Raw genomic sequence first — 55,104 nt, 5'->3', positions numbered from 1 at the left:
GAAGCTCTGCAGCAGCCAGAAGGTGTTCGAGGTGACGTGGATGCAGAACAGCGCGCCGGAGCCCGCAGCGAGTGCGATCAGCAGCGGGTCGAGGCCGAGTGTCGCGGCGACCGGCGCGACGACTCCGGCCGCCGTGATCGCCGAGAGGGTGACCGAGCCGACCGCGATGTGCAGCACGGCCGCCATCACCCAGACGAGCAGCAGCGGCGCGGTCGCCGAGGTCGAGAAGTAGCCCTTCAGGATCTCGCCGAGGTCGCCCTGCGCGATCACCGCGGCGAGCGCCCCGCCGACGCCGGTGAGCAGGAAGATCTGCCCGCCGTCCTGGAAGCCCTTGGCGACCGCCTTCTCCATCCGCGCGGTTCCCACGGTGGACCGGCCGACCACTCCGGTGCCGATCACGGCGAGGAGGAGCGCGATGACGGGGTTCCCGAGGAACTGCAGCACCGGCAGCTCGATCCCGGAGACGGTGAGCACCGCCTGCGCGGCGATGAGCAGGAGGGCGAGGAGCATGGGCGCGAAGAGGAGCAGGAGCGGGCGCTCGCGGGCGGGGTGGGCGTCCTGCGCCTCGGCGGGACCCGCCGCGTCCTCGACGGACAAGCCGGACGAGCCGCCCGATGCCGCTCCGGCTCCGCTCGAGGACGCCCCGCCGCTCCCCCGCGCTCCGAACGACGGCAGCCGTCCGCCGTCCGCGGCGGGCGACGCCCCCACCGTCGCGAGCCCGGTCGTGTCGTCGCGCACGACCAGCTGCTCGTCGCGCGCCGGGTCCCAGAAGCCGAGGCGGAACGCGAGCGACATCAGCAGGATCGTGACCACGACCGTCGGCGCCACCACCGCGAATCCGCCGAGCATCATCACGCCCAGCGGCACTCCGAGCAGCCCCGCGAGCGCGACCGCGGCGAAGCCGGGCACCATCATCACGATGCCCGTCTCGAGCCCGACGGCGAAGGTCACGGCGACGATGCCGGTGCCGGCGCGCCCCAGCCGCGGCGCGATCCGGCGCGCGAGCGGGGCCGCGATCACGATCAGCGCGTCGACGAAGATCGTCTGCAGGTAAGTGGCGAAGGAGAGGCCCAGCGCGTAGGGGATCCCGCGGCGGCCGAAGACGCGCAGCAGGCCCTCGACGAGCCGGACGACGGCGCCCATCTCGTTGAGCATCGCGCCGATGAGCACGCCCCAGCCGATCAGGAGGCCCGCCTCCATCATCACCTCGCCGAAGCCGGTGGTCATCGTGGAGACGGTGTCGACGGGGCCGAGCCCGGTGAGCAGGCCGATCGCGGCGGCTCCGACGGCCAGCGCCAGCACCGGGTTGAACCGGAAGCGCACGATCGCGACGACCACCACGACGATCACGAGGGCGACGACGCCCAGGGTGTACCACTCGGGCATGACGTCCTCCTCCGCCCGCGACTGCGCGTGCCGTCACACCCTAGGGGACCGCCGCGCACCCCCTCGCCCCCGCCGGGCACGGGGCCCTAGCGTGGACGCATGGCACTGACGCTCCCCGAGCCCCGACTCCCCTCCCTCCTCGACTCCCCCGTCCTGCGCTGGGGGGTGATCGCGCCCGGCTCGATCGCCGGCTCGTTCGTCGAGGCGCTGCAGAAGCACACCCGGCAGCGCGTGGTCTCGGTGGGCTCCCGCTCGCTGGAGCGCGCGGAGCGGTTCGCGAGCCGGTTCGGGATCGAGCGGGCCTCGGCCGGCTACGAGGCCGTGGTCGAGGATCCTGAGGTCGACGTGGTCTACATCGCGTCGCCGCACTCGGAGCACGCCCGCCAGGCGCTGCTCGCCATCGCCGCGGGCAAGCACATCCTGGTCGAGAAGCCGTTCGCGCCGACCCCGGGCGAGGCCGAGATGATGGTGCACGCCGCGCGCGACGCCGGAGTCTTCGCGATGGAGGCGATGTGGATGCGCTACCTGCCGCACATGGACGTCGTGCGGCAGCTGCTCGCCGACGGGGCGGTCGGCGCGCCCGCCGTCGTCTCGGCCGACTTCGGCGCCGCCTTCGACTTCGACCCCTCCAGCCGGATCTTCGACCCGGCGCTCGCGGGCGGCGGCCTGCTGGACGTCGGCGTCTACGCCTCCTCCTTCGTCTCGATGGTGGCGGGCACCCCGCAGAGCACCGTCGTCGCCGGCAGCATGACCTCGACCGGCGTCGACGCAACCGCGACGATCGTCGGCAGCCACGCGCACGGGGTGCAGTCGGTGGCCACCTCGACCGTGCTGGCCGACACCCGCCACGCGGCGAGCGTCGCGGGGCGGGCGGGGCGGATCGACGTGCACCCGTCGTTCTGGACGCCGGGCGGCGTGACGCTCACCCGCGGCTCCGAGAGCGGGTCGTGGATCGACGAGACGCCGCTCCAGGGCGGCGAGGGCCTCGCCTGGGAGGCGCTGCACGTCGCGCAGTACGTGACGGAGGGGCGCACCGAGTCGCCGCTGCACCCGCTCGACGAGGTGGTCGCCGTGGTGCGGACCCTCGACGACGCGCGCCGCCGGCTGGGCGTCTCGGTGTAGGGCGGGCGGCGGGAGACCGCCGCCCCTGCCCTCAGCCCGCCGGCAGCTCGACGCGGAAGCTCGTGCGCCCCGGCTCGGACGCGACGAGGACGCGCCCGCCGTGGGCGTCGACGACCGCCGCCACGATCGCCAGGCCCAGCCCCGTCGATCCGGTCGTGCGCGCTCGGGAGGAGTCGCCGCGGGCGAAGCGCTCGAACAGCACCGGCACCAGCTCCGGCGCGATGCCCGGGCCGGAATCGGTGACCGTGACGACCGCGATCGGCCGCCCCTCCGACACCTCCTCGGCGAGGGCCGCCACGACCCGGGTGCCGGGGGGCGTGTGCACGGTCGCGTTCCGCAGCAGATTGGCGACCACCTGGTGCAGCCGGAAGCCGTCGCCGCGGATCTCGATCGGCTCCTCGGGGAGCTCGAGGTCCCACTCGTGGTCGGGGCCCGCGGCGTGCGCGTCCGAGAGCGCCTCGATCACGAGCAGCGTCAGGTCGACGGGCTCCTTCTCGAGGTCGCGGCCCTCGTCGAGGCGGGCGAGCAGGAGGAGGTCCTCGACCAGCGAGGTCATCCGGGTGGCGGCGGACTCGATCCGGTCGAGGGAGTAGGCGGCCGACTCCGGCAGCTCGGTCCCGCCGCGCCGGGGCAGCTCCGCGTAGCCGCGGATCGCCGCGAGGGGGGTCCGCAGCTCGTGCGAGGCGTCGGCGACGAACTGCCGCACCTTGTCCTCGCTCGCCTGCCGCGACTCCAGCGCACCGGTGACGTGGTCGAGCATGCGGTTGAAGGCGGCGCCGACGCGGCCGACCTCGGTGCGGGTGTCGGCGTCCTCCTCCGGGACCCGCTCGACCAGCTCGACGGCGCCGCGGTCCAGCGGCAGCTCGGCCACGCGGGTCGCCGTCGCCTCCACCCGCTCCAGGGGCCGCAGGGCCACGCGGATGATCGCGGTGGCGACGAGGGCGACCAGCAGCATCGCCAGCAGCACCACCACGACGACCACCCAGGTGAGGGAGGCGAGCGTCTCGGCGACCTCGCCCAGGGGGACGCCGACGACGACGACGGAGCCCTCGACCGCCGCCGCGCGCACGCGGTAGGTCCCGAGACTCCCGGGCAGCTCGATGGTCGCCTCCTCGCCCCCTGCGGCGACGGCCGCCGCGAGCACCGAGTCGGCCGGGTCCGAGAACTGCCGGCAGACCCCGTCGGCGTCGACGTAGGCGCCGATGAAGGAGCCGTCCGAGCCCTGGACGGCGGTGATGGTGCTGAGGTTCTGGCTCGGGCCGCCGCCGAAGGATCCGCTGGGGCAGGTCGTGGCCTGCTCGATCGCGCTCGACCCGCCGAAGCGGCTCGGCCCGTCGAAGTCCTGGAGGCGCGTGACCGACTGGCTGAGCGACGCGTCCGTGCTGCCGTAGAGGATCGAGCGGGCGGAGAGCACGCTGACCGCTCCCACGACGCCCGCCGTCACCGCGACGAGCGCGACCACGGCGACGACCATCCGCCGCCGCAGAGTCCACGGCGCGCGCCGGCCGCGGCGGGAGCTGCGGAGGGCGGAGCGGGTCGCGAAGTCGCCGAGCGACGGGCGGCCGGTGCGGCTCACTGGTCGGCGGGCTTCAGGAGGTAGCCGGCGCCGCGCACGGTGTGGATCATCGGCGAGCGGCCGGCGTCGATCTTCTTGCGCAGGTACGAGATGTAGATCTCGACCACGCTCGACTTGCCGCCGAAGTCGTACGACCAGACCCGGTCGAGGATCTGGGCCTTGCTGAGCACGCGGCGCGGATTGCGCATCAGGAAGCGCAGCAGCTCGAACTCGGTGGCGGTCAGCTCGATCTCGTCGCCGCCCCGGCGGACCTCGTGGCTGTCCTCGTTCAGCACCAGGTCACCCACGACGACCTCGGGGTCGTCCGCGTCGTTGGCGAGCAGGGTGCTGCGGCGGATGAGGCCGCGCATCCGGGCGACCAGCTCCTCGAGGGAGAAGGGCTTGGTGACGTAGTCGTCGCCGCCGGCGGTGAGCCCGGCGATCCGGTCGTCGAGCGCGTCCTTCGCGGTGAGGAAGAGGACCGGGGTCTCGCTGCCGTCCGCGCGGACCCGCTGCAGGACCTGGAGGCCGTCGATGTCGGGGAGCATCACGTCGAGCACGATCACGTCGGGCCGGAACTCGCGGGTGATCGTGATCGCGGCGCGGCCCTCGGCGGCGGTGCGCACCTCCCAGCCCTCGTAGCGCAGAGCCATCTGGAGCAGGTCGGTGAGGGTGCTCTCGTCGTCGACGACGAGGACGCGGATCGGCGTCCCGTCGGCCCGCTTCAGGCGGGTGCGCTGCGCGGGGGCGAGGTGCTTCGAGGGGGCCGGGGTGCTCATGACTCCAGTATCGGGAGTTCCCTATGGATCGGCTATGACCGGCCGATGCCGTCGCTGTGCGCTCCCGATGCGTCCTCCGCGGGATCGGCGTCGAGCTCCTCCGGAGCGATCGCCGCGGTGCGCGCGTAGCCGCGGACCCGCCGGTCGATGAAGGTCGCCGCCCAGAGCAGGACGCCGATCACGAGCAGCACCCCCGCGATGCCGTACTGGGCGGTGTCGCGTCCCGAGGTGATCGGCAGCACCAGGTAGACGCAGGCGATCGTGCCCAGCACCGGCAGCACGGTGGGGGTCCGGAAGTGACGGTGCTCGACCGGCTGCCGCCGCAGCACCAGCACGGAGACGTTGACGACGGCGAAGACCGCCAGCAGGAGGAGGGACGTGGTCCCGCCCAGCAGCACCGCGATGGGGTCGGAGGGGTCGCGAGACACGTAGGCGGTGAGGAGCAGGGCGATCACCGTCGTGAAGAGGATCGCCGCCCACGGCGTGCGCCGTCCGCGCAGCACGTTCTGCAGGAACGGCGGCAGCACGCCCTGTCGGCTCATCCCGTAGAGCAGGCGGCTGGCCATCATCATGTTGATCAGCGCGCTGTTGGCCACGGCGAAGAGCGAGATGAAGGGCAGGAGCGTCGAGATCGGGAAGTCGGGCGCCGCGGCCTCGACGACCGTGACGAGCGGAGTGTCGTTGCCGGCCAGCTCCCCCACGGGGACGATCGCGACGGCGAGCGTGGACACGAGCACGTAGACCACGGCGGTGATGCCGAGACCCGTGAGCATCACGCGCGGGAAGATGCGGCTGGGCTCCTTCGTCTCCTCCGCCATGTTCACGGAGTCCTCGAAGCCGACCATCGCGAAGAACGCCAGCGAGGTCGCGGTGCTCACCGCGAGCAGCAGCGACTTGTCCTCCGGCGCCTCGAACGCGACCACCCGCGAGAAGTCGGCCTGCCCGCCGAACACCGCGAAGAAGCACACGAAGATCACCAGCAGCAGGCCCGAGAGCTCGATCAGGGTGAGCACCACGTTCAGCCCGACGCTCTCGGCGACACCGCGCAGGTTCACCAGGGCGATGCAGACCATGAACACCAGCGCGATGCTCAGCCGCGTCCCCGCGCCGTCCCCGAGCCCGAAGCCGATCGCGAAGTTGCTCGCGAAGGCGCCCGAGGCGGCGGAGGCCGAGGTGATCCCGCTCGCCATCACGGTGAAGCAGACGAGGAACGTGACGAAGTGGATCCCGAACGCCTTGTGCGCGTAGAGCGCGGCGCCCGCCGCCTGCGGGTACTTCGTCACCAGCTCCAGGTAGGAGCAGGCGGTGAGCGTGGCGACGACGAACGCGATCACGAAGGGGAGCCACGCGGCCCCGCCCACCTCGGCCGCGACCTGCCCGGTGAGGGCGTAGATCCCGGTCCCGAGGATGTCGCCGACCACGAACAGCAGCAGCAGCTTGGGGCCGAGCACCCGCTTGAGCTCGGGCGGGGCGGACGTCTCTCTCGTGGCGGTCATCGTCGGCCCCTCCCGTTGCGGATGAGCGCGAGCCTACGACCGCGGGCACCGCCCCGGGAAGAGCGGGCGCCCGGGGAGCAGGAGCCGACGACACCCACCACTCCGCCGTCGCGCCGTGCGCAGCGCAGCCTCCACCTCGCCGGCGGGAGGCTGCGCGAGGCCGGCTGACCGGATGCTGCCACGGCCGGAGCCTGTCCGGACGTCCCGTGGGCGCCCGACCCTCCGCCCCGCGCGGAGCCGGGGGTCCGCCGCATGTCCGGATGCTGCCGTGCCCGGATGCTGATCTGGTGCCGCCGACGGGCCTCCGCGAGGCTCTGAGGACCACGACGAGAGGACGCACCATGACCGCCACTGCACCCGCCGCCACCCCGCACCTCGGCCCCGTCGCCGCCGGAGGCGCCCTCGCCTGGGCCGCGCTGGCCGCGCTGCTCCTGCTCGGGGAGCCGCACCCCGCGGCTGTCCTCGTGCTCGTGCTCGCGGCCGCCGCCGCGACCTCGCTGAGCGTCGTCGCCGTCGCCCGCCGGCAGCCCCCCGCCCGCCGCACCGGCGTCGTGATCGGTCTCCTCGCCCCCCTCCTCGCGAACGCCGGTCTCACTCCGCTCGCCGCGCTGGTCGGCCCGGCCGTGTTCGGAGCGGTGGCGCTGGTCCTCGCCGGTGAGCTCGCCGTCGTCGCGGTTCTCGCGCGGCGGCGCTGAGTGCGCGCCTCCTACACTCGGGAGGGTCGGGAGAACGGGGGGCCGCCGGTGCTGAGCGAGAACGCGATCGCGCTGTACCTGCACGCGTCCGTGCGCGGAGACTGGTCGCTCGAGAGCGCGTCGGACGAGCTCGGCGTCACCGTCGACGGCCTCCGCGAGGCGCGCGACGAGCTGATCGGGCTCCGGCTGCTCGCTCCGCTGCACGCGGGGGCGGAGTCGCTCGCCACGGCCGCGCCGGACATCGCCCTGGCCGAGCTGATCGCCGACGACGAGCGGCGCCTCCTCGAGCTGCAGACCGGGATCACCCGCCGCCGCAGCGAGCTGATGGCCCTCGTCCCCGCCTACCGGAGCGCCCGCAGCGCCCTCGCCGCCGCGGAGCAGGTGGAGGTGATCGAGGACCCGGCGACCGTCCTCCGGCTGCTCCTCGACCTGCAGCGCGGAGCCTCGGAGGAGGTGCTGATCGCCGCTCCCGGCACCAGCAGCGTGGAGCGGCACGAGGCGAGCGACGCCGTCGACCGCGAGCTGCTCGGGCGCGGCATCGCGAGGCGGACGCTGTACCACGACCGCCGCCGCGACAACGCGGCTCTCCGGCGCTCGGTCGCGGAGCTCGAGCCGCTGGGCGCGCGGTTCCGGACCCTCCCGACGCTGCCCTTCCGGCTGGTGGTCTTCGACCGCTCCCTCGCGATCGTCGCCCGCTCCCGCGACGAGGACGACCGCGCCGCCCTGGTCGTCCGCTCCCCCGAGCTCGCGGCGACCCTGGCGCGCGTGTTCGACGCGGCGTGGGAGTTCGCAGCGCCCCTGCACGCGGCAGGTGCCGAGGAGGAGCCCTCCCTCTCCGCGGTGCAGCGGTCGATCCTGCAGGGCCTCGCCGCCGGGCTCACCGACGAGGCGCTCGCGGCACGGCTGGACCTCAGCGTGCGCACCTGCCGTCGGCACATCGCCGGTCTCTTCGAGCTGCTCGGCGCCGAGAGCCGCTTCCAGGCGGGCGTGCTCGCGGCCCGGCGGGGCTGGCTGCCGGTCCGACCGCGCTGAAGCCGGCCGTCGGCGAGCTCAGCGCCGCGGAGCCGCAGTGTCGGAACGGGGTGTCCGCTAGCGGACACGTCCTCTTCCGGCTCTTGTCCCGGCACTCTCCCAGGTCGAACATGGGGACCGCCGCCGACATCCCCGATGACGGGCGGCCTCCGCACCGCGACCCCGTACCCGACGGGACCGCGGCCCCGACGCCCGCGCCGTACCCGACGGACCGCGGCGCATCAGCGACCTGAGCCGAACGCGCGCACAGGCGCTCCTCCGGCGCGCCGTCCGGCACCCCCGACCGACGACGCTCCGGGCCCCCGCTTCCACCTACCCGAAGAGCTCACCCGTGAACCCCAGCACCCCCGCCCGCCCTGGTCCTCCCGCTCCACCCGAGATCCGCCCGCTCCTGACGCGCCAGCAACGCGTCGCCAGCCCCCGTGCCGTCACCAGCCGCGCCAAGCAGCAGTCGCCCTCGCTCATCATGATCGTGCTCCTCTCCGGCGCCGGCGCTCTGCTCTACGGCGCCTTCCTGCTCAACCCGCGCAACATCGGCGACCCCCTCCCGTTCGCCATCGTCATCATCTGCGAGCTGTACCTGATCGGCCAGGCCGCGCTCACGATGTGGACCGCCCTGTCGAGCACCTACGACCCGCGCGACTCCGCCTTCCACTCCGCTCGAGCGACGCTCTACGGGAGCCCGGTCGACGGCATCCCGATCGGCGAGGACCTCTACCTCGGCCGCCGCCGCATCACCGTCGACGTCTTCATCACGACCTACAGGGAGGACCCCGCGATCATCGAGGAGACGGCCCGTGCGGCCCGCGACATGCGCGGCACCCACGTGACGTGGCTCCTCGACGACGGGGACGACCCGCAGGTCGCCGCGATCGCCGAGCGCCTGGGCGTCCGCTACGTGGTGCGCGAGGACCGCGCGGGTGCCAAGGCCGGCAACGTGAACCACGCGCTCCGTCTGACCGACTCGGACTTCGCCGTGATGATCGACGCCGACTTCGTGACCGTGCCGGAGTTCCTGGAGGAGACTCTCCCCTTCTTCGCCCACGACGACGTCGCCTTCGTGCAGGCCCCGCAGGTCTACGGGAACGCGCACAACTTCATCTCGCGCGGCTCCGCCTACATGCAGATCGTCTTCTACGCCCTCACCCAGCCGGGCAAGAACAAGTACAACTCCGCCTTCTGCGTGGGCACCAACGCCGTCTTCCGCCGCAAGGCCCTCGACGACATCGGCGGGATGTACGAGGGCTCGCAGTCCGAGGACATCTGGACGTCGATCTTCGTGCACGAGCGCGGCTGGCGCTCGATCTTCGTGCCGATGACCCTCGCGGTCGGGCGCACGCCCGAGACGATCGAGGCCTTCGTCCGCCAGCAGGTCCGCTGGGCCGTCGGCGGGTTCGAGATCCTGCTCAAGCACAACCCGTTCTCGCCGAAGCGCCGGCTCACGACCGACCAGCGCGTGCAGTACTTCATGACCGTCACGTTCTACTTCACCGGGATCGTGCCGCTGGGCCTGATCGTGCTGCCCCCGCTGCAGATCTACCTGAACATCACGCCGGTCAGCCTGGAGGTGCCGCTCGTCGAGTGGATCCTCTTCTACTGCGGGTTCTACGTGCTGCAGATCGGGCTCGCGCTGTTCATCATCGGCTCGTTCCGGTGGGAGACGCTGCTGCTGTCGACCGTCACCTTCCCGATGTACACGAAGGCGTTCTTCCTCGCTCTCGCGGGCCGGAAGCCGGCCTGGACCTCGACGGGCGCGACCGGGCAGGCCGCCTCGCCCTTCAACTTCATCAAGGTGCAGATGGTCTTCCTGGTGTTCCTGGCCGCGACCTCCGTCGTCGGCTTCCTCAAGGCGGAGTGGACCGCGGAGTACTCGGTGGCGCTCGCCTGGAACGTCCTGAACACCCTCACGCTCGGAGCGTTCGCGGTGATCGCGGCGCGCGAGCACGTCCTCCTGAAGCGCGCCGCCCGGGCCGAGGTGGTCGCTCCGAGCGGCCCCGCCGCTGCGGGACGCCACGGACTCGCCGTGGGTGCGGCATGACCGCGCTGCGCTGGCTCGGCTTCCTCGCCTCGTGCGCCCTCGCGCTCGGCGTCGCCGCCGCCGGCCTGGTCTACGCGAACAACTCCTCGCTCACCGTGCGGGCGGCGAGCGCTCAGCTCGTCACCGACGAGTACTCGCTGGGGACGCCCTACGCGGGCACGATCCAGGACCTCACGATCTCCCGCGGCGACGCGGTGGAGAAGGGCGACGTGCTCTTCAGCCTGCAGAGCACCGTCCTCGAGTCCGACATGCAGACGAAGACGTTCACCAGCGCCGATGTCGGCTACCGGATCGAGGAGGGCGGCCTGATGGTCTTCACGGCGGCGCTGGACGGCGTGGTCACATCGGTCGACGCCGAGATCGGCTCCTTCGTCGAGGAGGACCAGATGATCGCGGTCGTCGCGATCTCGGACTCGATCCACCTCGAGAGCGAGTTCGTGCTCGGCGCCCGGGACTACTCGCGGGTCCCTATCGGCGGCACCGTCGCCGTGGCGATGCCGGACGGGACGACCGTCGACGCCGAGATCTACGACGTCGAGGTGGAGCGGTTCCACGAGGGGCGGGCGACGACCGTCATCCGCGCGCGCACCGACGAGATCACGACGCAGGACTACACCGTGGTCGGAGCTCCCGTCGCGGCGGAGGTGCGGCTCCGCGACGACGGCGACGGCTTCGGCGGCTGGCTGGTCGCCCAGCTCGGCAGGCTCTTCACGCCGGGCGGATTCGCGCGGTGAGGCGCGGGGCGGGGGCGGCCCTCGCTCTCGCCCTCGCGATCGCAGGCCTCACCGGATGCACGTCCGACGGCTCCGCGTCCGACTGGGCCGTGGCAGCGTCCGTGCACGCGCGGGAGCTGCCGCAGGTCCCCGGCCCCTACGCGGGGACGGCGCGGCTTGCCGAAGGGGTGCGGCCGCCGACGAACTCGTGGGTGTCCGGACCGGTGTTCGGGGAGGATCTCCCGCTCTACTCAGGGATCCTCACCGTCACGCCGCGCGCCGACGGCTTCACCGTGGGCCTCCCGATCGTGGAGGCGGCTCCGCGGACCGTCTACGCCCTCGCCCGGGACGATCTCACCGTGACGGTCCCCTCGAGCGCGGTGGCGCTCTCCGCGTTCGACGACCTCGTCGCGCACTGGAGCCTCGCGGGTGCCGGTGAGCTCGTCGCAGCCGAGGGCTGGCCCTACGCCTCCTACCGGACCGAGAGCGCCCAGACTGTGCTGATCGGAGGCGCCACCGCTCCCGAGCGCGCGGCCGGCGGCCTGCTCCTGGTCACCGCGGGCGGACAGCGGTACGGGCTGGTGGCGCCCGCCGCCGCCCTCGATACGTTCCCCCGGATGACGCTGGACGGCACGCTGCTCCTCTTCGCGGTGCCTCCGGGAGCGAGCAGGGCGCGGATCGACGAGCTTCGGCGTCGTGCAGTGCCCCTCGAGGGCGCGAGCGTCTCCCACGACGTCACGGCGAGCACCACCACCACGACCTACGCGCTGCGGACCGAGGGCGGCGCCGAGACGTTCTTCGGCCTCGGGGCCGAGGGGGCGATCGGCTACGACACGCTCTACGGCCGGGTGGGGCTCCGTGCGGGAACGTCGTTCTCCCGCGCCGCCCCCACTATCGTCGAGTCGGGGGCGCTCGATCTCGGCTCCCTCACGGCCGAGGAGAAGACGACGCTCCGGACGCAGGTGCCACTCGACGCCGCGGCCACCCGCTTCGCCGCGCCCGACACCTACGGAGCCGGCAAGGAGCTCTACCGCGCCGCTGCTCTGCACCGTCTCGCCGTCGACCTCGGCCTGGAGGAGGTGGCGGCCGACCTGCACGACCGGATCGCCGCCGAGCTCGACCAGTGGCTCGACCCGCGCGGCTGCGCACCGGGTGCCGTGAAGTGCGTCGTCTACGACCCCGTGCTCGGAGGCGTCGTCGGCTCCGCGCCGTCGTTCGGGTCCGACGCGTTCAACGACCACCACTTCCACTACGGCTACCTGCTCTCCGCCGTCGGGATGCTGGCCGCCGAGGACCCGTCCCTCCTCGAGCGGTACCGGACCGTCGCGGACCTGCTCGCCCTGGATCTCGCCTCTCCCGTCGACACCGCCGAGTTCCCGCGGCTGCGCGTGTTCGACGTGTACCGCGGCCACTCCTGGGCCTCGGGGCTCGCGCCGGCCCGGGACGGCAACGACCAGGAGTCGGTGTCCGAGGCGGTCAACGCCTGGAACGGCCTCGCCCTCTGGGCCGCCGCCTCCGGGAACGCGCCGCTGCTCGAGGAGGCGCGCTGGCTGCTCTCCCTCGAGACGCAGGCGGCCGCAGACCTCTGGCTGAGCCCGGAGACGCCGGTCGGCTTCGAAGCGCCGTTCGTCGCGATCAACTGGGGCGGCAAGCGCGACTACGCCACCTTCTTCGACGCGACACCCTCGGCGCTGCTGGGGATCGAGCTGATCCCGATGCCGCCGTCGACCGCGTTCCTCCCCGACCCCTCGCGGGTCGACGAGCTCGTGGCCGGAGCCCCAGGCGCGCCGCTCGCCGACTACGTGCTGATGCTGCAGGCGACCAGCGACCCGGCCGCGGCTCTCGCGCGGGCGGAGCGCCTGCCGGACTCCTCGATCGACAGCGCCGACTCGCGCAGCTACCTGGTGGCGTGGATCCTCACCCGCTGATCCCGCACAGCCCGCTCAGCCCGCGTGCGCTCCGAGGAACGCGAGCGCCCGCGGCCAGGCGTCGGTCGCCGCCTCGGCCTGGTAGGTCTGCTCGTTCGCGTCGTTGAAGAAGGCGTGGCCCGCTCCCGGGTAGACGACGACCTCGACGTCCTTGCCCTCGGTCGCCTCGCGGATGCGCGGCACCTGCTCGACGAGGGGAGCGTCCTGATCGCCCAGGAACGCCAGCACCGGCACCTGCAGCGCGCCGAGCTCCTCGGCGGACGCGGTGACGTGCCCGTAGAACGGCACGGCCGCCGCCAGCCGCGGCTCGGCCAGCGCGAGCGCCCACGAGAAGGTGCCGCCGTAGCAGAACCCGGTGACGGAGACGCTGGTCGCGCCCTCCTGGCGCAGGAGCCGCTCGACGAGGGCGCGGAGGATCGCGACGGTGCGCGTCGCGTGCTCCGGAGTGAAGACGGGGGCGAAGAAGGTGCGCAGCTCGACCTGGCGCGGCAGGCGCCGCACCGGGTGGTCGTAGTCGGCGCGCTGCTCCTCGTCGAGCTGCTCGAGCAGGCCGCTGTCGGCCAGGAGCTCGGGGGCGACGACGCTGTAGCCCTCGGCCGCGTAGCGGTCGGCGACCGAGCGGATGTGCCCGTCGACCCCCCAGACCTCGTGGATCAGGATCAGCGCGCGGCCGCCCTCACCGCTGCGGTACACCGGTACGTCGTGCTCGGCCAGGGTCCAGGTCTCATCGCTCGTGGGCATGCTCGCACCCTAGCCCCGGACCCCGGGAGCACGCGTCGTCAGAAGTCGTACTCGCAGTTGCGGAGGTTCGCCACGTCCTCGGTGAGCGTCGGCTCCCCGCCGAGCAGGAACGCGTAGTTCTTCGAGTTGGAGGCCAGGAAGCGCAGCGTCGAGTCGTGCACGCAGTCGCGCTCGGTCAGCAGCACGGACGAGCCCAGGGCCGCCGCCGTCGTCGCTCCCGAGAGGGCGTCGGCGAAGGAGGACCCCGCGGCGAGGAAGACGCTGTCCTGCAGCAGCGACTGGGGGTAGGCGCTGTTCAGCTCGACGCTGGTCTCGTAGCGGTCGCGGCCGGCGATCCTCGAGACCGAGGGGGCGAGGCCGCGACGCGCGAAGTCCGCCACGTACGCGTCCCGGATCGAGGGGTCGCCGCCGAGGAACTCCACGTGCTCCGGCGCCAGGGCGCGCACCGCGGTCGCGGTCGCGGAGTCGGCGCCCGAGGTCGCACCGTCGACCAGCAGCACGGGCTGCGCACGCCAGCCGGCGATCGGCGCGGCCGACAGGGCGTCGGGGAAGTTCGTGCCGGTCGCGACGAACATGTTCGAGTAGGGGCCGGCGCCGAAGGCGTCCGCGACGATCCGGCGGGAGGTGTCGTAGCGGTCCGTCCCGCCGATCCGCTCGGTGCCGCCGACGATCGAGCGGATCGCGGAGAGGACCCCGGGGCTCACGCTCAGCTCGCTGCCGACGACCACGACCCGCTCCGGGCGGAGGCGGCGGATCTCGTCGGAGACGACCCGAGGCAGGCGGTCGGGATCGGTGAGCAGGAGCGCGCCTCCGAGGGCGGCGGCGGCCGGGCCGGCGCTCAGCGCATCCGGCCAGTTCGCCCCGCTGGCCACGTAGAGCACCGGGATGCCCGGGGAGAAGTAGCCCGTCGCCTCCACCGAGGTCGCGTAGCGGTCCGATCCGGCGAGGCGGCCGGTGTACTGCTGGTAGTCGCTGCTCAGCGAGAGGTCGATCCCGGCGGCCGATCCGCCCACCGGGACGCGCACGTCGCCCGCGTCGCCCGAGCGGAGGACGTGGTCCCAGTAGCTGTCGTCGATCACGTCGTCGCGGCTCGACGCCCGGACGAGGTAGTCGCCGGGGACGACCTGCTGGAACGAGTACGGGTTGTCGCCGCCCGTGATCAGGTCGAGCTCGCCGGTGCGGAAGTAGCCGTCGGTTCCCGGGTCGCGGTACCAGATGTCGACGCGCTGGTCGCCCGCGACGCCGCTCAGGCGTCCCTCGAGCGACCCCAGCCGTGCGGTGCGCAGCTGCACGCCGGCCGCCGGGGCCTGAAGCGGCTCGGCGCTGCGGGCGACGGCGCTGCCGCCGGACCAGAGGTCGGCGTACAGGTCGGCGTTGTCCTTGATCAGCAGGTAGTAGGTCTGCCCGGCGGTGAGCCCGTCGATGCTGAAGGTGAGGTCGCCGGCGACGGAGTGGTTCCCGAGGAGCCCCGCCTCGCTCGACCAGACCTCGACGTTCAGGAGGGCGCCGCGGGGAGTGGTGGTCGCGATCGAGCCGTCGGCCTCCTCGACCACGACACGGCCGCTGATCGACGCCGCAGCGCTCGCACGGGCGGCGCTCGGCGCCTCGTCCGGCACGGCGGGCAGGGGGGACTCGGCGCTGGGCTGCCAGAGAGGCTGCCCCTCGGGGAGCACGATCGAGCGGGGCGCGTCGGAGGCGGCGCCGAATGCGGCGACGGGGGCGGCCGACGGCGCGGCCGCCGATGCGGCGGAGGCGAGCGGGCTGGAGGTGATCGCCAGGGCGGCGACGAGGACCGCGGAGGCGGCGGACCTCAGAACGAGCGGGGACACGGCGGAGTGCCTGCTTCCAGGAGGAGGTCGCCCTGCGGCCGACCCGGCGGAGGGGATCGCGCTCATGCTAGCGGCGGCCCGCGCCCCGTCGTCCTCCCCGATCAGGGGTCAGGAGACAGGCGGCGCGACGAGGATGTCGTCCCACTCCAGAGCACGCTCGAACAGGAAGCCGTGCCGCTCGTAGAGGCGGCGGGCGTCGCTGCGCTTCAGCACGTCGAGCCGGAAGGGCAGACCCGGCCGCGCCTCCTCCGCCATCACCCGACGCAGGACGGCGCCGCCGACTCCGCGTCCCTGTGCGTGCGGCGCCAGGTAGAAGTGCTCGATCCAGACCGCGTCCGGCTCGACCCGCGCGGCGATGCTCCCGGCGAAGGCGCCGTCGAGCTCGATCACCCGGGTGAGCTCGGGCCGGTAGCCGTCGAGGAAGCGGTGCCGCACGCGGTGCTCGTCGTAGCGGTCGAGCGTCTCGAGCGACGGGCGCATGACGACCGCGCGCAGCTCGGCGATCGCTGCGGCGTCCTCCGCGGTGGCGGGGCGGAGCGACCAGCCGGCGTCGTCGGCCACGGTCAGCGGCCGCGGGGCTTGCGGGTGCGCCGCACCGCCGGCGCGGACGCCTTGGCGCGGGCCGGCTTCTTCTTGCCGCCGCCGGCCCTCTCCGCCTTCTCGCGCGCCTCCCGCGCCTTCGCCTTGGCGGCCTTCGCCCGCGACTCGACCTTCGGCGTCGCGGCGGTTCCGCGCGTGGTGTTCGCGCTGCGGCCGCGGACGACTCCGATGAAGTCCTCGACGTCGTCGCCCTTGTCGTCCGTCACCCAGGCGAGGCGGACGGAGGAGGGAGCGACGCCGGTCACCGGCACCGCGGTGACGTCCTTGCGGCTGTGCACGCGCGCCACCGACTGCGGCACGATCAGCACGCCCACTCCGGCCGCGACCTGCTCGACCGCGTCGTCGAGGCCGGCCATGCGCGGCAGCGGGCGCCGCGAGCCGTCCGCGAGCTCCTCGGCGACCGCGGCCCACTCCGGCACGTCCTCCGGATCCTGGAGGAGATGCTCGCCGGCGAGCTCGGCGACGTCGAGCTCCTCCGCGGCGGCCAGGACGTGCTCGCGGCCGACGACGGCGACGGGCTGCTCGTCGTAGAGGTGGATGGAGCTGAGGGCGGAGGAGGAGACGTCGCCGCGGACGAACGACAGCTGCGCGCGGCCGTCGAGCAGCGCCTGCTCCTGATCGCGCTCGGCGACGACGGTGATGCGCAGCGGGAGATCGGAGCGGCGCTGGCCCCAGACGCGGGTCCACTTGGTGGGGGTGACGCCGGGCACGAGGGCGACGGCGAGCACGGGGCCGTCGGGGACGGCGTCCTCGGCGTCGGAGTCGGCGTCGTCGGAGTCGGCGTCGTCGACATCGCTGTCCCCGGCGTCGCTGTCCTCGGAGTCGAGGTCGTCGGAGTCGCCGTCCTCGGAGTCGCCGTCGGTGTCGTCCGACTCGGTTCCGGCTCCGGCGCCGACCGCGCCCGATCCGGCCGACGCGTCGACAGCCGCCGCGTCCGCCCCGCCCTCCGGACGCCCCTCCGCCTCGGGAGCGGCCTGCGGGTCGACGGTCTCGGGCTGCTCGCTCATCCCCTCAGGGTAGGTGGTCCGCGCCGCGCCGGTAGGGTTGCCGCATGGCCAAGGCGACACAGACGATGAAGGCTGCGACCGCGGCGAAGAAGCTGCAGGTCTACCTGCCCGCGACCCCGGAGGAGTTCCAGGAGTCGGCGATCACGCGCGAGCAGTACGACGAGCTCGCCGCGAACCCGCCCGCCTGGCTCGTGCAGCTGCGCGAGGAGGGGCCGCACCCCCGCTCCGTCATCGCCTCCCGGCTGAACGTCTCCATCTCGGGGCTCGCCCGCGGCGGCGTCACCGAGGCGCTGACCACTCCCGAGATCCAGGCCCTGCTCGACGAGGTCCCCGAGTGGCTGCGCGTCGAGCAGAACCGCTACGCGGAGGTCCGCCGCGAGCAGGCCCGCATCAAGTCCGAGCGCGCCGCCAAGGCCGCCGACTGACCCCACCCCCGCCTGCGGGACCCCTATCCGGCGCGCGCGACGTGCGCTGCGGGCCGGAGCGGGATCCCGCCGAGGAGAGCCGCGCGGCTACTGGTTCGAGAACGCGGCGTCGAACGACGCGGTCGGGGTCCTCCAGAGCAGCGAGCGGATGAAGCCGACGGCCTCCTTCGCGCCGTGGAGGCGGTCCATCCCGGCGTCCTCCCACTCGATGGAGATCGGGCCGGAGTAGCCGATCGACTCCAGCGCGCGGAACGCGTCCTCCCACGGGACGTCGCCGTGCCCCGTCGAGACGAAGTCCCAGCCGCGGCGCGGGTCGCCCCACGGCAGGTGCGAGCCGAGCACGCCGGCGCGGCCGTTCTTCGGGCGCAGGCGGGTGTCCTTGCAGTCGACGTGGTAGATCCGGTCCTTGAAGTCGACGATGAAGCCGACCGGGTCGATGTCCTGCCACATCATGTGCGACGGGTCCCAGTTGAAGCCGAAGGCCGGGCGGTGCCCGATCGCCTCGAGGGTGCGCACGCTCGACCAGTAGTCGTAGGCGATCTCGGACGGGTGCACCTCGTGCGCGTAGACCACGCCGTTCGCGTCGAACTCGTCGAGGATCGGGTTCCAGCGGGTCGCGAAGTCCTCGTACCCCTCGTCGATCACGGAGGCCGGCACCGGCGGGAACTGCGCCACGTAGGGCCAGATCTTCGAGCCGGTGAAGCCGACGACCACGTCCACGCCGAGCTTGCGGGCGACCCGCGCCGAGCGCTTCATGTCCTCGGCGGCGCGCTGACGCACCCCCTCCGCGTCGCCGTCGCCCCAGGTGTAGTCGCGCACGAGTGCCTTGTGGCGGAAGTCGATCGGGTCGTCGCAGACGGCCTGGCCGGTGAGGTGGTTCGAGATGGCGAAGACCTCGAGGCCGTAGCGGTCGAGGATCTCCAGGCGCGAGGCTGCGTAGGCGTCGTCCTCGTCCGCGCGCTTGAGGTCGAGATGGTCGCCCGAGGCCGCGATCTCGAGTCCGTCGTAGCCCCACTCGGCGGCGAGTCGGGCGACCTCCTCGAAGGGCAGATCGGCCCACTGGCCGGTGAACAGCGTCACGGGGTGGGTGTCGGGGTAGGTCTTCTCGTCGCTCATGCGGCGATCTCCGTCCGGTCGTCGGCGGCGGGCACGGTCACCCAGGCGCCTGTCTCGGCCGCGTCGAGCACGGCCTCGGTGATGCGCGCCGCGCGGAGGCCGTCGGCGAAGGTCGGCAGACCCTCCACGTCGGCGCCCGCCACGGCGGCGTAGGTGTCGCGGGCGAACGCCGTGAAGGCGTCCTGGTAGCCCATCGGATGACCGCTCGGCACGATCGAGAGCCGGGCCGCATCGGGCGCGAGGATCGAGGCGTCGCGCGGCACCAGCAGGGCGCTGTCGCGCCGGCCGACCCACAGCGTCTCGGGGAGCTCCTGCTCGAAGCGCAGCGACTCCTCCAGCCCGGACACCTCGAGCACCAGCTCGTTGCGGTGGCCCGCGGTGACCTGCGAGACGAGGAGCGTGCCGACGGCGCCGCCCTCGAGCCGGACGATCAGGCCGGCCACGTCCTCGGTGCTCACCGGGCGGCCGCCGCGCTCGGCGTGGACGGTGCTCGTGATCGCGGCGAGCGAGTCGATCCGGTCGCCGGTGACGAACTCCAGCAGGTCGACCAGGTGCGAGCCGATGTCGCCGAAGGCGCGCGAGCGGCCGCCGGCGGCCGGGTCGACGCGCCAGTTGTCGTCGGAGGCGCCCAGCAGCCAGTCCTGGAGGTAGCTCCCGCGGACGGTGACCAGGCGGCCGGTCTCGCCGGAGGCGACGCGGGCACGGGCCTCGCGCACCATCGGGTGGAAGCGGTAGGCGAACGGGACGGTCGCCACCACGCCGGCGGAGGACGCGGCCGCAGCGAGCGACTCCGCCTCCCGCAGCGTCGCGGCGAGCGGCTTCTCGCACACCACGTGCTTGCCCGCCTCGATCGCCGCGAGCGCGAGTGCGGCGTGCGTGGCGTTCGGGGTGCAGACGTGCACGAGGTCGATGCTCTCGTCCTCGATCAGGGCCCGGGCGTCCGGGTAGGCGCGCTCGACGCCGAGCTCGGCCGCCGCCCGCTCGCCCTTCTCCGGGGTGGAGGAGGCGACTCCGGCGAGCACCGCTCCGGCGCTGCGGGCCGCGCGGCTGTGCACGGCCGCCATGAAGCCGCCGCCGAGCACGCCGACGCGCAGGGGCGCGGGCATCAGGAGAGGGTCGCTTCGGTCGGGTCCCAGCTCTCGGGCAGTGCGGGGCGGGGCGTCACGGAGCTCGTGACGAGGACCTTCTCGCCGGTCTCGGCGGCCTCGAGGAGCGAGAGCATCACGTCGGTGACGTGGTACGCGAGGTCTCCGGAGGCGGCCTCGGGGCGGTCGGCCCGGATCGCACGGGCGAGCTCGAGCACGCCGGTGCCGCGGGAGGCGGTCGAGCCGGTCGCCGCGATGACCTCCGGCTCGGCGGACCCGCGGCGGTGCAGGGTGATCTCTCCGTCGTGCTGGTTCGGGTCGGGGAGGACGAGGGTGCCCTCGGAGCCGTTGATCTCGACGAAGCCGGTGCGCGGCAGGCTCGACTCGAAGCTCCACACGCCCTGGGCCGAGGCCCCGGACTCGAAGCGGAGCAGCCCGCCGATGTGCGTCGGGATGGTCACCGGGAACTCGGTGCCCTCCTTCGGGCCGGAGCCCACGACGCGGGTGGCGCGGGCCTGGGACGAGACGGCGGTGACGCTCTCGACGGGGCCGAGGTTCTGCACGAGCGTGGTGATGTAGTACGGGCCCATGTCCAGCAGCGGTCCGCCGCCCTCGGCGAAGAAGAACTCCGGGTTCGGGTGCCACGACTCGGGGCCGGGGCCCTGGAAGAGGGTGAGGGCGGAGAGCGGCGTGCCGATGGCTCCGCTCTCGATCACGCGCTGCGCCGTCTGGAGGCCCGCGCCCAGGAAGGTGTCGGGAGCGGTCGCGACGCGCAGCCCCTTGTCCTTCGCCAGCGCGAGCAGCTCGATCCCGCTGTCGCGGTCGAGCGAGAAGGGCTTCTCGGTCCACACGTGCTTGCCCGCCTCGACCGCGCGGCGCGCGACCTCGACGTGCGCGGCCGGGATCGTGAGGTTCACGACGATCTCGATGCCCTCGTGCGCGAGGAGCTCCTCGACGGTGCCGGAGGCGGGGACGCCGAAGGCCTCGGCCTGGGTCCTCGCCCGCTCGAGGTCGATGTCGGCGACGAAGAGCACCTCGAGGTCGGGGAAGACGGTGAGGTTGGTCAGGTACTGGGTGCTGATGTTGCCGGCGCCGATGACGCCGACGCCCACGCGGCCGGTGCCGCTCATGCGCCGAGCCCCGAGACGTAGCGGTGGGCCGACTCCAGGCCCTCGAAGATGTCGCCGGCGTAGGCGTCGAACTCCAGCACGGGCAGGGCCTGCGGAGCGGCGGCGAGAATCGCCGGGACGTCCATCGCGCCCTCGCCCGCGGGCAGCTGCTCCTGGGTGTCGGCCGAGATCGGGCCGTCCTTCACGTGCAGGAAGCGCACCTGGTCGCCGAGGCGTCCGAGCACCTCGACCGGGTCGTCGCCGCCGACGGCCGCCCAGTAGGTGTCGAGCTCGAGGACCATGCGCGGGTCGAGCAGGCCCGCGAGGTGCTCGAAGGCGCTGCGTCCGTCGACGCGGTTCTCGAACTCGAAGGCGTGGTTGTGGTAGCCGAGGACCAGGCCGCGGGCGGCGGCGGAGTCGACCAGCGCGTTCAGCTCGTCGGCGATGCGGGCGACGTCGTCCGCGGTGGTCCAGCGGGTCGGGTCGACGAAGGGGTCGATCACGGTCTCGACGCCGAGCGAGGCGGCCGTGTCGAGGATCTCGTCGACGGTGGCGTCGCCCTGCGGGCCGAGGAGGCGCGCGTGGGCGCTGGGAGCGCGCAGTCCGCTGGCCGGGAGCGCCGCGCGGTAGGCGTCGGCCAGGTCGACGAACCCGAAGAGCTCGACCGTGGTGAAGCCGATCGCCGCGAGGCGGTCGAGGGTGGCGGGCAGATCGGCCGCGAGCGGCTCGCGCACCGAGTACAGCTGGACAGAGAGGTCTGGGGGTGTGGCCACCGGTGGGGCTCCTGATCGCATCGGAAGGTGTGCCTCGAACCCTACGCGGACTTTTGCTCACGGACAAGCAAAACTAGCCCTGCGCGCCCGCCAAGTCGGGCACCCGCCGCACAGAAGCACGGGCGCTGTGGTTGACTCTGGCCATGTCCCCGCGCCGCCGCATCACCGTCAGCGCGGTCGGCGAGCTGCTGCTCCTGCTGGCCGACGGGGCGCCCCGGACGCGGGCCGACGTGGTCGCCGAGACGGGCCTGCCGCGTGCGGCCGTCTCCGCCCAGCTCGACGTCCTCACCGCCTCCGGCCTGGTCGCCCGGCAGGACGACGCCCCCTCCTCCGGCGGCCGTCCCGCCGCCCGCGTGGCCTTCGACCCCCGGGCGCGCAGCCTCCTCGCCGTCGACCTGGGCGCCGCGCACGCCGTCGTCGCCCTGACCGACCTCGACGGCACAGTCCTCGCCCGCCGCCGCGAGAGCATCGCCATCGCCGACGGCCCCCTCGCCGTCCTCGGCCACGCCCTCGACGTCGCCGCGGCCCTGCTCGGCCGGACTCCGGCGGCCGGCCCGCTCGCGGGAGTCGGCGTCGGCGTCCCCGGACCCGTCGAGCACGCGACGGGCCGCCCGGTGAAGCCGCCGATCATGCCCGGCTGGGACCGCTTCGACATCCCGGAGTTCGTCGGCCGCCGCCTCCCCGTGCCCGTCCTCGTCGACAACGACGTGAACCTGCTGGCGCTCGGCGAGCACGCCGACCACTACGCCGACGTCGACGACCTCCTCTACGTGAAGGTCTCCACCGGCATCGGAGCCGGGATCGTCAGCGGAGGGGCCCTGCAGCGCGGAGCCCTCGGAGCGGCGGGAGACCTGGGCCACGTGCAGGTCCCCGGCGACCGCGGCGAGGCCGACCTCGAGGCGATCGCGAGCGGCTCGGCGATCGCCCGCCGCCTGACCGAGTCCGGGATCGACGCCGCCAGCACCTCCGACGTCGTCACCCTGCTGACCGGCGGGGACCCCACCACCGTCGAGCTCACGCGCGCCGCGGGCCGCGACATCGGCGAGGTGCTCGCCACCTGCGTGAACCTCCTGAACCCGTCCGTCATCGTCGTCGGCGGCAGCATCGCCCAGGCCAGCCACGAGGTCCTCGCCGGGGTCCGCGAGGTCGTCTACCGCCGCTCCCTCCCCCTGGCGACCCGCGCGCTCGACATCGTGCAGGCCGCGGCCCAGGGCGGAGGCGTCCGCGGTGCCGCCCTGATGGTCCGGCGCCACCTCCTCTCCCCCGCGCACGTCGACGCCTTCCTCGACGCCTGAGCCGCCGGCGCGAGCCGTCCCGCCCCGGTGAGACGCCGCGGGTCGGCGTGCCGATTCGACCGGGCGCCGCAGGGGGCAGAGAATGAATCGGTGCCCGACCTGCAGCTCTCCTTCCCCTGGGAGACGCAGCCCGTCTTCACGGACGCCGAGCCCCCGCACCTCCGGAGGGTCGTCGCCGACTCCTCGGACCGCGTCGCCTGGCTCCGCGCCCGCTCGCGCGGCATCACGGCGACCGACGTCGCCCGCCTCTCCTCCCCCGCCGCGATCGGCAGGGCCGCGCTCGACAAGCTCTACGGCACCGGCTTCGGCGGCAACGCCTTCACCGACCACGGCCGCGCCCGCGAGCCCGAGATCGCCGCCTGGGTGCGGAGCGAGCACGCGATCGAGCCCAGCAGCACCCTCTTCCACGCGAGCCAGGAGCGGCGCCACCTCGCCACGCCCGACGGCATCGGCCTCCGCGAGGACGGCCGGCTCGAGCTCTGCGAGATCAAGACCACGACGAAGCCGTGGCGGAGCATCCCGCGCCACTACCTGCGGCAGGTCTTCTGGCAGCAGTACGTCCTCGGCGCCGAGCGCACGCTCGTCGTCTGGGAGCAGCACCGCGACTTCGTGCCGATCGAGGGCGAGCCGAACTCCCGCTGGGTCGACCGCGACGAGGACGAGATCCACATCCTCGTGCGGCTGGCGGGGATGCTGATGGCCGAGCTGCACGAGCGGACGCGCGCCCGGTGACGGTCCTCCTCCTGCACGGCCTGGGCGGCGACCGCTCCCAGCCGCTGGGGCTGCTGCGCTCCGCCCTCCCCGCCGGCAGCGAGGTCATCGCTCCGGACGTCCGCGCCCACGGCGCCTCCGAGCTGCTCGGCGCGCCCGGCGACTTCGCCCTCGAGGCGCTTGCCGACGAGGTGACGGAGGAGGTCGTGCGCGCCGGAGCCGCGCACAAGCCGCTCACGGTGCTCGGCATCTCGATGGGCGCGGCGATCGCCCTGCGCCTCGCGGTCAGACGCGTGCTGCCGATCGACCGCGCCGTCTTCGTGCGCCCCGCCTTCACCGCCGAGCCGCTGCCCGAGAACCTCACCGTGTTCCCCGTCATCGCGCAGCTGCTGCACGACCACGACGCGAAGCGCGGCGAGCGGATGTTCCGCGCCTCGGGCCTGTTCGCGCGCGCCGCCGAGGTGTCCCCCGCGTCGGCGGAGGCGCTGACGCTGCAGTTCCGCTCCCCGCGCGCGGCCGAGCGCGCCGTCCGGCTCGCCCAGATCCCGCGGAACGCCGCCTACCGCGACTCCGGAGAGCTGGGCGAGGTCATCGCGCGCACCCTGGTGATCGCGGCCGAGCGCGACCCCGTGCACCCGGTCGAGGTCGCGGAGGCGTGGGCTAGGGCTCTTCCGGATGCGGACTGCGAGCGGGTGCCGTCGCGGGACGAGGGCTTCGCCGCTCAGCAGGACCGGATCCGCGGGCACGTCCGCGGCTGGCTCGCTCGGCGCTGAGGTCCTCGAGCGCGAGCACCAGGCCGACGAACGCGAGCCAGAGCACCGCGATCGCCGTCGCCACGAACTCGAGCGTCCCGCCGAGCCGCAGCCACACGCGCAGGAGCGACAGGATCCCACCCGTTCCGGCGACGACCGCCACCGAGATCCCGGCGGCGAGCGAGAGCCGCGCGACCGCAGGGCGCCCCCGCACGGTCGCCAGCTGGAGCATCGCGGCGCAGGCAGCCCCGAAGCCGAGCACGGCGGCCGAGGTGTGGATGAGGTCCTGCCAGCGGAAGGCCGGCCCGACCGGCAGCGGGCAGCCCGCCGTGCAGGTCACCTGCGAGGCGAGCGCGAAGCAGGCGGCCGCCAGGAGGATCGCGCCCGCCGGGCGGAGGGCGGGGAGCAGGCGGGCGCGCACCGGCCAGGCGCCCGCGGCGATCAGCGCGCCGCCGGCCGCCACGAGCAGAAGGGCGGCCTCGAAGGCGCCCGCCGTCGGCAGGTCCGGCGCGCCCATCTCGCTGACGTAGACCCAGCGGCTGGTGCCGATGCTGATCCGGGCGGCCAGGAGGATCACGAGCCCGGCCAGGACAAGGAGGGCACCGCCGACCAGCAGGGTACGTCGGCGTCGCATCCCCTCATCGTGCCAGACCGGGCGCCCGCGGCTCCGCGCGCCAATCTTCTCCCGAGGGTGACACCCCCGTAACAGCGCCGACTCATTGCCTCGATTGACTGGTCGCGGCGTCGGATGCGGGGATCGGGGGCGACGTCCTCGGCACGCTCCACCCGCACACCTCAGCGACAGGAAAGGCGACGATGCACACCAGCGCGCTCGGGCACGGCCTCGCGATCGGCGAGATCCCGGAGGAGGTCGTCCTCCCCGACACGATGACGGCGGCGGTGATCGACGCGCCGGGCGACGCCTCCGCCCTGCACCTGGCGACCGTGCCGACACCCTCCGCCATCAACGCCGAGTTCACCGTGAAGGTGGTCGCGGCCGGCGTGAACCCGCTCGACGCGAAGACGCGCGCGGGCCAGGGGGTCGCCTCGCAGATCGCCTCCTACCCTGCGGTCCTCGGCCACGACTTCTCGGGCGTCGTCGTCTCGAGCCCCTACCCGGCGCATCCGCTGCGGCCGGGCGACGAGGTCTACGGCTTCGTCATGGTGCCGCGCTACTCGGGCTCCTACGCGGAGTACGTCAGCGTGCCGAGCGTCTCCATCGCGCGGAAGCCGTCGACGCTCTCGCACGTCGAAGCGGCCGGCGTCCCGCTCGCGGCGCTCACCGCCTGGGGCATGGTCGTCGAGCTTGCCAAGGCGCACGAGGGTCAGCGGATCCTCATCCACGCCGGGTCGGGCGGAGTCGGCCACTTCGCGGTGCAGTTCGCCGCCTACTTCGGCGCCTCGGTGATCGCGACCGGCTCGACCCGCAACCTGCAGTGGCTGCACGAGCTCGGCTCCGCGCAGGTGATCGACCACACCGCCGAGCGCTTCGACGAGCTGCTGTCCGGCGTCGACGTGGTCATCGATCTGGTCGGCAACGTCCACGACGACACGGGCTCGCGCTCGCTGAGGGTCCTCCGCCCCGGGGGCCTGATCGTGAACGCGCCCACCGGGAGCTGGCCCGGGTTCTTCGAGGAGGCGGCCGCTGCGGGCGTGCGCGCCTCCACCTACCGCGTCGCTCCCGACGGGGCGACCCTCGGCGTGGTCTCGCGCCTTCTCGAGTCGGGCGACGTCCGCGTCTTCATCGACGGCATCTTCCCCCTCGCCCGCGCCTGCGAGGCGCACGAGCAGCTCGAGACGGGCCACACCCGCGGCAAGATCGTCCTCACCGTCTCCGAGGGCTGACCTCGGCGAGATGCTACTCGGATACGCCGCGCGGAGCGGGTCGCGTACTCGGGTGGCGTCTCGCGGGGAGGGTCAGGCGAGAGAGCGCTCGAGGACGAAGTCGTCCTCCCAGCGGTCGCCGACGAGGAAGCGCTTGCGGCCGACGACCGCGAAGCCGTGCTTGGAGTAGAACCGCTGAGCACGCGCGTTCTCCTCGTTGACGCCGAGCCAGACGCCCGCGGCACCGTGTGCCCGCGCCTCCTCGAGGGTCGCGGCCATCAGCGCGGCCGCCGCTCCGGAGCCGTGCCGGCCGGGCAGGAGGTAGAACTTGCTGAGCTCGACGGTCGGACGCAGCCGGATCGCCGCGACGACGTCGGCGTCGGCGGGCTCCCCGCGCACGAGCATCGCGTAGCCGGTCAGCGCGCCGGAGTCGTCGTCGACCAGGAGCGAGCGGAGCGGATCGGCGAGGTGGTCGCGGAAGCGCTCGACCGAGAGCACGGTGCGCACGAATTCGGCCTTCGCCTCCGCGGTGGTGTGCGACGGGCAGGCCAGCGGGAAGGTCGCGGCGGCCAGCTCGGCCAGGGCGGCGGCGTCGGCGGGGGACGCCCGGCGGACGGTCACGGGAGGCGCGGCGGAGCGGAGCGGCGGATCACCGGTCCAGTATGCCGGGACGACGAAGGAGGGGGCCCGCCGAAGCGGACCCCCTCCTCACGTCAGTGCGTGCTCGGCTCAGGCCAGGACGTTGACGTCCAGCGGGATGCCGGGGCCGAAGGTCGTCGAGACGGCGGCCTTCTGGATGTAGCGGCCCTTCGAGGAGGACGGCTTGAGGCGGAGGATCTCGTCGAGCGCGGTCTTGAAGTTCTCCTGGAGCTGCTCCTCGGTGAACGCGGCCTTGCCCACGACGAGGTGCACGTTGGCGTGCTTGTCGACGCGGAACTCGATCTTGCCGCCCTTGATCTCGGTCACGGCCTTCGCCACGTCCGGGGTCACGGTGCCGGTCTTCGGGTTGGGCATGAGGCCGCGGGGGCCGAGCACCTTTCCGAGACGGCCGACCTGGCCCATGAGCTCCGGGGTCGAGACGGCGGAGTCGAACGAGGTGTACCCGCCCGCGACCTTCTCGATGAGCTCGGCGCCGCCGACCTCGTCGGCACCGGCGGCCAGCGCGGCCTCGGCGGCCGGACCGGTCGCGAACACGATGACGCGGGCGGTCTTGCCCGTGCCGTGGGGCAGGATGACCGTGCCGCGGACCATCTGGTCGGCCTTGCGGGGGTCGACACCGAGCTTGAGGGCGACCTCGACGGTGCTGTTGAACTTGGCGGAACCGGTCTCGCGGGCGAGCGCGACGGCCTCGTCGGCCGTGTAGAACTTGCCCTCTTCGAGCTTGGCCGCGGCGGCCCGGTAGGCCTTCGACTTCTGTGCCATGTTGTTTCTCCTTGAAACGAGAATGTGGTTCTAGAGCCTGGCGGGCTCTCCCACGGGGGTGATGGAGTTCTGGTGGTGCCGCGATCGCGGCCGTGACTGCTGCTCGCGGGAGGCGGAGAGGTCCTGCGGAGGCGCTTCCGGCCCGGGCGTGCGGCCCGCTGAGGGGCCGCCGTCGGGTTCTCGAGGCTTCCGCGGTGGGTCCGCGCCGGTGGGCGCGTCGCTCCCGCCGTCGAGCAGCGCGTCGCGCTACTCGACCGTGATGCCCATCGAGCGGGCGGTGCCGGCGATGATCTTCGCGGCGGCGTCGATGTCGTTGGCGTTAAGGTCGACCTGCTTCGCCTCGGCGATCTCGCGGACCTGCGCCTGGGTGAGCTTCGCGACCTTCACGGTGTGCGGGGTCGAGGAGCCCTTGGCGACGCCGGCGGCCTTCTTGATGAGCTCCGCCGCGGGCGGGGTCTTCAGCACGAAGGTGAACGAGCGGTCCTCGTAGACGGTGATCTCGACGGGGATGACGTTGCCGCGCTGCGACTCGGTCTGCGCGTTGTACGCCTTGCAGAACTCCATGATGTTGACGCCGTGCTGACCGAGCGCCGGACCGATCGGGGGCGCGGGGTTGGCCGCGCCGGCCTTGATCTGGAGCTTGATCAGGCCAGTGACCTTCTTCTTGGGGGCCATTCTGATTCCTTTTCTCAGGGTTCGAGCGGTCGGGGGCTCCCGGCCGCTCTCCCGCGCATCCGACGGTGCCGGATCGCGGTGGAGGAGGGTCGTCCGGCGCGCACAGAGGCGGGCGCCGACACGAAAACCCGTACGAGCTTACACGAGCGGGGCCACCCCCGACAGGGCGGAGGAGGGGCCGACGCCCGGGGGCGCGTGGGGCGGTGCCGGAGGGGGCGCCGCCCGGAACGGCGAACGCCCCCTTCGACGTGCGGAGGGGGCGTTCACGCGGCGCGGAGGCGATGCGTCAGAGCTTGGTGACCTGGTCGAACGACAGCTCGACCGGGGTCTCGCGCTCGAAGAGCGAGACGAGCACGGTGAGCTTGCCGCTCTCGGGCTTGATCTCGCTGATCGAGCCGGGAAGACCCGCGAACGAGCCCTCCTTGATGGTGATGGTCTCGCCGATCTCGAAGTCGACCTCGGCGGGCAGCACGCGCTGGGCCTGCTTCTGGCCCTTGGCACCGGAGGTCTTCAAGGGGGCGACATCCTTGATCTCGACGAGGCTCTTCAGCATCGTGAAGGCCTCCTCGAAGCGCAGCGGGGTCGGGTTGTGGGCGTTGCCCACGAAGCCGGTGACGCCCGGGGTGTGGCGGACGACCGACCACGAGTCCTCGTTGAGGTCCATGCGCACCAGCACGTAGCCGGGGATGCGCACCCGGGTGACCATCTTGCGCTGGCCGTTCTTGATCTCGACCACGTCCTCCATCGGGACCTGGACCTCGAAGATGTAGTCCTCGGCCTCGAGCGAGACCTTGCGGTTCTCGATGTTCGACTTCACGCGCTTCTCGAAGCCGGCGTAGGAGTGGATGACGTACCACTTGCCCGGCTTGCCGCGCAGCTCGGTGCGGAAGGCCTCGTACGGGTCGATGTCGGCGAGGTCCTCACCGGCGGACTCGGCGTCCTCGGCGGCGACCTCGGCCTCGTCCTCGACGGCCTCGAGGGCCGCTTCGGCCTCCTCGACGGTGTCGATGTGCGCGGCCTCGTCGACCGCGGAGTCGGCCTCGGGGTCGTCGACGGAGCCGATGGCGTCCAGCGCTGCCTCGAGGTCGGAGGCGAGGTCGTCCTCGGACTCGTTCTCGTCGATGATGCTCAGCGCACCCTGCTCGGCGGGCTCGACGGCGTCCTCAGCCTGCGACTGGACGTCGCCCTCCTGCTCCTCCTCGACCTCCGACGACTGCTCGGCAGCCGTCGCCCAGTCGACGTCGTCGCGGTTTCTGTCAGACACTCGTCACAACTCTCTCTCGATCGATCGGTCGCGCCCCTCGGGGCGCGTCCCGCTGTCGCCGGCACCCTCCGCTCGCGCGGCCCGGATGCTCTCGGGTCAGGCGGCGGGTGTGCCGAACACGTACGTCACGGCCAGGGCGAAGACCCAGTCGAGGAAGGACACCAGCGCCATCATGATGACGACGAAGATCAGCACGACCACGACGTAGTTGCCCAGCTCCTTGCGGGTGGGCGTCACGACCTTCTTCAGCTCGGCGATGACCTGCCGGATGAAGAGGGCGATACGCGCGAACGGGTTGCGCCGCGCGGCTCGCTGCTGATTGGCGATCGCGACGACGTCCTCGCTCGGCTCGTCGACTGCTTTCCCGGCCACCTGCACGCACCTTTCCCGCACCGGAACCTCCGGTGTGGCCGACCGCCCGTCATGGGCGGCCCTGGACCGATGACCGCAGCGTCGCGGGGACCGCGTGCGACGGACATCGATGTGCAGGGCGGACAGGGCTCGAACCTGCAACCTGCGGTTTTGGAGACCGCTGCTCTACCAATTGAGCCACCGCCCTATGGATGCCGTTGCGAGCATCCGAGGAGGAGACCGACCCGCCGCCCCACCGCCGCGACCCTCGCGGGCGCTGCGGATGAGGGCAGAGATCGACTACCTCGGACGAGTGTACGTGGACCCGAAGGGCGTGTCCAGCCGAGCGGCGGGGGGCCTCGGAGCCCCGTGTGCGCGCAGGATACGCTGGCCGTCGTGTCCTCCACCACGCGCATCTCCGCCCGCATCGCCGCCATCGCCGAGTCCGCCACTCTGAAGGTCGACGCCAAGGCGAAGGCCCTCCAGGCCCAGGGCCGCCCGGTCGTCTCCTACGCCGCCGGCGAGCCCGACTTCCTCACTCCCGAGCACATCGTCGAGGCCGCCTCGGCCGCCGTGCTCGACCCGGGGAACTACCGCTACACCCCCGCGGCGGGCCTCCCCGACCTCCGCGCTGCCATAGCTGAGAAGACGGCGCGCGACTCCGGATGGGCCGTCGACCCCTCGCAGGTCGTGGTCACCAACGGCGGCAAGCAGGCCGTCTACCAGGCCTTCCAGACCCTCCTCGACGACGGCGACGAGGTGCTGGTGCCGACCCCGTACTGGACCACCTACCCCGAGGCGATCAAGCTCGCCGGCGGCGTTCAGGTGGACGTGTTCGCGGGCGCCGACCAGGGCTACCTGGTCACGGTCGAGCAGCTGGAGGCCGCGCGCACCGAGCGCACCAAGGTGCTCCTGTTCGTCTCCCCCTCCAACCCCACCGGCGCCGTCTACTCGGCCGAGCAGACCCGCGAGATCGGCGAGTGGGCCGAGGAGCACGGCCTCTGGATCATCGCCGACGAGATCTACCAGAACCTCGTCTACTCCACCGGCGACCAGGACGACGCGAGCCCGCTCGAGCACGCGACCTCGATCGTCGAGGCGGTGCCGGCCCTGCGCGACCGGACGATCCTCGTCAACGGCGTCGCGAAGACCTACGCGATGACCGGCTGGCGCGTCGGATGGATGGTCGGCCCGGCCGACGCGATCAAGGGCGCCTCGAACCTGCAGTCGCACCTCTCGAGCAACGTCTCGAACATCTCGCAGCGCGCCGCGATCGCCGCCCTCACCGGCCCGCAGGAGCCGGCCGAGGAGATGCGCCTGGCCTTCGACCGCCGCCGCCGCACCATCGTCGCCGAGCTGAACGCGATCGACGGGATCGAGTGCCCCACCCCCGGCGGCGCGTTCTACGTCTACCCCGACGTGAACGGGCTGCTGAACCGCGAGTGGAACGGCACCACCCCGACGACCTCCCTCGAGCTCGCCGACCTCATCCTCGAGCAGGCCGAGGTCGCCACCGTCCCCGGCGAGGCCTTCGGACCGAGCGGCTACCTCCGCCTGTCCTACGCCCTCGGCGACGACGCGCTCCTCGAGGGCGTGCGCCGCTTGCAGCGGCTCTTCGGCACCGTTTAGCCCTCCTCCGCCTGCGCCGTCGATCGGCAGCGGCGGCTCGACGACGGGGGTGCGTCGCAGAGAGCGGGGTGCGCAGCGCGGACGACGATCCGTGACACGCGGACCGCCGATCGCCGCTCGACCGTGCCGCACGGTGACGGCGGGTACTGCGACGGGCCTGTCCGACAGGTGAGGGGTGCCTGGCATCTCGGGGCGGGGAGGGCAAGAGGGAGGCGGAAATCGGGGATCACTGTCGCCGGAGGGGTGCGACAGGGCACGCTGTGACGATGAGCGAAGACCACGCCGTCCGAGTCCGCGACCTGCGGAAGGACTACGGGGGCGCTCCGGCGGTCGCGGGAGTCTCCTTCGACATCCACCGGGGCGAGACCTTCGCGCTCCTCGGCCCGAACGGCGCCGGGAAGTCGACGACCATCGAGATCCTCGAGGGCTACCGCGACCGCTCCGGCGGCGAGGTGTCGGTGCTCGGGGTCGACCCGCGCCACGGCGACCTGGCGTGGAAGGCGCGTCTGGGGATCGTCCTGCAGTCCAGCGGCGAGTCCGGCAACGCGACGGTCCGCGAGCAGATCGCGCACTTCGCCAGCCTCTATCCGCGACCGCGCGACGTCGACGAGACCATCGAGGCCGTCGGGCTGACGTCCAAGGCCCGCTCGCGCATCGGGCGCCTCTCGGGCGGCCAGCGCCGCCGCGTCGACGTCGCCCTCGGCATCATCGGCCGTCCCGAGCTGGTGTTCCTCGACGAGCCCACCACGGGATTCGACCCCGAGGCCCGCCACTCCTTCTGGGACCTGATCGCTCTGCTCAAGAGCGAGGGCACGACCATCCTGCTCACCACCCACTACCTCGACGAGGCCGCCCGCCTCGGCGACCGCGCCGCCGTGATCTCCGGCGGGCGGCTCCTGGCCATCGGCCCGATGAGCGCGATCGGAGGGGACGAGGCGCGCGTCCCGATCGTGCAGTGGCGCGAGGACGGCGTGCTGCACCGGCTGCGCACCACCGAGCCCGCCCGGACCGTCGCCGAGCTGCACGCCCGGATCGGGGAGCCGACGGCGCTCGAGGTCGTCCGCCCCAGCCTCGAGGACATCTACCTCGACCTCATCCGCGAGGACCGCGACGCGGTCGACCTGATCGGAGAGCCCGCGTGACCGCCGTCGCCACCCGCCCCCGCACCCTCTCCACCGGCCCGGGACGCACCGTCCGCCTCGGACTCGCCCGCGCCCGCTACGAGATCCGCTCGTACTTCCGCGCTCCGGACCAGGTGTTCTTCACCTTCCTCTTCCCGGTGCTGCTCCTGACGATCTTCTCGGTCGCGTTCGGCGACACCGCGGTGATGCAGGCGAACCCGCAGGACCCGGGCATCCCGATGGCCGAGTACTACGTGCCGGGCCTCGCCGCGGCCGGGATCCTGCTCTCGGGCGTCCAGAACCTGGGCGTCGACATCGCGGTCGAGCGCGGCGACGGCACGCTCAAGCGCCTCGCGGGGGCACCGCTGCCGGTCTTCAGCTACTTCATCGGCAAGTTCGGCCAGGTGCTCGTGACGAGCCTCGCGCAGACGGCCCTGCTGCTCCTCGTCGCGGCGACGGTGTTCTCGGTCGAGCTGCCCACCGACAGCGGGCGCTGGGCGACCTTCGCCTGGGTCTACCTGGCAGGAGTCGCGACGTCGGCCATCCTCGGCATCGCCGTCTCCGCGCTGCCCCGCTCGGGCAAGAGCGCGACCGCCGTGATCGTGCCGCCGCTGCTCGTGCTGCAGTTCATCTCGGGGTCGTACCTGTCGTTCACGACGCTGCCGGACTGGCTGCAGAACACGGCGAGCGTCTTCCCGCTCAAGTGGATCGCGCAGGGCATGCGCGCCGTGTTCCTGCCGAGCGGGTTCGAGGAGGCGGAGGTGAACGGGTCGTGGGACCTCGGCGGCGTCGCGCTGGTGCTCGGTATCTGGCTCGTCGTGGGGCTCGTCGCCTGCCGCTTCGGCTTCCGCTGGATCCGCCGCGACAGCTGAGCCGGAGGAGGCCGCGGCCGGAGGGCGCGCGTCCCCGCGAGCGCGGGGCCTGCGCGCGCAGACCGCGCGGACTCAGACCGCGGTGCCGACCACGACGGGCTCGGGGTGCAGCAGCACGCCGAACTCCGCCAGGACGCGGCCCTGGACGTACCGGGCGAGCTCGGCGACCTGTTCGGCCGTCGCTCCTCCGCGGTTGGTCAGGGCGAGGGTGTGCTTGCTCGACACGGCGGCCCGCGAGCCGGGCAGGGCGAAACCGCGCGAGACGCCGGCGTGCTCGATCAGCCACGCGGCGCTGAGCTTCACCAGGCCGTCGGCGCGGGGAGGCACGGGCAGCCCGACGGGCGCTCCGGCCTCGACCGCGGCGAGCGGAGTGATGACGGGCGCCTCCGCCGTCGGCTCGACCGGCCAGCGCGGCGCCTCGGGCGGCAGGGAGTCGGCGAACGCGCTCGTGACGAGGGGGTTGGTGAAGAAGGAGCCGGCGCTCGCGGTGTCCGGGTCCTCCGGATCGAGGACCATGCCCTTGCCCGCACGCAGCGCCAGCACGGTCTCGCGCACCCGCGCGAGCGGCACGCGGTCGCCGAGCGCGACTCCGAGCGCCGACGCCAGCTGACCGTAGGCGACGGGAGTGCCGTCGCCCTCGGCGCCGACCTCCTCGAGCGCGAACTCGACGGCCAGCACCGCGCCCCGGCGGCCCTGCTTGATCACGGAGGTGCGGTAGGCGAACTGCAGCTCCTCCGCCGTCAGCCGGACGGGCTCGCGGGCGCCCTCGTCGAGGAAGTCGACCGCGACCAGCGTGTCCGAGAGCTCCTGGCCGTAGGCGCCGATGTTCTGCACGGGCGACGCACCGACCGTGCCGGGGATGCCGCTGAGGGCCTCTAGGCCCGCCCAGCCGCGCTCCACGGTCGTCGCGACGAGGCCGTCCCACGACTCGCCCGCCTGGACCCGCAGGAGCACGCGCCCCGGCTCGTCGGAGGGGAGCCGCTCGACGCCGGTGGTGCGCACGCGCACGACCGTGCCCTCGACCCCGTCGTCGCCCACGAGGAGGTTGGAGCCGCCGCCGAGCAGCAGCCACGGCTCGTCGTCCGACCACAGGCCGACGAGCGTCTCGACCAGCTCCGCCTCGGTGGCGGGCTCGACGAGGCGCTCGGCGGGTCCGCCGACGCGGAGGGTGGTCAGGGCGGAGAGCAGCGGCGCGGAGGTCACGCGAGTCGGACCCGTGCCTGGGCCTTGCCGAGGACGGACTGGCCCTCGACCGAGACGGCGAGGTCGACGCGGACCCAGCCCTCCTCGGCGTTCACAGCACCGATCCTGGCGACCACGTCGATGGCGGCGCCGTCGCGCGGGTCCACCACGACGGGGCGGGTGAAGCGCACCTGGTAGTCGACCACGCGTCCGGGGTCGCCGACCCAGTCGACGACGACCTGCACCGCGGTGCCCATCGTGAGCATGCCGTGCGCGAGCACGCCGGGCAGGCCGACCTCGGCGGCGACGTCGTCGCGGTAGTGGATGGGGTTGAAGTCGCCCGAGGCGCCCGCGTAGCGCACCAGGGTGCCGCGGTCGATCGGGAAGCGGCTCTCGGCGACGACCTGGCCGACGCTCAGCTCGGCGAGAGCGGGCAGTGCGGTGCTCATTCGTCTCCCCTGACCACGAGGGTCGAGATCGCGGTGACGACGTGCTCGCCGCTCGCGTCGACCATGCGGGACTCGGTGGTGACCATCGAGTGGGCGCCGAGCTTCTTGATGGCGGCGACCGAGAGGGTCGCGGTCAGCTCGTCGCCGGCGACGACCGGACGGGACAGCACGAAGCGCTGGTCTCCGTGCACGACGCGGCTGAAGTCGATCCCGCCGTCGGGCTCGGCGAGCAGCTGCTGGAGCGTGAACTCCTGCACGACGACGGCGAAGGTGGGCGGAGCGACGAGGTCGGGGTGCCCGGCGGCGCGGGCGGCCTCGACGTCGTGGTGCAGGGGGGAGGTCGCGGAGACGGCGCGGGCGAACTCGCGCACCTTCTCGCGCCCCACCTGATAGGGCTCCGTGGGCGCGAAGACGCGCCCGACGAGTTCGGGGTTCACTGGCACCCGGCCATACTAGGCGCTGCCGTCGCGGGGCCCTCGGGGCTCCGGAGGCGCCGCCGGTGGTCACCCGGGTATGACCACCGAGAATTTCCCATCCGTGTATGGCTGACCCGCGGCCGAACTTCTCCGAAGCTGGCGGGCATGTCGACACCCACTCCCGAGCGCGACTGGGCGACCTACGCCCGCGAGCTCGGCACCAACATGCACCGGGCCCGCATCGCCAAGGGCGCCAGCCAGGAGCGGATCGCCCACGCGGCCGGGCTCGCGGGCTACACCTACCAGAAGTTCGAGAAGGGCGAGTCGAAGCCCGGCTCGCCCGCGAACCCCACGCTGCACACCCTCCTCGCGCTCTGCGAGGCGCTCGAGATCGAGCTGACGGACCTCCTGCCACCCGATCCGCCGCGCACCTCACGAGGCGCCGAGTAGCCGGAGCACCGCGCCGGCCAGCCGCGACCCCGAGCTGAGATCGAGGTCGACCTCGCCGAGCCCGTCGGCCTCCAGGCGGAGCCTGTCCTCCCCCGACTCCCCCGGGCGGCACAGGGAGACGTGCACCGTCGCGCCCGCGGCCCCGTCTCGGCCCGCCCAGAGCACCACCGGGAGCGAGCTCGCCGCGGAGCGGTGCAGCCGCTCCCCCGCCGCGACCAGCTCGTCGTGCTCGCCCGCGCACCAGCGCGGGCACCCCTCGTCGTTCCTGCCGTCCATCCGCTCCTCCACGTTCCGCACCCCTCGGTCGAGGAGACCAGCCCACCAGGCGGTACCGACACCGAGGGCCCGCCGCGCCCCGATCCCGACCGGGGTGTGGACAGGAGACGGTCGTCCGCCCGTTGTGGAGGAGCGAGGACCAGGGTCCCATACGCAGGTGGTGCCGCCAGGGGTCCGGCACGAAGCACCGGCGCGGTGTCAGCGGTGGACGATCAGCCAGGTCGCGATCGCCGTGGTCGAGCCCGTGTTGACCATGCGGTGCGGCCGCTCGCACGGGAACGTGATGGCGTCGCCCGGCCCGAGGACGACCGACTCGTCCTCGAACTCGACCGTCAGCTCTCCGAGCGTCACCGTCCCCATCTCGAACCCGTCGTGGCGGAGCAGCTGCCGGTGCGCCGTCGAGGTCGAGCCCGGCGGGTAGGTCGACTCGAAGAAGTCGACGGCGTCCAGCGGACGCGGCGCCAGACGGCGGAACAGCACTCCGCCCTCGAGCGCCACGGGCGCCGACTCGCGCGCCCGGACGACCGCGGTCTCGACCGGCGCCGACGCGCCCTGGTCGAACACGGCGGACAGCGGGACCCCCAGCGCGTCCACGAGGGCGATCAGCCGGCCGACCGAGGGCTGCATGGCTCCGCGCTCGATCTGCGAGACGGCGCTCACGGAGATGCCGAGTCGCCCGGCGAGTGCCTTCAGCGACAGGCCCGCCGAGAGCCGCAGCTCCCGCAGCCGGGCGCCGAGTCCGGCCCCGTCCGCGATCGCCCGGGCGGCCGCCTCGTCGGGCGCGGTGTCGTCGGAGGGCATGGCCCGTCCCCTCTCGCGGATCGTCACACAGCCGTAACGGAGCCGAAACGAGCGGCGGCCTCCCGACTCGTAGCGTGGCCCGCGTGAAGTGATCACTTCACTCGGAACGCTCTCCGCGACGCCCCGCCTCCTCGGCCGGACGTCCCGACCACCCTGACACATCCGCTCCGTGCCGCTCTGCGCACGACCGCCCGAGAGGTGGATCCACCCATGTCCGACCGCGTCACCGCACCCCGAGTCACCGCTCCCCCCGTCGATCCGGATCCCGCCGCCGCGGCGAGCGCCGGCTACGACGACCGCCTCTCCAACGAGGACCTCGCCCCGCTCCGGAAGCAGCGCTGGTCGAGCTACAACATCTTCGCGTTCTGGATGTCGGACGTGCACAGCGTCGGCGGGTACGTGACCGCGGGCTCGCTCTTCGCGCTGGGCCTGGCCGGCTGGCAGGTGCTCGTCGCCCTGGTGGTGGGCATCGTGATCGTGCAGGTCTTCTGCAACCTCGTCGCCAAGCCCAGCCAGGTCACCGGCGTGCCCTACCCCGTCATCAACCGGGCGATCTTCGGCATCCGCGGCGCGAACATCCCGGCGATCATCCGCGGACTGATCGCGATCGCCTGGTACGGCGTGCAGACCTACCTGGCGGCGCAGTCGCTGAACATCGTCTTCCTCAAGTTCTTCCCGGGCATGGCCGCCCTGAACACGCCCGAGGCGTCGTTCCTCGGCCTCTCGGCCCTGGGCTACCTCTCCTACGCGATCCTCTGGGTCGCGCAGGCCGCGCTGTTCTGGCGGGGCATGGAGTCGATCCGCCGCTTCATCGACTGGGCGGGACCGGCGGTCTACGTGGTGATGCTCGTGCTGGCCGTCTACCTGGTGTCGCAGGCGGGCTGGGAGAACATCTCGCTCACCCTCGGCTCCGGCGAGCCGCTCGACCTCGCCGCCGCGGTGCCGGTGATGATCTCGGCCGTCGCCCTGGTCGTCTCCTACTTCTCGGGCCCGATGCTCAACTTCGGCGACTTCTCCCGGTACGCCCGCAGCTACGGCGCCGTGAAGCGCGGCAACCTGCTCGGCCTCCCGATCAACTTCCTCTTCTTCTCCCTCCTCACCGTGATCACCGCGTCGGCGACCGTGCCGGTCTTCGGCGAGCTGATCACCGACCCGATCGAGACCGTCGAGCGGATCGACACCTGGTTCGCCGTGCTCTTGGGCGGGCTCACGTTCGTCATCGCGACGATCGGCATCAACATCGTCGCCAACTTCATCTCCCCCGCGTTCGACTTCTCGAACGTCAACCCGAAGAAGATCAGCTGGCGGATGGGCGGCATGATCGCCGCCGTCGGCTCGGTGCTGCTCACCCCGTGGAACTGGTACTCGAACGACACCGCCATCCACTACACGCTCGGCATCCTCGGCGCGCTGATCGGACCGCTGTTCGGCGTCCTCATCGCGGGCTACTACCTGATCAGCCGCCAGCGCGTCTGGGTGGACGACCTCTACACGATGAGCGAGAAGGGCCGCTACTGGTTCTCGCGCGGCTTCAACCCCAACGCCGTCTGGGCGACCGTGATCGGCGGAGTCCCCTCCGTCGCCTCGGTGCTCGTGCCGCGCTGGATCGCGGAGGCGGGAGGCGCGGAGTTCACCTGGCTCGGCGACTACAGCTGGTTCCTCGGCTGCGGGCTCGGATTCGTCGCGATGGCCGTGCTCGAGCGGCGCGCGCCGCGGATCGGGCGCCTCGACGAGGACCTCGAGCACGTCAGCGACGGCTCGACCGTCTGATCCGGCCGGCACGGAGGAGGGATCCGCTCCGGCCGCTCCGCATCCCGCGGACCGGCGGCCGGGCGGGCCCCTCCCCCTCCCGGCACCCGAAGCGAGGAACCACCATGCGCATCACCGTCGTCAACCCGAACACCAGCACTGCGATGACCGCGGCGATCGGCCGGGCCGCCCGCTCCGTCGCCTCGCTCGGCACCGAGATCACGGCCGTCACTCCGCCGATGGGTCCGGCGTCGATCGAGAGCCACTACGACGAGGCGCTCGCCGTGCCCGGCGTCCTGCACGAGATCGCCCGGGCGGAGGCGGCCGGCTGCGACGGCGCGGTCATCGCGTGCTTCGGCGACCCGGGCGTCGACGCCGCGCGCGAGATCGCGAGCGGCCCGGTCGTGGGGATCGCCGAGGCCGCCATGCACATGGCCGCGCTCGTCGGCCGGGGCTTCAGCGTGGTCACCACGCTCTCGCGCACGAGCGGCCGCGCCTGGGACATCGCCCGCCGCGCCGGGTTCGGCGACGCCTGCCGTCAGGTGCGCGCCTGCGACATCCCCGTGCTCGAACTCGACGACCCCCGCTCCGACGCCCGCCGCGCGATCCTGGCGGAGTGCGCCGAAGCGCTGGCCGTCGACGGGTCCGACTCGATCGTGCTGGGCTGCGCGGGCATGGCCGACCTGTGCCGCGACCTCTCACGGGAGCTGGGCGTGCCCGTGATCGACGGCGTCGCCTCGGCGGTGCGCCTGGTGGAGGGGCTCGTCGCGATGGGCGTCAGCACCTCGCGGCGCGACGAGTACGCCGCGCCGCGGACGAAGGCGATGGCGGGGCTGCTCGCTCCGTTCGAGCGGGTCTGAGGCTCCGCACCCCGCACGGTCGGGTGTTCTACCGGACCGCCGGGCCGGACCCACCTGCGAGGATCGGGGGATGAGCGTCCTCCGCGATCTCGGCCTCGGTGCCCGGCTCTTCCTCCGCGGCTTCCGCGCCTGGGTCCGCTCGCCGCGGGCGATGCTCCTCGGCGCGATCCCGCCCCTGATCGTCGGTCTGGTCTTCGTCGGCGTGCTGGTCCTGGTGCTCACGCGGGTGCAGGACGCGGTGACCGCGCTCACCCCGTTCGCCGGCGGCTGGGACGAGGGCACGGCCGCCACCGTCCGCCTGGTGCTCTCGATCGCGGTGGTCGGCGCCGCGCTCGCCCTCGGCGTGGTCCTCTTCGCCGCGGTGACCCTGCTGGTCGGCGACCCCTTCTACGAGCGGATCTGGCGGCGGGTCGAGGACGACCTCGGCGGCGTGCCCGACGAGCGCGAGAGCACCTTCTGGCAGGGGGTCGGCCGCGGCCTCCGCGACTCCGCCGTGCTGGTCGCCACCTCCCTCGGGATCGGCGTGGTCCTGGTGCTGCTGGGCCTGGTGCCGCTGGTCGGCTCGATCGTCGGCCTCGTCGCGGGCGCCCTGGTCGGCGGGAGGGCCCTCGCGCTCGAGCTGACCGGGTTCGCGGGCGACGCCCGGGGGCTCTCCCTCCGCGACCGCCGCCGCCTCCTCGGCGAGCACCGCGCGGTCTCGCTCGGCTTCGGCATCGCCGTCTACCTGGCGTTCCTCGTCCCCGGGGGCGCGGTCGTCGCCACCCCCGCCGCCACGGCCGGCGCGACCCTCCTGCTCCGGACCCTGCGGGGCGAGCCGACCGAGCGGCCGGCCGCCTGACACCGCTTGGCCGCCGCCCGGCTCTCCCCTAGACTCGCCGCGTGCGCACGTCGATCCGAAGCCCCTGGTGGCCCGCCTCCTAGGCGGACCGACGCGCAGACCCCTCGCACGCGACCGCCTCCTCCGGGCGGTCGTTCTGCATGTCAGGGCCCGGGTGGGGCACGACCCGATTCAAGGACCACGATGACCTCGCTCCTCTCCCGCATCCTCGCCTCCGACGGGACGCTGCCGTTCGCGGTGGTCCTCCGCCAGGGCCGCGACGCCGTCGACGTGTTCACGGGCGACGTGCTCGACGTCGAGGGCCTGGCCGACATCCCGCTCGACGGCGACGACGTGCTGACCCTCGTGCCCTACCGGCAGGTGCGCGAGCGCGGCTTCGCGGCGAAGGACGACGGAGCCCCGCTGCGCAACCTCGTGGTGCGCGAGCGCGAGAGCGTCCCCCTGGCGGAGGTGCTGCGGCTCCTGCCCGGGCGGGAGATCCCGGTCGAGGAGCGCGGCTTCGACGTGCCGGACGACGAGTACGCCGACATCGTCCGCCGGGTGATCGAGGACGAGATCGGCCGCGGCGAGGGCGCCAATTTCGTCATCAACCGCGCCTTCGTCGCGCAGACCGACGCGCCGCCCGTCGAGGCGGTCCTGGCCTGGTTCCGCCGCCTGCTCACCGACGAGTCCGGCGCGTACTGGACCTTCGCGATCCACACCCCCGGCGTCGACGGCGCGCAGACGGTCACCGCCGTCGGCGCGACCCCCGAGCGCCACGTCTCGGTGCGCGACGGCGTCGCGATGATGAACCCGATCAGCGGCACCTTCCGCCACCCCGCGGCCGGACCCACCGGGGAGGAGGTGCTCGCGTTCCTCGCCGACGTCAAGGAGAGCGAGGAGCTCTTCATGGTCGTGGACGAGGAGATGAAGATGATGAGCGCGGTCTGCCCGGACGGCGGCCGCATCCTCGGGCCGTTCCTCAAGCAGATGTCGCGGCTCAGCCACACCGAGTACCTGCTCGAGGGCCGCACCGGACTCGACGTGCGCGAGGTCCTGCGGCTGACGATGTTCGCGCCCACGGTCACCGGCTCGCCGATGGAGAACGCGTGCGCCGTGATCGCCGAGTACGAGAAGGAGCCGCGCGGCTACTACTCCGGCGTGCTCGCCCTCTTCGAGCCGGAGGAGCACGGCTACACGGTCGACGCCCCCATCCTCATCCGCACCGCCTACCTCCGCGCGGACGGCCGCCTCACCGTGCCGGCCGGCGCGACGCTCGTGCGCCACTCCACCCCCGAGGGCGAGGTCGCCGAGACGCGGGCGAAGGCGTCGGGCGTCCTCTCCGCCCTCGGCCTGCTGCCGCACCGCGAGGTGCCGCCGGCCATCGACCTGAACGCGCAGCCGGGCGTGCAGGAGGCGCTCGAGGCGCGCAACGAGCGGCTCGCCTCGTTCTGGCTCCGGCCCCAGGCGCCCGAGCACATCGCCGGCCTCGCCGGGCACACCGCGCTGATCGTCGACAACGAGGACCAGTTCACGACGATGCTCGCCCACCAGCTGCGCCACCTCGGGATGGACGCCCGGGTCGAGCGCTGGTCGGAGGTCGCCGACGTGCTGAGCGACGACCTCGTCGTCTTCGGCCCCGGCCCGGGCGACCCCCGCGACGACTCCGACCCGCGGATCGCGCACCTGCGCTCGCTGATGACCACGCGCCTCGAGGCGGAGCGGCCGATGCTCGCCGTCTGCCTCAGCCACCAGATGCTGTCGCTGCTGGCGGGCCTCCCGGTCGAGCCGCTGCCCGCGCCCCGCCAGGGCGTGCGCCTGGCGGTGGACGTGTTCGGCGAGGACGCCGCGATCGGCTTCTACAACACCTTCTCCTCCGTCGCCCCCGGCGTCGCGCGCACGCCCCGGCTGGGGCTCGAGGTGTCGGTCGATCCGGAGACGGGAGTGGTCAACGCCCTGCGCGGCGAGCACGTCGCGTCGGTGCAGGGGCACCTGGAGTCGGTGCTCTCCTCCGACGGCCTGCGCACCCTGGAGCGGCTGGTCCGCACCGCGACCGCTCAGCCCCCGCGCGCATGAGCGGCCTGCGGCTGATCGCGTCGCCCGCCTACCCGGCCGAGCTGCAGGAGGCGGTGGCCTCCGCCGTGCGCGCGGCGGCCGAGGCGGCGCGCGGCTGGTACGGGCGCGGCGACAAGATCGCGGCGGACGAGGCGTCGGTCGCGGCGATGCGCGCCGTGCTGGCCGACGCTCCGTTCGACGGCGTCGTCGTGATCGGCGAGGGCGAGAAGGACGAGGCCCCGATGCTCGCGAACGGCGAGCGCCTCGGCCGCGCCTCCGCACCCTCCTGCGACGTGGCGGTCGATCCGCTCGACGGGACCCGGCTCACGGCGGAGGGGCTCCCCGGCTCGGTGAGCGTGATCGCGCTGGCCCCGCGAGGCACGCTGTTCGACCCGCGCGACGTCTTCTACATGGACAAGCTGGTCTGCTCGGGAGCGGGCCGGGGCGCCGTCTCGCTCGACCTCCCTCCCGCCGAGAACGCCGCACGGCTGGCGGCGGCGCTCGGGAAGCCCGTCGCGGAGCTGGTCGTCGTCGTACTCGACAAGCCGCGTCACTCCGGGCTCATCAAGGCTCTGCGCGCGGCCGGGGTCGCGCTCGAGCTGCGCGGCGAGGGCGACGTGTCGGTCGCGATCGAGGCGGCCGATCCCGCGGGCCGCGTCGACCTCGTCCTCGGCATCGGCGGAACCCCGGAGGGAGTGGTCGCCGCGTGCGCCGTCCGCGCCCTCGGCGGGGTGATGGAGGGGCGCCTCGCCCCCCAGACCGCACCGGAGCGCGCCAACGCCCTGGCCGCCGGCCACGACCTCGACCGCCTGCTGACCCTGGAGGACCTGGTCTCCTCGGACGACGTGCTCTTCGCGGGCTGCGCGGTCTGAGACGTCTCCCGCGGGCAGGACCTCGCCCGGGAACGCCGAAGGCCCCGGCTCGACGCGCGAACCGGGGCCTTCTCGCTGTAGCGGGAGCGGGACTTGAACCCGCGACACCACGATTATGAGCCGTGTGCTCTAACCACCTGAGCTACCCCGCCGCGCGTTCTTCGCAGGTCTGGCCTGCGGGGAACGGAGCCCCCTGTGGGAATCGGACCCACTACCTCTTCCTTACCAAGGAAGTGCTCTACCAATGAGCTAAGGGGGCGCACCTGCGGGTCTGACAGCCCCTCTCGGGGCGTGCCCGCGATTTGGCACCGTTAGACGATAGCACCTCCGCGGAGCGTCGACGACCGCGGGGGACGCGCCCCCGCGGCCGCCCGTCTGCGGCTACGCCCGGCTCGCCTCGTCGAGCGCGGCGAGCTCCTCGGCGCTCAGCTCGAGGGAGGCCGAGGCGATCAGCGCCGGCAACTGCTCCATCACGCGGGCGCTGGCGATCGGCGCGACCACTCCGGGCTGCGAGCGGAGCCACGCGAGGGCCACCGTCGCCACCTCGGCGCCGTGCGCCTCCGCCGCCGCGTCGAGCGCCGCCAGCACCCGGCGGCCGCGGCCGTCGAGGTAGCGGGAGGCGCCGTCGGCGCGCGGACCCTCGGGCGTCGATCCGTCACGGTACTTGCCGGTCAGGAATCCCGACGCCAGGGCGGAGTAGGGGACGACGGCCAGCCCCGCCTCGCGGGCGAGGGGCAGCAGGTCGGCCTCGATCCCGCGCTCCACGAGGTTGTAGTGCGGCTGCAGCGCGACGGGCGCGTGCAGGCCCTCCTCGCCCGCGATGCGCAGCCACTCCGCGACGCGCTCGGCGCTGAAGTTCGACACTCCGATCGCGCGAACGAGGCCCTGGTCCACGAGCTCCGAGAACACGGCGGCGATGTCGGCCATCGGCACGGCCTCGTCGTCGAAGTGGGCGTAGTAGAGGTCGATCCGGTCGGTCGCGAGCCGCTCGAGGGAGGCGCGGGCGGCCGCGCGCACGGTGTCGGGCGCGAGGCCGGTGAACTGCGGGTGGCGGCCCGCCTTCGTCGCGATCACCACGTCGTCCCGGTCCCCCGAGCGCTGCGCGAGCCACTCGCCGATGATCGTCTCGGACTCGCCGCCCGTGTTGCCCGGGACCCAGGCGGAGTACGCGTCGGCGGTGTCGATGAAGTCGCCACCCGCGGCCGTGTAGCCGTCGAGGACGTCGAAGGAGGTCTGCCGCCCCGCGGTCCAGCCGAAGACGTTGCCGCCGAGCGAGAGCGGGAAGACGTCGATGCCGGAGTCGCCGAGCGGCGAGCGGGTGACGGAGGAGGATGCTGCGCTGTCGATGCTCATCCCCCGATTCAAGACCCGCTCCCCGCCGTGATCGATCCCCCTCCCGCGCATGCGCGGCAAGGACTCAGGCTCTCAGCGCCGCGGGTAGTCGGCGTAGGCGAAGCGCGTCGAGTCCGGCGCCCAGCCGGAGACGTTGATCGTCCCCTGCCCGCCGTGGAGGCGCTCCAGCACGCGGCCGGGCTCGAGCGTCGCGCGCCCGGGGAGGTCGAGCAGCCGCAGCTCGACGTCGACGTTCTCGGGGTGCCCGGCCGTCCCCTCCGGATAGGCGAGGTAGAGCAGGTACGCGCCGTCGGGCGACTCGTGCGGGAACCAGTCGACCGTGTCCGACTCGACTAGGCGGGAGAGCGCGGAGCCGTCGAGGCCGATGCGGAACAGCTGCGCGCCTCCTCCGGCCCGCTCGGAGTTGAAGACGAGGGTGCGGCCGTCGGCCGAGACGTCGACGCCGTCGTCGGCCGCCTCGTCGTCGGTCAGGGCGGTGAGCGGGCCTCCCCCGGCCGGCATCGTGTAGACGTCGGTCCGCCACCGCCCGGAGGCGTCGCCGCCGCCGATCAGCGCGAGGGTCGCGCCGTCGGGCGAGACGCCGTGCAGGTAGTGCTTGAAGCGCGCGCCCTCGCGCTCGGCGGTCAGGCGGCGGGCGGGGGCGGAGCCGTCGAGCTCGACCGCGTAGAGGTGCCCGTCGCGCGCCGAGACGTAGGCGAGCCCGCCGGACGGGGCGAGCACGTGGTCGTTGTTGAGCTCGGCCGGCACCCCGTCGAGCGGGATCGGCTCGAGCACGGCCGCCCCCTCGAGCGGCAGCCGGAAGAGGCCGCCGTCGCCGTTCACGATCAGGGCGGAGCCGTCCGGAGTCCAGTTCGGCGCCTCCACGAGGACGGAGTCGGACTCGAAGACGGTCGTCGACTCCCCCGTCGCGAGGTCGTGGACGCGGAGTCGGCAGAGCTGGTCGGGGAGGAGCGAGCGGGCCATGCTCCCCACGGTAGGGCCCTGGCGGATCACGACGGGGCCGTCAAGCCTTCGCGCACTCAGGTTCCGCGGGAGGGCGCTCCGATATTCTTGACCGACTTATGCGCTGGGTACACCTTGGGAGGAACATGTGATGCTCCTCATCCTCGTGATCTCGTTCGCGATCGCCGTGGTGACCCCCTGGCTGGTGGACCGGTTCGGGCCGAAGACGTTCTACGCGCTGGCGCTGATCCCGGCCGCGAGCTTCGTCGCCACCGCGACCGCCCTGCCGACGATCCTCGACGGCGGCGAGATCCGCGAGTCCGTGCCGTGGATCCCCGCGCTCGACATCGCCCTCTCCTTCCGCCTGGACGCGCTCTCGATCGTCCTCGCCCTCGTGGTCAGCGGAGTCGGCGCCCTGGTCCTCGCCTACTGCGCGACGTACTTCAGCCGCGACGAGCCCTCGCTGGGCCGGTTCGCAGCGCTCCTGTCCGCGTTCGCCGGAGTGATGTACGGGCTGGTCACGGCCGACGACGTGATCATCCTCTTCGTCTTCTGGGAGGCGACGAGCGTCCTCTCCTACCTCCTCATCGGCCACTACAGCGGGCGCAAGGAGAGCCGGGGTGCCGGGCTCCAGGCGCTCCTGGTCACGACTCTCGGCGGGCTGGCGATGCTGGTCGGGATCATCGTCCTGATCGTGCAGGCCGGTACCACCAGCCTCTCCGGGATCGTCGCCGCCGCCCCCTCCGGCCCGATCGTGTCGACGGCCCTGGTGCTGGTGCTGCTCGGCGCGTTCTCGAAGTCGGCCCTGGTGCCGTTCCACTTCTGGCTGCCGGCCGCGATGGCCGCTCCCACGCCGGTCAGCGCCTACCTGCACGCCGCCGCGATGGTGAAGGCCGGCATCTACCTCGTCGCGCGCCTCGCGCCGGGCTTCGCCGACGACTCCGTCTGGCTGCCCGTGGTGGTGAGCGTCGGAGTCTGGACCATGCTCGTCGGCGGCTGGCGCTCGCTCCGGCAGTACGACCTCAAGCTCGTGCTGGCCTACGGCACCGTCAGCCAGCTCGGCTTCCTGACCGTCGCCGTCGGCTTCGGCTCGCGCGACGCCGCGCTGGCCGGACTGACCCTGCTCGTCGCCCACGCTCTCTTCAAGGCGCTGCTCTTCCTCACCGTCGGCATCGTCGACCACCGCGCCGGCACGCGCGACCTCCGCAAGCTCAGCGGCCTGGGCCGGCAGGCGCCGGTGCTCGCGAGCGCCGCCCTCGTCGGCGTGCTGTCGATGGCGGGCATCCCGCCGCTGCTGGGCTTCGTCGCCAAGGAGGCCGTGTTCACGAGCCTGATCTCGGCGATCGAGCAGGGCTCGTTCTGGGCCTGGGTCGCGCTGGTCGGCCTCGTCCTCGGCTCGATCCTCACCGTGGCCTATTCCGCGCGCTTCTTCTGGGGCGCCTTCGCCCGGAAGAAGGGGCTCGAGGACACGCACCTGCACGCCGAGCCGTGGACCTTCACCGCCGCCCCGGTGCTGCTGGCCGCCGCCAGCGTGATCGGCGGGATCGCCGCCTCCGTGCTCGACCCGCTCGTCGCCGTCTACGCGGACACCCTCCCCTACGCTGCCCCGGACGCCGACCCGGAGCTCGCCGCTGCCGCGGAGGCCTCCGACCACGGCGGCTACCACCTCGCGCTCTGGCACGGCTTCGAGCCCGCGCTGGCACTCAGCGCCCTCGTGATCGCCGTCGGACTCCTGCTCTTCGCCAAGCGCGTCGCCGTCGCGCGCGCGCAGTCGATGCTGCCCAACCGGATCGACTCGGCCGAGGGCTACTGGGCCACCGTCCGCTGGCTCGACCGCGTCGCCAGCACGGTCACCGAGTCCGTCCAGCGCGGCTCGCTCCCCCGCTACCTGACGGTGATCTTCGCGGTCTTCGTCCTCGGCGTCGGCGGTGCGGCCGCCCTCAACCGCACCTGGCCGGGCGATCTCGTCTTCTGGGACAGCCCGGGCCAGCTCGCGGTCGCGGCCGTGATGATCCTCGCGGCGGTGCTGTGCGCGATCGCCCGCAACCGGGTCGCCGCCGTGCTGCTGGCCGGCGCCACCGGCTACGGGATGGTGGCCCTCTTCGCCCTGCAGGGTGCACCGGACCTCGCCCTCACCCAGGCGCTGATCGAGACGGTGACCCTCGTGGTCTTCGTCCTGGTGCTGCGCCGCCTCCCGACCCGCATCGCCGCGAAGCACCAGCCGATGCGCAAGCGCCTGCGCGCCGTCATCGGCATCGCGGTCGGAGCGGTCATGGCCCTCGCCGCCACCATCGCCCTCGGCGCCCGGACCGCGACGCCGATCTCGGCCGAGCTGCCCCGCCTCGCCTACGAGGAGGGCAAGGGCCGCAACATCGTCAACGTCCTGCTCGTCGACATCCGCGCCTGGGACACGATGGGCGAGATCTCGGTCCTCGTCGTGGTCGCCACCGGCGTCGCGAGCCTGATCTTCCTCTCCAGCCGGGCCGGAGGCGCTCCCCGCCTCGAGTCGCAGAGCGCCGACGACCGCCGCGAGCGCGCGATGGACCTGACCGCCTCCTCCGCCGACGCCGAGCGCGACGGCGACCGCGGCTCCTGGCTCGTCGCCGGGCGCACGCTCCGGCCGGAGAACCGCTCGATCGTGCTCGAGGTGCTGGTGCGCCTGCTCTTCCACCCCGCGATGATCGTGTCGGTCTACCTGCTCTTCACCGGTCACAACACCCCGGGCGGAGGCTTCGCGGGCGGCCTGCTCGCCGGTCTCGCCCTCGTCGCGCGCTACCTCGCCGGCGGCCGCTTCGAGCTCGGCGAGGCCGCGCCGATCGACGCGGGCAAGGTCCTCGGACTCGGCCTCTTCTTCGCCGTCGGCACCGCCGTCTCCTCCCTCGCCTTCGGCCTCGAGGTCCTCGAGTCGAGCTGGCTCGACCTCGAGGTGCCGGTGCTGGGCGAGCTCCACCTGGGCACGTCCACCCTCTTCGACATCGGGGTGTACCTGATCGTGATCGGCCTCGCCCTCGACATCCTCCGCAGCCTCGGCGGCGAGGTCGACCGCCACGGCGAGGAGGCCGAGCAGGGCTCCCCCTCGGGCGACGGCGTCACGCACTCGACCGACAGCACCCCCGGCCCCGGCCAGGGCACGGTCGACGGGCTCGAGACCTCGCTGCCCACCGGCTCCACGGTCGTCGGCGGACCGGGCAGGGGGGACGGCGCATGAGCATCACCCTCGTCCTCGTCGTCGTGATGGCAGTGATGTACGCGGCGGGCGTCTACCAGATGCTCGAGCGCAGCCTCACCCGCATCCTGATCGGGTTCCTGCTCGTCGGGAACGCGACCAACATCCTCATCCTGCTGATGGCCGGCCGCTCGGGCATCGCGCCGTTCGTCACCGACGACGGGCGCTCCTACGAGCAGATCGCCGCCGAGATGGCCGACCCGCTGCCGCAGGCGCTGATCCTCACCGCGATCGTGATCACCTTCGGGGTGTCCGCCTTCCTCCTCGCGATGATCTACCGGCGCTGGCGCCTCGCCAACGCCGACCAGGTGGAGGACGACGAGACCGACGCCTCCGTCCGCGAGGACGCGGCGGGCATCTCGGCCCAGACCACCGCCGACGACCGGGCGCTCGACGTCCTGCTCGAGTCCAGCGACGAGGGCACCGCCGCCAAGCACGGGGAGAGCGCCATGACCGACGACAGGAAGGAGGACCGATGAACGCCCTGATCCCGCTCGTCGTCACCCTCCCCCTCCTGGGAGCGGCCGTCGCGCTGATCCTCGGACGCCACCGGCGCGCACAGATCACCGTGAACATCGTGACGCTCTCGAGCGTTCTGGTGATCTCCTCGGTGATGCTCGTGCTGGTCCTCACCGGCGACGGAGGCGGCAGCGCCGTCTACGTGGGCGGCTGGGAGCCGCCGTGGGGCATCGTGCTGGTCGTCGATCCGCTCGCCGCGCTGATGCTCGTGATCACCTCGATCACCCTGCTGGGCGTCCTGCTGTTCTCGGTCGGCCAGGGCCTCGTCGACGGCAACCGCGAGACGCCGGTCACGATCTTCCACCCGACCTACCTGATCCTCTCGGCGGGCATCCTCAACGCCTTCGTCGCGGGCGACCTCTTCAACCTCTACGTCGGCTTCGAGATCCTGCTGGCCGCGAGCTACGTGCTGATCACCCTGGGCGGCACCGCGCCGCGGATCCGCGCCGGCACGACCTACGTGGTCGTCAGCCTGGTCTCGAGCGTGTTCTTCCTCTCGGCCATCGGCCTGCTCTACGGCGCCACCGGCACGGTCAACATGGCGCAGCTCTCGATCCGCATCGCCGAGCTCCCCGCCGACGTGCAGCTGGTGCTCCACGTGGTGCTGCTGCTCGGCTTCGGGATCAAGGCGGCCGTGTTCCCCCTGTCGTTCTGGCTCCCGGACTCGTACCCCACGGCTCCGGCGCCGGTCACCGCCGTCTTCGCCGGACTCCTCACCAAGGTCGGCGTGTACGCGCTGATCCGCACCGAGACCCTGCTCTTTCCCGGCGGGAGGCTGAGCGAGGTGCTGCTGGTGGTGGCGCTGCTGACGCTGATCGTCGGCATCCTCGGCGCCGTCGCGCAGGCCGACATCAAGCGGATGCTGTCCTTCACGCTGGTCTCGCACATCGGCTACATGGTCTTCGGGATCGCCGTGGGCACCCCGGCCGGCTACGCGGCGACGATCTTCTACGTCATCCACCACATCACGGTGCAGACGACGCTCTTCCTCGCGACCGGCCTGATCGAGCGCGTCGGCGGCACCACCTCGATCCTGCGCCTCGGCGGGCTGCTCAAGGCCTCGCCGCTGCTGGCGCTGCTCTACTTCATCCCCGCGATGAACCTCGGCGGGATCCCGCCGTTCACCGGCTTCCTCGGCAAGGTGGGGCTCTTCGTCGCCGGCACGGAGGCGGCCGTCGACCAGCCGTCGTGGCTGATCTGGGCCGTCATCGCCGCCGGAGCCGTCACCTCGCTCCTGACCCTCTACGCCGTCGCGCGCGTCTGGAACATGGTCTTCTGGCGCCGGCAGGAGGAGGTGCCCGGCTACGAGTCGCCCCTGATCGACCAGCTGCAGGAGGACCCCGACGACACGGGCAGCATCCGCACCCGCCACTCGCCGCCCATGATGGTGCTCGCCACCGCGGGGATGGTCGTCGTCGGCGTCGTGCTGACCGTCGGCGCCGGTCCCCTCTACGACGCGAGCGAGCGAGCGGCGAGCGCGGTCGCCGACCCCGCGACCTACATCGCGACCGTCTACCGCGACTCGTCCTTCGGAGAGGAGGGGCCGCGATGAGCCCCCGCCGCCGCGTCGACATCTGGAACCGCGTCGCGATGTTCGTGACCCTCGTCGGGATCTGGGTGCTGCTCTGGGACGACGTCTCGGTGCTGTCGATCGTCACCGGCTTCCTGGTCGCCCTGCTGATCACCCGGGTGTTCTACCTGCCGCCGGTCGAGTTCTCGAACCGCATCAACCCGTGGTTCGTGCTCCTCTTCCTCCTGCGCCTGCTGGCCGACATCGCGGTGGCCTCGGTGCGGGTGTCCTGGCAGATCCTGACCCTGCCCGTCCCGGTCCACAACGCCATCGTCGCCGTGCACCTGCGCAGCCGCTCCGAGGGGATGCTCGTCTGGACGACGGAGGCCGTCTCGCTCGTCCCCGGCTCCCTGGTGATCGACGTGGACCCGCAGCTGAACGTCCTCTACCTGCACGTGCTCGGCGTGACCCACGACGAGGGCGAGCGGATCGACGAGGTGCGCCGGACGGTCCTCCGGACGGAAGCGCGCATCGTCCGGGCCATCGGCTCCAGCGAGGACGTGCAGCGCGTGAATCGGCCGATCGAGGCCGGATCGGGGGTGGTCCGGTGATCGACTGGCTGATCTGGATCCTGGTGCCGGTCTTCGGCGCCGCCTGCCTGCTCGCGCTCGTGCGGATCCTCCGCGGTCCGTCCGTGCTCGATCGGGTCGTCGCGGCCGACGTGCTCGTCGCGACGATCATCTGCGGGATCGGCGCCGAGATGGCGGTCAACCACCACGCGCGGACCCTGCCCGTCGCGCTCGGGCTCGCGCTGTTCGCCGTCTTCGGATCGATCAGCGTCGCCAAGTTCATGGCCAACCGCGAGGAGGACTGACATGGACCTGTTCTTCGACGTGCTCACCGCTGTGCTGCTGCTGGTCGGCGCCCTGCTCTCGCTGCTGGCCGCGATCGGCTTGATGCGGTTCGACGACCTGCTCTCCCGGATGCACGCGGGCACGAAGCCGCAGGTGCTCGGACTGATCTGCGTGATGCTCGCGGTGGCCATCCGGAACCCCGGCTTCGCCGCCGCGGGGACCATCGTGCTGGTGATCGGCTTCCAGCTGCTGACCGTGCCCGTCTCGGCGCACATGGTCGGCCGGGCGGCCTACCGGGCCGAGGCCGTCTCTCCCGGGTACCTCGTCGCCGACGAGCTCGCGGAGGCGGTCACCCGCGCCGACGAGCAGGCCCGCGCGACCGGGCCCGAGACCGCGCACGCGTCCGAGGAGCGGGCGCGCACCTCCTCCGCGCCCCCGCCCGAGGACGAGGACGGCCCGGCCGCGACCGCCTAGGCGACCAGGACGAGCTGCACGGCGGAGGCGCCGGTCATGCTGCGCAGCGCGAATCCGCCGATCGCGAGGGTGACGGCGACCAGGCCGCCGACCAGCAGCACCAGCAGCGGCACCACCCACAGCAGCGCCCGTCGGCGTCGGGCTCGGGCCTCGTCCGGCGTCTCTTCGATCACCCGTCGACTGTACGGGACGGCGGGGGGCGTGCCCCCGGCGCCCACGAGCCGCCCGATAAACTGGACCTCATGACCCTGGACTCCGCTACCTCCGGCGCGCCCGAGAACTCCCCCGGCCCCGACTCCGAGGCCGAGCACCGCCGGGGAGCCGAGTGGTGGCGCACCGCCGTCATCTACCAGATCTACCCGCGCTCCTTCGCGGACGCGGACGGCGACGGCATCGGCGACCTGCCCGGCATCGCCTCGCGCCTCGAGAGCCTCGCCGAGCTCGGCGTCGACGCGATCTGGCTCTCGCCCTTCATGACCTCGCCGCAGAAGGACGCGGGCTACGACGTCGCCGACTACTGCGACGTCGATCCGCTCTTCGGCACCCTCGCCGACTTCGACGCGATGCTCGCCCGCGCTCACGCCCTGGGCATCCGGATCATCGTCGACCTCGTCCCCAACCACTCCTCCAGCGCCCACCGCTGGTTCCAGGAGGCGCTCGCCGCTCCCGCGGGCAGCGCCGAGCGGGCGCGCTACCTGTTCCGCGACGGCCGGGGCGAGTCGGGCGAGCTGCCCCCGAACAACTGGGAGTCTGTCTTCGGCGGCCCCGCGTGGACCCGCGTCATGGAGCCCGACGGCTCGGCCGGCCAGTGGTACCTGCACCTCTTCGACACCTCGCAGCCCGACTTCGACTGGACGAACGAGTGGGTGCGCGAGCGCTTCCGGGAGGTCCTCCGCTTCTGGCTCGACCGCGGCGTCGACGGCTTCCGCGTCGACGTCGCGCACGGGATGATCAAGGCCGAGGGGCTGCCCGACTACACGCCGCCCGCCGACAGCGGGTCGATGGGCGGAGTCGCTCCCGCCGACGGCGAGCAGCCCGCCACCGCCCCCTACTGGGCGCAGGACGGCGTCCACGAGATCTACCGCGACTGGCACTCCCTGCTCGCCGAGTACCCGGACGACCGCGTGCTCTGCGCCGAGGCGTGGGTGCAGCCCCTCTCCAAGCTCGCCCGCTGGGTCCGCCCCGACGAGATGCACCAGGCCTTCAACTTCGCCTACCTCGAGACCCCGTGGAGCGCACCCGCCCTCCGCGACATCATCGACTCCTCCGTCGAGGCCTTCGCCGCCGTCGGCGCCCCGTCGACCTGGGTGCTGTCGAACCACGACGTCGTGCGCCACGCGAGCCGCCTGGCACTGACGTCCGACAACCCGCAGGGCTACGGCATCGGCCCGCGCACGCCGGGACTCCCCGACCCCGTCCTGGGGCTGCGCCGCGCTCGTGCCGCGACCGCCCTCATGCTCGCGCTCCCCGGCTCCGCCTACGTCTACCAGGGCGAGGAGCTCGGGCTCCCCGAGGCGATCGACCTGCCGGACTCGGCGCGTCAGGACCCGACCTGGTTCCGCACGGGCGGCGAGCGCTACGGCCGTGACGGCTGCCGGGTGCCGATCCCGTGGGAGGCGGACGCACCCGCGTACGGCTTCAGCGGCACCGGCGACTCCTGGCTGCCGCAGCCCGGCGACTGGGCGCCGCTCGCGCGCGACCGCCAGCGCGGTGTCGCGGGCTCGACGCTCGAGCTGTACCGGTCCCTGCTCGCGGTGCGCCGCGCCGAGGACCTGGGCTCCGGCGCCGTCGAATGGCTCGAGGGCTACCCGGAGGACGTCGTGGCGTTCCGCAACGGAGCCGTCACGGTGATCGCGAACCTCGGCGAGGCTCCGGTCGAGCTGCCCGTCGGCTCCGTGGTGCTGTCCTCGGAGGAGCTGCACGAGCCGGCGCTGCCCGCCGACACCACGGTCTGGCTGCACGCGGAGTAGCGGGCCGCGGGGTCCGCCCGGCGGCTCCCGCGTCCCGCCGCCGGGTCAGCGCCCGGCGTTGGCCTTGAGCCAGAGGTAGGAGTCGACCTTCGTCACGCCGTCGAGGCGGATCTCGAAGTGCAGGTGCGGGCCGGTCGACATGCCGGTCGTGCCCACCAGGCCGAGGAGCTGACCGACCTTCACCGGGTCGCCCTCGGAGACGGCCGCCGAGCCGTGCTGCATGTGCGCGTACACGCTCGAGACGAGCTGCCCGTCGATCTCGTGGTCGACGATCACGTGCACGCCGAGCGAGCCCTCGCCGTCGATGACCGTGCGCACGACGCCGTCGGCGATCGCCTGGATGGGCGAGCCGTCGCCCGGGTTGAAGTCGGTGCCGCCGTGGTTCACCGAGCAGCCCGCGCAGTTGCGGTAGCCGAAGCGGTCGCCCACCGGCACGCCGACGGCGAAGGGCCACTGGATGGACGCGTTCGGGTCGTTCGTGAAGCCTGTGTCGGAGGTGCGGACGATGTCGGCGACGTTGGTCTGCGTCTTGCGCTCCTGCACGCCGAAGCCGTCGCGGGCGACCGTCTCGGCGCTGACCTCGCCGGCGACGAACGACTGCGCGCCGCGGCGGGCGTCGGCGCCGAAGGGGGTCGAGAGGCTCTGCGCCTGCACGTCCTCCGCGGTCAGGAGCGATGTGGCCGGCAGAGAGGTCGCCGCCACGATGGCCGCGACGAAGGAGAGGGCGACGAGTCCGCCGACCCGGGCCCGGCGCACGGGCCGGAGCGGCGTCGCGCGCGGTGCGGGGACGGGGGCCGGGGCGCTGCGGATCGAGGCGACGCGGCGCTCCGCTTCGCGCAGCTGCTCCGCCGTCGGAGCCGCGAGGAGGTCGTCGGAGCCGCTCGCCAGCGAGACGTCGGAGGCGAGGGCCAGAGCGCGCTCGCGCTCGCGGAGCTCGCGACGGGAGAGGGGTGGAGTCGATTCGCCGGGGGTCGATGCAGGGGC

The 55,104-nt window shown here is 73.0% G+C and carries 54 protein-coding genes and 3 tRNA genes (1 of these 57 only partly in view); 27 read left to right on the top strand and 30 right to left on the bottom strand.

From position 1 onward, the window contains the following. Positions 1 to 1,386, bottom strand: the 5' portion of a protein-coding gene (locus tag C5C57_RS13105; protein ID WP_104247763.1) for a GntP family permease. The gene continues 105 nt to the left of window position 1, outside the view; 1,386 of the gene's 1,491 nt are visible here — the first part of the coding sequence; its start codon is at positions 1,384 to 1,386; the stop codon falls past the left edge of the window. Between the two features lie 99 nt (positions 1,387 to 1,485). On the opposite strand from C5C57_RS13105, the gene C5C57_RS13100 reads away from it, so the two are divergent. Beyond that, entirely contained in the window at positions 1,486 to 2,508 is a 1,023-nt protein-coding gene (locus C5C57_RS13100) for a Gfo/Idh/MocA family protein (protein WP_104234222.1), read from the top strand. Positions 2,509 to 2,539: 31 nt separating this feature from the next. Here C5C57_RS13100 and C5C57_RS13095 read toward each other — a convergent pair whose 3' ends face one another. From C5C57_RS13095 to C5C57_RS13085, 3 genes are read right to left on the bottom strand one after another with little or no spacing between them, the layout of a single operon-like run. Beyond that, positions 2,540 to 4,084 carry a cell wall metabolism sensor histidine kinase WalK gene (locus tag C5C57_RS13095; RefSeq protein ID WP_219812137.1) on the bottom strand — a complete coding sequence of 515 codons (1,545 nt, stop codon included), beginning with the start codon at positions 4,082 to 4,084 and terminating at the stop codon, positions 2,540 to 2,542. Beyond that, positions 4,081 to 4,842: a response regulator transcription factor gene (locus tag C5C57_RS13090; RefSeq protein ID WP_104223650.1), complete on the bottom strand. Its 762-nt coding sequence runs from the start codon at positions 4,840 to 4,842 to the stop codon at positions 4,081 to 4,083. The genes C5C57_RS13095 and C5C57_RS13090 overlap by 4 nt, the downstream gene beginning before the upstream one ends. A gap of 32 nt (positions 4,843 to 4,874) precedes the next feature. Then, the gene (locus C5C57_RS13085; RefSeq protein WP_104247764.1) at positions 4,875 to 6,338 is read right to left on the bottom strand and encodes an APC family permease; all 1,464 of its coding nucleotides are present in this window, start codon (positions 6,336 to 6,338) and stop codon (positions 4,875 to 4,877) included. A 341-nt stretch (positions 6,339 to 6,679) separates the two neighbouring features. Between C5C57_RS13085 and C5C57_RS13080 the strand changes: the two genes are divergently transcribed. The 5 genes from C5C57_RS13080 to C5C57_RS13060 all read left to right on the top strand — a co-directional run bounded on the left by C5C57_RS13080 (position 6,680) and on the right by C5C57_RS13060 (position 12,744). Continuing rightward, a complete protein-coding gene (locus C5C57_RS13080) occupies positions 6,680 to 7,033 on the top strand; it encodes a hypothetical protein (RefSeq protein ID WP_104247765.1) in 354 nt (117 codons plus the stop codon). Between the two features lie 48 nt (positions 7,034 to 7,081). Next, the gene (locus C5C57_RS13075; RefSeq protein WP_104247766.1) at positions 7,082 to 8,065 is read left to right on the top strand and encodes a LuxR C-terminal-related transcriptional regulator; all 984 of its coding nucleotides are present in this window, start codon (positions 7,082 to 7,084) and stop codon (positions 8,063 to 8,065) included. A 331-nt stretch (positions 8,066 to 8,396) separates the two neighbouring features. Further along, the gene (locus C5C57_RS13070; protein ID WP_104247767.1) at positions 8,397 to 10,103 is read left to right on the top strand and encodes a glycosyltransferase family 2 protein; all 1,707 of its coding nucleotides are present in this window, start codon (positions 8,397 to 8,399) and stop codon (positions 10,101 to 10,103) included. Further along, positions 10,100 to 10,837 carry a biotin/lipoyl-binding protein gene (locus tag C5C57_RS13065; protein WP_104247768.1) on the top strand — a complete coding sequence of 246 codons (738 nt, stop codon included), beginning with the start codon at positions 10,100 to 10,102 and terminating at the stop codon, positions 10,835 to 10,837. Before C5C57_RS13070 ends, C5C57_RS13065 begins: the two co-directional genes overlap by 4 nt. After that, positions 10,834 to 12,744: a glycosyl hydrolase gene (locus C5C57_RS13060; RefSeq protein ID WP_104247769.1), complete on the top strand. Its 1,911-nt coding sequence runs from the start codon at positions 10,834 to 10,836 to the stop codon at positions 12,742 to 12,744. Before C5C57_RS13065 ends, C5C57_RS13060 begins: the two co-directional genes overlap by 4 nt. A 15-nt stretch (positions 12,745 to 12,759) precedes the next feature. On the opposite strand, the gene C5C57_RS13055 is transcribed toward C5C57_RS13060, so the two are convergent. The 4 genes from C5C57_RS13055 to C5C57_RS13040 all read right to left on the bottom strand — a co-directional run bounded on the left by C5C57_RS13055 (position 12,760) and on the right by C5C57_RS13040 (position 16,921). Then, positions 12,760 to 13,485 (bottom strand): dienelactone hydrolase family protein, encoded by a 726-nt coding sequence (locus C5C57_RS13055; protein WP_104223644.1) that lies wholly within the window; start codon positions 13,483 to 13,485, stop codon positions 12,760 to 12,762. Between the two features lie 38 nt (positions 13,486 to 13,523). Then, positions 13,524 to 15,314, bottom strand: a complete 1,791-nt coding sequence (locus C5C57_RS13050; protein ID WP_104247770.1) for a cell wall-binding repeat-containing protein — start codon at positions 15,312 to 15,314, stop codon at positions 13,524 to 13,526. A 108-nt stretch (positions 15,315 to 15,422) separates the two neighbouring features. Further along, positions 15,423 to 15,875 carry a GNAT family N-acetyltransferase gene (locus tag C5C57_RS13045; protein ID WP_258063585.1) on the bottom strand — a complete coding sequence of 151 codons (453 nt, stop codon included), beginning with the start codon at positions 15,873 to 15,875 and terminating at the stop codon, positions 15,423 to 15,425. A gap of 2 nt (positions 15,876 to 15,877) precedes the next feature. Continuing rightward, positions 15,878 to 16,921, bottom strand: a complete 1,044-nt coding sequence (locus C5C57_RS13040) for a LysR substrate-binding domain-containing protein (RefSeq protein ID WP_104247771.1) — start codon at positions 16,919 to 16,921, stop codon at positions 15,878 to 15,880. Between the two features lie 44 nt (positions 16,922 to 16,965). Between C5C57_RS13040 and C5C57_RS13035 the strand changes: the two genes are divergently transcribed. Beyond that, a complete protein-coding gene (locus tag C5C57_RS13035) occupies positions 16,966 to 17,346 on the top strand; it encodes a DUF5997 family protein (protein WP_104223641.1) in 381 nt (126 codons plus the stop codon). Positions 17,347 to 17,433: 87 nt separating this feature from the next. On the opposite strand, the gene C5C57_RS13030 is transcribed toward C5C57_RS13035, so the two are convergent. The 4 genes from C5C57_RS13030 to C5C57_RS13015 are packed head-to-tail and all read right to left on the bottom strand — an operon-like array spanning position 17,434 to position 21,429. Next, positions 17,434 to 18,462 (bottom strand): sugar phosphate isomerase/epimerase, encoded by a 1,029-nt coding sequence (locus C5C57_RS13030; protein WP_181027214.1) that lies wholly within the window; start codon positions 18,460 to 18,462, stop codon positions 17,434 to 17,436. Continuing rightward, positions 18,459 to 19,568, bottom strand: coding sequence for a Gfo/Idh/MocA family protein (locus tag C5C57_RS13025; protein ID WP_104223640.1), 1,110 nt, complete (start codon positions 19,566 to 19,568; stop codon positions 18,459 to 18,461). Before C5C57_RS13025 ends, C5C57_RS13030 begins: the two co-directional genes overlap by 4 nt. Continuing rightward, positions 19,568 to 20,677 carry a Gfo/Idh/MocA family protein gene (locus C5C57_RS13020; protein WP_104223639.1) on the bottom strand — a complete coding sequence of 370 codons (1,110 nt, stop codon included), beginning with the start codon at positions 20,675 to 20,677 and terminating at the stop codon, positions 19,568 to 19,570. Before C5C57_RS13020 ends, C5C57_RS13025 begins: the two co-directional genes overlap by 1 nt. After that, positions 20,674 to 21,429, bottom strand: a complete 756-nt coding sequence (locus C5C57_RS13015) for a sugar phosphate isomerase/epimerase (RefSeq protein WP_258059739.1) — start codon at positions 21,427 to 21,429, stop codon at positions 20,674 to 20,676. The genes C5C57_RS13020 and C5C57_RS13015 overlap by 4 nt, the downstream gene beginning before the upstream one ends. A 143-nt stretch (positions 21,430 to 21,572) precedes the next feature. On the opposite strand from C5C57_RS13015, the gene C5C57_RS13010 reads away from it, so the two are divergent. From C5C57_RS13010 to C5C57_RS13005, 3 genes are all read left to right on the top strand, one after another. Continuing rightward, positions 21,573 to 22,724 carry an ROK family transcriptional regulator gene (locus tag C5C57_RS13010; RefSeq protein ID WP_104223637.1) on the top strand — a complete coding sequence of 384 codons (1,152 nt, stop codon included), beginning with the start codon at positions 21,573 to 21,575 and terminating at the stop codon, positions 22,722 to 22,724. 99 nt (positions 22,725 to 22,823) lie between these two features. Continuing rightward, positions 22,824 to 23,456 (top strand): YqaJ viral recombinase family protein, encoded by a 633-nt coding sequence (locus C5C57_RS17805; protein WP_104238303.1) that lies wholly within the window; start codon positions 22,824 to 22,826, stop codon positions 23,454 to 23,456. Then, on the top strand, positions 23,453 to 24,208 hold the full coding sequence (locus tag C5C57_RS13005; RefSeq protein WP_181027215.1) for an alpha/beta fold hydrolase: 756 nt from the start codon (positions 23,453 to 23,455) through the stop codon (positions 24,206 to 24,208). The genes C5C57_RS17805 and C5C57_RS13005 overlap by 4 nt, the downstream gene beginning before the upstream one ends. Here C5C57_RS13005 and C5C57_RS13000 read toward each other — a convergent pair. Then, a complete protein-coding gene (locus C5C57_RS13000; protein WP_104247773.1) occupies positions 24,096 to 24,821 on the bottom strand; it encodes a DUF998 domain-containing protein in 726 nt (241 codons plus the stop codon). The two genes, C5C57_RS13005 and C5C57_RS13000, sit on opposite strands and share 113 nt — an antisense overlap. Positions 24,822 to 25,003: 182 nt before the next feature. Here C5C57_RS13000 and C5C57_RS12995 point away from each other — a divergent pair, with 182 nt between their 5' ends. After that, complete coding sequence (locus C5C57_RS12995) at positions 25,004 to 26,032, top strand: NADP-dependent oxidoreductase (RefSeq protein ID WP_374953308.1); 1,029 nt, start codon at positions 25,004 to 25,006, stop codon at positions 26,030 to 26,032. Between the two features lie 72 nt (positions 26,033 to 26,104). Here the strand turns inward: C5C57_RS12995 and C5C57_RS12990 are convergent, their stop codons facing one another. The 6 genes from C5C57_RS12990 to C5C57_RS12965 all read right to left on the bottom strand — a co-directional run bounded on the left by C5C57_RS12990 (position 26,105) and on the right by C5C57_RS12965 (position 29,931). Next, positions 26,105 to 26,632, bottom strand: coding sequence for a GNAT family N-acetyltransferase (locus tag C5C57_RS12990; RefSeq protein WP_104247774.1), 528 nt, complete (start codon positions 26,630 to 26,632; stop codon positions 26,105 to 26,107). Positions 26,633 to 26,740: 108 nt separating this feature from the next. Then, the gene (rplA, locus tag C5C57_RS12985; protein WP_104223633.1) at positions 26,741 to 27,433 is read right to left on the bottom strand and encodes a 50S ribosomal protein L1; all 693 of its coding nucleotides are present in this window, start codon (positions 27,431 to 27,433) and stop codon (positions 26,741 to 26,743) included. A gap of 246 nt (positions 27,434 to 27,679) precedes the next feature. Next, positions 27,680 to 28,108 carry a 50S ribosomal protein L11 gene (gene rplK, locus C5C57_RS12980; protein ID WP_104223632.1) on the bottom strand — a complete coding sequence of 143 codons (429 nt, stop codon included), beginning with the start codon at positions 28,106 to 28,108 and terminating at the stop codon, positions 27,680 to 27,682. Between the two features lie 286 nt (positions 28,109 to 28,394). After that, the gene (nusG, locus tag C5C57_RS12975) at positions 28,395 to 29,372 is read right to left on the bottom strand and encodes a transcription termination/antitermination protein NusG (RefSeq protein ID WP_104297697.1); all 978 of its coding nucleotides are present in this window, start codon (positions 29,370 to 29,372) and stop codon (positions 28,395 to 28,397) included. A gap of 96 nt (positions 29,373 to 29,468) precedes the next feature. Continuing rightward, positions 29,469 to 29,744 (bottom strand): preprotein translocase subunit SecE, encoded by a 276-nt coding sequence (secE, locus tag C5C57_RS12970; RefSeq protein ID WP_068208793.1) that lies wholly within the window; start codon positions 29,742 to 29,744, stop codon positions 29,469 to 29,471. A 114-nt stretch (positions 29,745 to 29,858) separates the two neighbouring features. Next, positions 29,859 to 29,931: transfer RNA gene (locus C5C57_RS12965), tRNA-Trp, on the bottom strand. A gap of 179 nt (positions 29,932 to 30,110) precedes the next feature. Between C5C57_RS12965 and C5C57_RS12960 the strand changes: the two genes are divergently transcribed. The 3 genes from C5C57_RS12960 (at position 30,111) to C5C57_RS12950 (ending at position 33,345) form a co-directional block, all read left to right on the top strand. Further along, a complete protein-coding gene (locus C5C57_RS12960) occupies positions 30,111 to 31,352 on the top strand; it encodes a pyridoxal phosphate-dependent aminotransferase (RefSeq protein WP_374953262.1) in 1,242 nt (413 codons plus the stop codon). Positions 31,353 to 31,618: 266 nt separating this feature from the next. After that, a complete protein-coding gene (locus C5C57_RS12955; protein ID WP_104223630.1) occupies positions 31,619 to 32,494 on the top strand; it encodes an ABC transporter ATP-binding protein in 876 nt (291 codons plus the stop codon). Beyond that, positions 32,491 to 33,345, top strand: coding sequence for an ABC transporter permease (locus C5C57_RS12950; protein WP_104223629.1), 855 nt, complete (start codon positions 32,491 to 32,493; stop codon positions 33,343 to 33,345). Before C5C57_RS12955 ends, C5C57_RS12950 begins: the two co-directional genes overlap by 4 nt. A 72-nt stretch (positions 33,346 to 33,417) precedes the next feature. Here the strand turns inward: C5C57_RS12950 and C5C57_RS12945 are convergent, their stop codons facing one another. From C5C57_RS12945 to C5C57_RS12935, 3 genes are read right to left on the bottom strand one after another with little or no spacing between them, the layout of a single operon-like run. Next, the gene (locus C5C57_RS12945; protein WP_104223628.1) at positions 33,418 to 34,548 is read right to left on the bottom strand and encodes a UDP-N-acetylmuramate dehydrogenase; all 1,131 of its coding nucleotides are present in this window, start codon (positions 34,546 to 34,548) and stop codon (positions 33,418 to 33,420) included. Continuing rightward, positions 34,545 to 34,976: a MaoC/PaaZ C-terminal domain-containing protein gene (locus C5C57_RS12940; protein ID WP_104238284.1), complete on the bottom strand. Its 432-nt coding sequence runs from the start codon at positions 34,974 to 34,976 to the stop codon at positions 34,545 to 34,547. The genes C5C57_RS12945 and C5C57_RS12940 overlap by 4 nt, the downstream gene beginning before the upstream one ends. Next, complete coding sequence (locus C5C57_RS12935) at positions 34,973 to 35,419, bottom strand: MaoC family dehydratase N-terminal domain-containing protein (RefSeq protein ID WP_104227045.1); 447 nt, start codon at positions 35,417 to 35,419, stop codon at positions 34,973 to 34,975. Before C5C57_RS12935 ends, C5C57_RS12940 begins: the two co-directional genes overlap by 4 nt. Positions 35,420 to 35,557: 138 nt before the next feature. Here C5C57_RS12935 and C5C57_RS12930 point away from each other — a divergent pair, with 138 nt between their 5' ends. Continuing rightward, positions 35,558 to 35,842 (top strand): helix-turn-helix domain-containing protein, encoded by a 285-nt coding sequence (locus C5C57_RS12930; protein ID WP_104223625.1) that lies wholly within the window; start codon positions 35,558 to 35,560, stop codon positions 35,840 to 35,842. Here the strand turns inward: C5C57_RS12930 and C5C57_RS12925 are convergent. Both C5C57_RS12925 and C5C57_RS12920 read right to left on the bottom strand, forming a co-directional pair. Further along, the gene (locus C5C57_RS12925; RefSeq protein ID WP_104227044.1) at positions 35,825 to 36,118 is read right to left on the bottom strand and encodes a DUF6907 domain-containing protein; all 294 of its coding nucleotides are present in this window, start codon (positions 36,116 to 36,118) and stop codon (positions 35,825 to 35,827) included. The two genes, C5C57_RS12930 and C5C57_RS12925, sit on opposite strands and share 18 nt — an antisense overlap. Positions 36,119 to 36,316: 198 nt before the next feature. Further along, on the bottom strand, positions 36,317 to 36,919 hold the full coding sequence (locus C5C57_RS12920) for a helix-turn-helix domain-containing protein (RefSeq protein ID WP_104227043.1): 603 nt from the start codon (positions 36,917 to 36,919) through the stop codon (positions 36,317 to 36,319). A 210-nt stretch (positions 36,920 to 37,129) separates the two neighbouring features. Between C5C57_RS12920 and C5C57_RS12915 the strand changes: the two genes are divergently transcribed. From C5C57_RS12915 to C5C57_RS12895, 5 genes are all read left to right on the top strand, one after another. Continuing rightward, on the top strand, positions 37,130 to 38,689 hold the full coding sequence (locus C5C57_RS12915; protein WP_104227042.1) for an NCS1 family nucleobase:cation symporter-1: 1,560 nt from the start codon (positions 37,130 to 37,132) through the stop codon (positions 38,687 to 38,689). Positions 38,690 to 38,793: 104 nt separating this feature from the next. After that, the gene (locus C5C57_RS12910) at positions 38,794 to 39,528 is read left to right on the top strand and encodes an aspartate/glutamate racemase family protein (RefSeq protein ID WP_104234239.1); all 735 of its coding nucleotides are present in this window, start codon (positions 38,794 to 38,796) and stop codon (positions 39,526 to 39,528) included. Between the two features lie 70 nt (positions 39,529 to 39,598). Further along, entirely contained in the window at positions 39,599 to 40,366 is a 768-nt protein-coding gene (locus C5C57_RS12905) for an EI24 domain-containing protein (RefSeq protein ID WP_104247775.1), read from the top strand. Positions 40,367 to 40,549: 183 nt separating this feature from the next. Then, positions 40,550 to 42,421, top strand: coding sequence for an anthranilate synthase family protein (locus C5C57_RS12900; RefSeq protein WP_104297696.1), 1,872 nt, complete (start codon positions 40,550 to 40,552; stop codon positions 42,419 to 42,421). After that, the gene (locus C5C57_RS12895; protein ID WP_104247777.1) at positions 42,418 to 43,272 is read left to right on the top strand and encodes a fructose-bisphosphatase class II family protein; all 855 of its coding nucleotides are present in this window, start codon (positions 42,418 to 42,420) and stop codon (positions 43,270 to 43,272) included. Before C5C57_RS12900 ends, C5C57_RS12895 begins: the two co-directional genes overlap by 4 nt. A 78-nt stretch (positions 43,273 to 43,350) precedes the next feature. Here the strand turns inward: C5C57_RS12895 and C5C57_RS12890 are convergent. From C5C57_RS12890 to C5C57_RS12875, 4 genes are all read right to left on the bottom strand, one after another. Continuing rightward, positions 43,351 to 43,424 (bottom strand) — tRNA-Met (locus tag C5C57_RS12890). 35 nt (positions 43,425 to 43,459) lie between these two features. After that, positions 43,460 to 43,531, bottom strand: a tRNA-Thr gene (locus tag C5C57_RS12885). Positions 43,532 to 43,653: 122 nt separating this feature from the next. Continuing rightward, the gene (locus C5C57_RS12880) at positions 43,654 to 44,625 is read right to left on the bottom strand and encodes an aldo/keto reductase (RefSeq protein ID WP_104260450.1); all 972 of its coding nucleotides are present in this window, start codon (positions 44,623 to 44,625) and stop codon (positions 43,654 to 43,656) included. Between the two features lie 72 nt (positions 44,626 to 44,697). After that, positions 44,698 to 45,588: a PD40 domain-containing protein gene (locus C5C57_RS12875; protein WP_104297695.1), complete on the bottom strand. Its 891-nt coding sequence runs from the start codon at positions 45,586 to 45,588 to the stop codon at positions 44,698 to 44,700. Between the two features lie 130 nt (positions 45,589 to 45,718). On the opposite strand from C5C57_RS12875, the gene C5C57_RS12870 reads away from it, so the two are divergent. From C5C57_RS12870 to mnhG, 6 genes are read left to right on the top strand one after another with little or no spacing between them, the layout of a single operon-like run. Continuing rightward, a complete protein-coding gene (locus C5C57_RS12870) occupies positions 45,719 to 48,775 on the top strand; it encodes a Na+/H+ antiporter subunit A (protein ID WP_104297694.1) in 3,057 nt (1,018 codons plus the stop codon). Beyond that, positions 48,772 to 49,272 (top strand): Na(+)/H(+) antiporter subunit C, encoded by a 501-nt coding sequence (locus tag C5C57_RS12865; protein ID WP_104223614.1) that lies wholly within the window; start codon positions 48,772 to 48,774, stop codon positions 49,270 to 49,272. Before C5C57_RS12870 ends, C5C57_RS12865 begins: the two co-directional genes overlap by 4 nt. Continuing rightward, positions 49,269 to 50,864: a Na+/H+ antiporter subunit D gene (locus tag C5C57_RS12860; protein ID WP_104227034.1), complete on the top strand. Its 1,596-nt coding sequence runs from the start codon at positions 49,269 to 49,271 to the stop codon at positions 50,862 to 50,864. Before C5C57_RS12865 ends, C5C57_RS12860 begins: the two co-directional genes overlap by 4 nt. Then, on the top strand, positions 50,861 to 51,433 hold the full coding sequence (locus C5C57_RS12855) for a Na+/H+ antiporter subunit E (protein WP_104297693.1): 573 nt from the start codon (positions 50,861 to 50,863) through the stop codon (positions 51,431 to 51,433). Before C5C57_RS12860 ends, C5C57_RS12855 begins: the two co-directional genes overlap by 4 nt. Next, complete coding sequence (locus tag C5C57_RS12850) at positions 51,430 to 51,696, top strand: monovalent cation/H+ antiporter complex subunit F (protein ID WP_308470711.1); 267 nt, start codon at positions 51,430 to 51,432, stop codon at positions 51,694 to 51,696. The genes C5C57_RS12855 and C5C57_RS12850 overlap by 4 nt, the downstream gene beginning before the upstream one ends. A 1-nt stretch (position 51,697) precedes the next feature. Continuing rightward, entirely contained in the window at positions 51,698 to 52,150 is a 453-nt protein-coding gene (mnhG, locus tag C5C57_RS12845) for a monovalent cation/H(+) antiporter subunit G (protein WP_244229587.1), read from the top strand. On the opposite strand, the gene C5C57_RS18170 is transcribed toward mnhG, so the two are convergent. Then, complete coding sequence (locus C5C57_RS18170) at positions 52,147 to 52,323, bottom strand: hypothetical protein (protein WP_181067860.1); 177 nt, start codon at positions 52,321 to 52,323, stop codon at positions 52,147 to 52,149. The two genes, mnhG and C5C57_RS18170, sit on opposite strands and share 4 nt — an antisense overlap. Before the next feature lie 69 nt (positions 52,324 to 52,392). Between C5C57_RS18170 and C5C57_RS12840 the strand changes: the two genes are divergently transcribed. After that, a complete protein-coding gene (locus C5C57_RS12840) occupies positions 52,393 to 54,120 on the top strand; it encodes a glycoside hydrolase family 13 protein (RefSeq protein WP_104287688.1) in 1,728 nt (575 codons plus the stop codon). A 45-nt stretch (positions 54,121 to 54,165) separates the two neighbouring features. Here C5C57_RS12840 and C5C57_RS18610 read toward each other — a convergent pair. Beyond that, the coding region (locus C5C57_RS18610) for a M23 family metallopeptidase (RefSeq protein WP_104247783.1) at positions 54,166 to 55,104 on the bottom strand (939 nt) is incomplete at its 5' end.

The organism is Rathayibacter sp. AY1C5 (assembly GCF_002931705.1).
GTDB lineage: Bacteria > Actinomycetota > Actinomycetes > Actinomycetales > Microbacteriaceae > Rathayibacter.
The sequence above is the reverse complement of the archived record's forward strand: the minus strand, read 5'-3'. Positions and strand labels throughout refer to the sequence as shown.

Coding starts and splice junctions, on each gene's coding strand:
- C5C57_RS13100 (WP_104234222.1), top strand. CDS start 1,486: ATGGCACTGACGCTCCCCGAGCCCCGACTCCCCTCCCTCCTCGACTCC.
- C5C57_RS13090 (WP_104223650.1), bottom strand. CDS start 4,842: ATGAGCACCCCGGCCCCCTCGAAGCACCTCGCCCCCGCGCAGCGCACC.
- C5C57_RS13085 (WP_104247764.1), bottom strand. CDS start 6,338: ATGACCGCCACGAGAGAGACGTCCGCCCCGCCCGAGCTCAAGCGGGTG.
- C5C57_RS13080 (WP_104247765.1), top strand. CDS start 6,680: ATGACCGCCACTGCACCCGCCGCCACCCCGCACCTCGGCCCCGTCGCC.
- C5C57_RS13065 (WP_104247768.1), top strand. CDS start 10,100: ATGACCGCGCTGCGCTGGCTCGGCTTCCTCGCCTCGTGCGCCCTCGCG.
- C5C57_RS13055 (WP_104223644.1), bottom strand. CDS start 13,485: ATGCCCACGAGCGATGAGACCTGGACCCTGGCCGAGCACGACGTACCG.
- C5C57_RS13040 (WP_104247771.1), bottom strand. CDS start 16,921: ATGAGCGAGCAGCCCGAGACCGTCGACCCGCAGGCCGCTCCCGAGGCG.
- C5C57_RS13035 (WP_104223641.1), top strand. CDS start 16,966: ATGGCCAAGGCGACACAGACGATGAAGGCTGCGACCGCGGCGAAGAAG.
- C5C57_RS13030 (WP_181027214.1), bottom strand. CDS start 18,462: ATGAGCGACGAGAAGACCTACCCCGACACCCACCCCGTGACGCTGTTC.
- C5C57_RS13025 (WP_104223640.1), bottom strand. CDS start 19,568: ATGCCCGCGCCCCTGCGCGTCGGCGTGCTCGGCGGCGGCTTCATGGCG.
- C5C57_RS13020 (WP_104223639.1), bottom strand. CDS start 20,677: ATGAGCGGCACCGGCCGCGTGGGCGTCGGCGTCATCGGCGCCGGCAAC.
- C5C57_RS13010 (WP_104223637.1), top strand. CDS start 21,573: ATGTCCCCGCGCCGCCGCATCACCGTCAGCGCGGTCGGCGAGCTGCTG.
- C5C57_RS13000 (WP_104247773.1), bottom strand. CDS start 24,821: ATGCGACGCCGACGTACCCTGCTGGTCGGCGGTGCCCTCCTTGTCCTG.
- C5C57_RS12995 (WP_374953308.1), top strand. CDS start 25,004: ATGCACACCAGCGCGCTCGGGCACGGCCTCGCGATCGGCGAGATCCCG.
- rplA (WP_104223633.1), bottom strand. CDS start 27,433: ATGGCACAGAAGTCGAAGGCCTACCGGGCCGCCGCGGCCAAGCTCGAA.
- rplK (WP_104223632.1), bottom strand. CDS start 28,108: ATGGCCCCCAAGAAGAAGGTCACTGGCCTGATCAAGCTCCAGATCAAG.
- C5C57_RS12955 (WP_104223630.1), top strand. CDS start 31,619: ATGAGCGAAGACCACGCCGTCCGAGTCCGCGACCTGCGGAAGGACTAC.
- C5C57_RS12940 (WP_104238284.1), bottom strand. CDS start 34,976: ATGAGCACCGCACTGCCCGCTCTCGCCGAGCTGAGCGTCGGCCAGGTC.
- C5C57_RS12930 (WP_104223625.1), top strand. CDS start 35,558: ATGTCGACACCCACTCCCGAGCGCGACTGGGCGACCTACGCCCGCGAG.
- C5C57_RS12925 (WP_104227044.1), bottom strand. CDS start 36,118: ATGGACGGCAGGAACGACGAGGGGTGCCCGCGCTGGTGCGCGGGCGAG.
- C5C57_RS12920 (WP_104227043.1), bottom strand. CDS start 36,919: ATGCCCTCCGACGACACCGCGCCCGACGAGGCGGCCGCCCGGGCGATC.
- C5C57_RS12915 (WP_104227042.1), top strand. CDS start 37,130: ATGTCCGACCGCGTCACCGCACCCCGAGTCACCGCTCCCCCCGTCGAT.
- C5C57_RS12910 (WP_104234239.1), top strand. CDS start 38,794: ATGCGCATCACCGTCGTCAACCCGAACACCAGCACTGCGATGACCGCG.
- C5C57_RS12905 (WP_104247775.1), top strand. CDS start 39,599: ATGAGCGTCCTCCGCGATCTCGGCCTCGGTGCCCGGCTCTTCCTCCGC.
- C5C57_RS12900 (WP_104297696.1), top strand. CDS start 40,550: ATGACCTCGCTCCTCTCCCGCATCCTCGCCTCCGACGGGACGCTGCCG.
- C5C57_RS12895 (WP_104247777.1), top strand. CDS start 42,418: ATGAGCGGCCTGCGGCTGATCGCGTCGCCCGCCTACCCGGCCGAGCTG.
- C5C57_RS12880 (WP_104260450.1), bottom strand. CDS start 44,625: ATGAGCATCGACAGCGCAGCATCCTCCTCCGTCACCCGCTCGCCGCTC.
- C5C57_RS12875 (WP_104297695.1), bottom strand. CDS start 45,588: ATGGCCCGCTCGCTCCTCCCCGACCAGCTCTGCCGACTCCGCGTCCAC.
- C5C57_RS12870 (WP_104297694.1), top strand. CDS start 45,719: ATGCTCCTCATCCTCGTGATCTCGTTCGCGATCGCCGTGGTGACCCCC.
- C5C57_RS12865 (WP_104223614.1), top strand. CDS start 48,772: ATGAGCATCACCCTCGTCCTCGTCGTCGTGATGGCAGTGATGTACGCG.
- C5C57_RS12860 (WP_104227034.1), top strand. CDS start 49,269: ATGAACGCCCTGATCCCGCTCGTCGTCACCCTCCCCCTCCTGGGAGCG.
- C5C57_RS12855 (WP_104297693.1), top strand. CDS start 50,861: ATGAGCCCCCGCCGCCGCGTCGACATCTGGAACCGCGTCGCGATGTTC.
- mnhG (WP_244229587.1), top strand. CDS start 51,698: ATGGACCTGTTCTTCGACGTGCTCACCGCTGTGCTGCTGCTGGTCGGC.
- C5C57_RS12840 (WP_104287688.1), top strand. CDS start 52,393: ATGACCCTGGACTCCGCTACCTCCGGCGCGCCCGAGAACTCCCCCGGC.